The following is a 57,671-nucleotide window of genomic DNA, read 5'->3' on the forward strand; positions in this document are numbered from 1 at the left end:
GTTGACCTTCAAGCAGTTCAAGGACAAGTCCATAATTGGATAGATCGCTACTTTCCAGAATTCCTTACCGTCTTTAAAGATTGGGAAGGTAAGGCTGCAATACAATTATTGAATTAATTTATTGCCAAATGAATTAATCAATCATACAGAACAAGAAATACTTGAACACCTTCGAAAAGCTGTTAAACGTGCGGTGGGACTCAGTAAAATAAAAGAACTAAAGCAGGTGGCAATGGTTTCAATTGGCATTCGTGAAGGTTCGGATATGGCTAAATTAGAGCTTCGCACATTAATAGATAAGTATGAACTCATAATTGAAAAGTTCGAAGAACTGGAATCTAACATAGATAAACTTCTTGAACAAATTCCTGGTGTTGAACAAATGTTGGCTATTAAAGGAATAGGGAAAGACACAATTGCAGGGTTTTTCTCAGAGGTAGGAGATTTAACTTACTACTCACACCCAAGACAAATTATCAAATTAGCTGGGCTTAGTCTAAAGGAAAATACCTCTGGAAAGCATAAAGGGCAAACCAAAATTACAAAGAGAGGAAGGAAGACCTTAAGAGCTCTCCTTTTTCGAGTAGCAATGCCTTTGGTGGCTAAAAATACTGCGTTTAAAGCCTTACATGAGTATTTTACAAAACGCCCAAATAACCCTTTGAAGAAGATGCAATCTCTAATCGCAATTTGTAATAAGCTCATACGGATTCTGTTCACGATCGGTAAAAAACAGTGTGAATTTAGTGAGGAACGTATGTTAAGGGACATTCCTCATATGGTGGCATTACAGAAAGCAGCAGCTTAATTTTCTTTTCATCGGGATTATTTAGTAGGTTAATTGTTATAAACATTTGAAGCACGGATTAGTCAGTAAAACAACTAAAGTACGGGCAAAGACCCTGTCGGGCAGCATGACTGACATCCACCTCATGGAAAGGTTGGACGAAGGAATTTTGGAGCAAAGACTCTGTGAGAAATGGGAGGGTTGACCTCCATGAGAAATGTGGAGATCCACCAGTGCGACCATTCTTTACCTATATATCCACCTTTAGGATAAGGTTGGTTTGGTAACTATTAATTGTTTTTTCACTTTGCCCCCAAAATTATCCTTTAGTACACAACTCTTCCAATATTCAAATAAATTTTCAAACAGACTACTGCGTAATTTGGAGAAAACAAGAGAAATCGAGAGATTTCCCTTTCTATATAGAGGGAGGTTAGTTGAATAAGGTACTATTTGGATCAAGATAGATATAAGTAGAAAAGTTAATAACAAGGGGTGATTTTTTGGAGAAAAATATTGGTGATGAATTATTTTACTAAGTTTTTACTATTTTTACTGATATATGAAAGGAATGGCAGTACACTAATCTAACAAGGTTTACTTCAGTAAAATAAGGTATAATATTTGTTGAATAGATTCTCTTTAAAGACAAGAAAAGTAGGTGAACAAAGTGGGAAAATACCAATTGGATTACAAAGGTCAGGCAGCTGTGACAAAATTTCATGAAAAACAGACACCTGAAAAATTTGATAAAAAGCAGCAACTTGAAAAATTACGTGGGGAGTATTTGAAAAAGAAGCAAAAACAAATAGATAAATAATATGAATGAAAACATAGGAAGACTAAAATCTCCCTATGTTTTTCTTATTCGAAGTTCTTTTTTCAATTGCGATAGTTAAGAAACATTGTATTCATCGTAAACTGGATTTAACTTTTATGTTTTATTTAATAATTGATTCAACTAACGGGTGCGTTGATCCAATGGATTAACGCCTTTTTGCGTTGAAGTTATCAAGCTAAAGGGAATTAATGTAAGAAAGTCGCCTTTTACTTACTAGGAACTAGACCTTTTAAGTGTAATAAGGAGGTTTAATAATGGATGGATTTTAACAATGGCAAGCAGAAAAGTAAATAAAACCAAAGAGGAAAAAACTTTTTTTGCAAGCTTTTAAAAAATAAGTGTTATCTCAAATTACGGATAGAGTTCTACAAGAAGCAGTTTAATTGCAGGGTGTTACCAAAAATAAAGATTCATTACGCAAAGTAAAAAAGATATTGAAGCTCTCTACGCTTCAATATCAAAACAGTTTAAAATGAACAAATCTTCAAGCCTGGACTAGCTGGATTCGAATCAACAATCACGGAGTCAAAGACTGTTGCCTTACCACTTGGCTTGGCTATAGTCCAACAAGGGGATTAGTATTATTGATAACGGTTTTGTTCATTTTGTTGTTGGCTTGAATTTTTTTGACCTGAACTTTCTTGTGCTTGAGCTTGTTGTAAGTTTCTTGGATTTATATTAGCTTGAGTAGGTTGAACAGCCTGTTGTGCTTGCTGATACTGTTCTTGATTCTGATGATTTTGTGCCATTTTAAAAGTCTCCTTTATGATTCAGCATTTTTATTAAAGACTAGTTTAATTTGCGCTTCTTTATTATGTATTAAGTCTTTGAAAAATATTGATGCATTCGAAAATCCCCTTTTCACCGCTCATAAGAACGATTAATGTGAATCGCCTTATGGAATCTAACAGGCAGTTTAGTTCAAAAAGGAATATTTTCACTTAAACGAAAAGGGGCTACTTCATCTTACGAGAGCTTTGATAATAAATATTATATCACTAGCCGGTTTTGCTATCTTAGCGACCTTGGTAACTGACGATAAGATTGTTTATTTCGATAGCACTGTTATCTCTTATATTCAAGGATTCGAAGCACCAGCATTGACAGTCATTATTAAATTTTTTACCTATATAGGTTCTACGGTTTCCATTGTGCCACTTTCCATTCTTATATTGGTCTTCTTATACAAATGTATTAAAACATCGTTCCGAGTTAATACTATTTTTTGCTGTAATGGTGGGTTCTAACATCCTCTTCTTCTTATTAAAATTGTATTTTCGCAGGGCAAGATCTGATTTACATCGACTCATTGAGGTTAGTGGTTACAGCTTTCCTACTGGTCATGCAACCAATGCTTGTACCTTGTATGGAAGGTTATTTGTCATCGATTAGTGCTGCTGATAAGTCAGTAACCCTTTGTTTAAGTAGGAAAATATTTAATTCTTAGGTGGGAAATAATTATGCAGCATATTGATTTCCTAATTGAGCATTTTGGATATTTAGGAATCATTGTAGTTTTAATTGGCGGTATTGTAGGTCTTCCAATCCCTGATGAGGTTCTTTTAACATATGTTGGCTACAATGTCTTTCAAGGTAAATTTTTGACGAAGAATTTGTTTCAAAAAGTAGGACCGACAGTTTTATTAGTTGGCTACTTTGTTCCTGGAGTTCGCCATTTTGCGGCTTACATCGCAGCAGTAAATAAATACCCTTTTAAAAAATTCGTTGTTTATGCTTATTCTGGTGCATTGCTTTGGAGTTTTACTTTTATCTCATTAGGAAGAGTGCTTGGGGAACAATGGCATTTGGTGGAATCTTATATATCAAAATATAGTGTATATTTCATTATGCTGGTATTAGTCCTTGCAATTGTCTTATATATATTTTGGAAGAGAAGAAGTCAATTAAGAAGTGAGTGAAAAAATGATATTCAAGGAGCTAACATCACCTACAAAAAGGTTTATTTTTTATGCTATATCAGTTTTTATTGCGTTTTTCTTTATTTTTTGGAAATTCGCTGACGAACTTATTGAGAAAGAATTACATAAATTCGATTTAACTATTATTGATTGGGTTCAATCATTTATTTCTGTTAAACATACAAAATTAATGGAATTGATTACCTTTTTAGGCTCCTTTAAAGCTGTTATTTGGATTTCAATCTTAACTATTATCATCATGATCTTAAATAAAAAAAGGTGGGAAGCATTGTTCTTTTTGATAGCAGTGTTAGGTTGCTCTTTTTTCAATACGATACTTAAATGGATTTTTCATCGAACAAGACCCACTATTCATCCGATTATTCAAGAAACAGGCTATAGCTTTCCAAGTGGTCATTCCATGGTTTCATTTGTGATGTATGGAATGTTAACGTATTTCCTTGTTCTTTTTTTCGAAAAAAGGAGTGCAAAAATAATAACTATCATATTTTTTTCCGTTTTAGTTTTATTTATAGGTCTAAGTAGAATTTATCTTGGAGTTCATTATCCTAGTGATGTTATTGCTGGTTTTTCGGCTGGAGGTGCTTGGTTAGTTATTTGTTTGATGTTTTTAAAAATAATTTTAGAAATTAGGAGCAAGAGGAGAAAAAACAATTTAGAAGGGACCTGATTCCCCCCTGATTTGAAGTGAAAGGGTCTAAGGAAATAATCTTTTCGTATTTCTAAAATAAGTTTGTGAAACATTATACTTAAACTATCAGGTGCGTTAGTTGAAGAAGAATTAAGTGATTTTAGGATTGAGATTATATTTTAGTTATTCCATTAAATCAATCTGCGCTTTTGTACATAAAAAAGACAGTTTGTGGAGCAACACTTATATAAATACCTTGATAATACTTCCATACTTAATTTGGTTATTTTGTTACAAACTAAGACCAAAAGATTCATATTTGAGGTGATAAAATGAATCGTGTCGGAAAATATGCAATTGAAAAAGATATGAATGAAACGGAATTATTAAAAATGGTGCTTGAGCTTCCAGATAAGGATAAAATGTTAATGTGGTCTGAGGGATATATCGACCTTGTTATTGAAAAATTACCGAAGTATGGTCAGGATATTTTGGTGAATCGCAAAGATAAATGGGAAGATACGAAAGGCTATTACCAAGACAAGCTTGACAACATCCTTTCAAAGGAAGAAATGAAAATGAAAATGAAGAGCGAACGAAAAGAGTTCGCTCTTTTTGTCATAGAGAACTATAAAGAGTTTCAATCTTTACTCTTCTTATGTTATGACGGGAATTTAAAAGACGATGATTTAAGAAAATTCGTTTACCGGAGGAGATACGGAACAAGAAAAAGTTATTTAATAAAATAAAAAATCCAGAAGTTATAATAAGAAATTTATAATACACCATTGCGCAAAATGGAATCGGACAAAACAGAACGACAGGTTGTAGTGGAGAATTTTTAGAATACATCAACGCACCATCCAGATGAGGCTGGATGGTGCATTTATTTTTATTGTTCCTTTTTAATATCAGCTAAAACCCAAGTGAGCATATTCGTAAAATGATTAAGATGTTCTTGAACGCGCCCAGGGAATTCTCTTTCTAAAAATTCAAGATTATCATTCTCTGTATGCCAGATTTCACCATGTTTCTCAGTTTGTGTATAGCCATCCTGATCGCCAAGTTCCCAGTTGGTTGCTTCAAAATAAGCAATCGAGATTCCTTTTGCCTTGAATGGGGCATGGTCGCTCCAATCTCCTGTGGTACCTTCTGGATATTCAGGATTTATGCCCGAATTCGTTTCGAGAGGAATGTTCTTTTTATTGGCGATATCAAGTGCTAAGTCACGGATCCATCCATCTTCTCCAGCTCCACCGTAAACATAGATATTGTCGCCAGCTAGTAAACTATCAAGATTAATCATCCCGATGGTGTTATCGATTTCTTCTTCAGACATATTGTTAGCATAATACTTCGATCCCTGTAAACCTGTCTCTTCTGCACCAAAAAAGACATATTTTATATCATAGGCGAGATTGCGCTTTTCCAGTGCCTTTGCCGTTTCGAGAATGACCCCGACACTTGAAGCATTGTCATCAGCGCCTTTTCCAACACTAACCGAATCATAGTGCGCGCCAACAATGATTTGTTTGTCTGTATGCTTGTTATCTTTTACGGCAATGACATTGGCGGACTCAGTAATTTTACCCCCTCTTGTATAACTGAATTCCTGCTCCTCAACCTTTAGGTCCAACTTTTCCAGCTCATCGATGATGTACTCGCGCGCTTTCGTCTCATTTTCACTGCCCGCAACCCTCGGTCCGATTTCCTCCGTCAAATACTGAACATGTTGATACGCCAATTCTCCGGCAAATTTCTTTGGTGCTGCAGATACACTTCCAGCTGCAAATAAGGCTGAAATCGTAACTACCCCTGCAATGATTGAACTTTTTACCATTTTTGCATTCATAAAAGTCATCTTCCTCATTTCTGTATATTTATTCTTCCGGATTTATATTCATCCATAATTAAAGATTCGCTATAATCAAAGGAACTCCTCCCAATTTTTTAAAAAAGATAGACTTTAGATTGGAATTACAAAGAAAAGAGCAGCTCATACTAGTATCAAGCTACTCAGTCATTCAGATATTGATATTTTTGTAAATTCGAGAATTATTCCACAAAGCAGATTTCATGGGAATATATAAAAGTATCAAATAGTTTTATGATTTTTTAAAACAGTTATTCCATGTAACAATTTTGGACCCGAAACACCTAAAAGGAAGTTATGGACGGGCGCTTTAATGAAATAACTAAAACCTACTACTGACTCTAATTTTTCAATTTCTTAACTTGCCTTAGAATATTGTTTTATAGATTCTGTCTTCTTCCCGTGTACAAAATAGTATAGAAAGATAGAAAGATAGACAAAAATACAATAACAGCCATTGTCATATACATTCCACGATACCCAGCTAAAGGTACAATGATCCCTATGAAGATAGGTCCAATACCTGACCCGGCATCCATGGCAATATAATACGTTGATGTAGCAAGGCCGACCCGGTGACGTGGAGAATTTTTCACCGCAATCGCTAGGCAACAAGAAAATAGCGTACCATAACCGAGCGCTACAAGTGCACCCGCAGCTATAATATACCAATCTATGTCTGCTTGGCTAAGGAAGATCAGTCCTAGTGTAAAGAATACCAACCACTAAGAAATTTTGTTTTAGCTTGCTTTAAGAAAATAAGAGTTGAATCCCTTGCTTAAACTAGACAATTAATAGACAATGATTGTTACAAGTGATCATTCTTTCTATTTGAAAATTGCTAAATTTTTTTGTAAACTTGTATCCGCTCTTAGGTTTTGGTTTTTGTAGTGAATTGGAGGCCGGAACGACAGTTCACAGCATTTAGCAGTAAAAATGAAAGAGGACAAGCACTCACAAATGAGTGCTTTTATTTGGTGCTGAGAAGATGACAGTTTTCATATTCTAATGTTTTTATAGGGGGTGGAAGAGTGAAGGTTTTTATGGATTTGAAATGGTTCTTTAAACAGGAAAAAAGACCATATATTGTAGGAATCCTTTTATTAATTGTGGTATCGATGCTTGAATTGGTTCCGCCAAAAATCATTGGCATTATTGTAGATGCAATTAAAGAAGGGACTTTAACAGGAAGCGAGCTTCTGAAATGGATGATCATTTTAACGGTCATAGGCATTTCGATGTATGTCATTCGCTATTTTTGGCGGGTCATGATTTTCGGTTCCTCTCTTAAGCTTGCTAGACAGCTGCGGGATATGCTGTATGCTCATTTTACAAAAATGTCGCAAACCTTCTATCAAAAGAAAAGAGTAGGGGACTTAATGGCTCATGCGACGAATGACTTACAGGCAATTCAGCAGACCGCAGGAGCCGGCGTATTAACAATGGTCGATTCATTGACGATTGGAATTGCGGTTGTTGTGATCATGGCAGCTACAATCAGCTGGGAATTAACGCTAATTTGCTTAATCCCCATGCCATTCATGGCGATTATGACAAACTGGTATGGTCGTTTGCTTCATGAACGGTTTTATAAGGCGCAAGAAGCCTTTTCATCTTTGAACGACAAAACGCAGGAGAGTATTACAGGAATTAAAGTCATTAAAACATTTGGTCAAGAAAAGGAAGATGTCGAAGAATTTTATCACCAATCAGCCGATGTCGTGAAAAAGAACTTGGCCGTTGCGCGAGTGGATGCCTTATATGACCCAACCATCGCTGGCATTGTAGGGGTCTCTTTTTTCTTATCGATTGCTTTTGGTGCAAAGTTCGTGATAGATGGAATGATTACAATTGGAGAACTCGTCTCGTTTAATGCTTATTTAGGGCTGCTAGTCTGGCCGATGTTGGCATTTGGCTGGCTGTTTAATATTTTGGAAAGAGGAAGAGCCTCTTATGACCGGATAAGGAAGATCTTAGACGAACCCGTGGATGTAAAAGATACACGGGATGCGCTAGATCAAGTTCCAACTGGGGATATTGCGTTTCATATTAATGATTTTACGTACCCAAGAGAACAGCAGCCTGTATTAAAACAAATTCACTTTCGGTTAAGAAGGGGAGAAACCCTCGGCATTGTCGGAAAAACAGGAGCTGGAAAAACGACGTTATTAAAGCTTCTCATTAGGGAAAGTGAAGGTTTTAATGGAGACATTTTAATCGGCGAAAGACGTATAGATGAATTTAAACTTGAAAGGCTTCGTGAAGCAATTGGTTATGTGCCACAGGAGCATTTCCTATTTTCTGCTACGGTTGCAGAAAACATTTCATTCGCAAAGCCGGATGCTTCAATCGAGAAGGTTCATCATGCCGCGAAATTAGCGAAGGTGGATCATGATATTCTTCAATTTACGGATGGGTATGATACGATTGTCGGCGAGAGGGGCGTCTCACTTTCCGGTGGACAAAAGCAGAGAATATCCATCGCCAGAGCATTATTGATGCAACCGGAAATCCTAATTCTCGATGATTCTTTATCTGCTGTTGATGCGAAAACGGAAGAAGGGATACTAGCCTCATTAAGGGAAACTCGTGCTGGAAAAACAACGATTATTACAGCACACCGTTTAAGTGCGATCCAGCATGCGGATATGATTCTCGTTCTTGATGAAGGAGAGATTGCACAAATGGGTACACACTATGAGCTAATGGAACGGGATGGCTGGTACAAGGAAATGTATCTCCATCAGCAGTTAGAAGCACTTGTAGAGAAAGGGGGAGCACATGGGCAAAACAACTGAATTTACAAAACAGGAGCAGCGTACGATCCTTTTTCGATTGCTTTCCTATACGACCCCTCATTATAAAAAAATTATTTTTGCCTTTATCCTGCTGACGTTGGCTACATTGGGGGAAATTGTCGGACCGCTAATGATTGCGCACTTTATTGATCACTATTTAGCACCGAGACATCTTCCTCTTCAGCCATTGCTCGTTCTAGGAGGAGGCTACCTTGCCATTCATGTAGCAAGGTCGTTTATTACGTATTTTCAACAATATAAATTTCAGGAGATTGCCTTAAAAATCATTCAGAAAATCCGTGTGGATGTCTTTAGAAAAGTACAAGGGCTCGGGTTAAAATATTTTGATAAGACTCCAGCTGGAAGTACGGTTTCTAGAGTGACGAATGATACAGAGGCCATAAAGGAACTGTTTGTAACGGTCATTGCCAGCTTTATCCAAAGTGGATTTTTAATTATCGGCATTTTTATCGCGATGTTCATTTTAAATGTGAAATTGGCAGTATTTTGTTTAATCATTCTTCCGCTTGTTTTTTTGATCATAAAAATGTATCGGAAATACAGTTCAAGTTATTATGCGGAAATGCGTGAACAATTAGGTCTGTTGAATGCAAAGATTAATGAATCATTACAGGGAATGGCCATGATCCAAATGTTCAGACAGCAGAAAAGACTGGAAAGAGAGTTTTCAACGATCAATGAAAAGCATTTTCTTGCCGGTCGTAGAAATATTAAACTAGACAGCTTGCTCTTAAGACCTGCAGTCGAGCTCGTGTATTTTGGTTCTTTAATTATGGCACTAAGCTATTTCGGGATTACCTCTTTAAATAGTCCTGTCGAAATCGGTGTGGTCTATGCTTTTACAACGTATTTGCATCGTTTCTTTAGGCCAGTGAATGACGTGATGAGGCAGCTATCGTTATATCAACAAGCGATTATTGCTGCTGGCAGGGTATTCCGACTGCTTGATGAAACAGAAATGGCACCGGAACAAAAGAATGCGAGTGAAACAAAAATCAAAGACGGAGAAATCGAGTTCCGTGACGTCAGCTTTTCCTATGATGGGAAAAAGGATGTGCTCAAAGATATTTCCTTCACGGCAAAACCGGGTGAGACGGTCGCGTTGGTCGGTCATACGGGCAGCGGGAAAAGTTCAATCATTAATTTGCTGATGAGGTTTTATGAATTTGAGCGAGGGGATATCTTGATTGATGGGATGTCCATTAAGGAATATTCACGTGAGGAGTTACGGGAAAAAATGGGGCTCGTCCTTCAAGACCCTTTCCTATTTTATGGGACGATAAAGGATAACATTCGTTTGCATAACGATTCAATGACCGATGAAAAAGTAAAAGAGGCAGCGGAGTTTGTTCGTGCACATTCCTTTATCGAAAAGCTAGAAGATGGTTACGAGCATCGAGTCGTTGAGCGTGGCTCGACTTTCTCTAGCGGACAGAGGCAGCTTATTGCATTTGCCAGAACCATTGCTACGGATCCAAAGATTCTTGTTCTCGATGAGGCGACGGCTAATATTGATACGGAAACAGAAGAAGAAATTCAAGCTGCTTTAGCAAAAATGCGTAAAGGAAGAACGACGATTGCGATCGCGCACAGATTATCAACGATTCAAGATGCTGACTTAATTCTCGTTTTGCATCAAGGAAACATTGTCGAAAGAGGAACACACCAGGAACTATTGTCGCAAAAAGGACTCTATTATCAAATGTTCCAGTTGCAAAATGGTCTCGTCGTTTCGTAATCTTTTTAAAATCATAGTTAGCAAACTTAAAAGAATCACATATCAACGGTTACAACTAAACCAGTTATTATCTAATTCACGTTCCAATCTTGCAGGGGTGGGGCATTCCTAGACTAAAAAATAGACTTAAACGATAAGGGAAGAGAAAGGTTTGAGAGAATGGATAAAAGCCACGAAGCGCGTTGGTATGAAAGCGTTTCGTGGCTTTTTGATTTTTTTGGGGAATGGATTGCTTGCAGCCTCTCTATACCGTCTTGCCTAGTTGAATCAACTAAAATTTTATTCGACTGGCTTTTTACTCTCATTTTCATCCAAAAAGGCTCTAAAATGATCTCCCCAATTACAAATGGAAGTGACAACAGGTTCTAATTGTAGCCCAATTTCGCTTAGTTGATATTCTACTTTAGGAGGAACAACTGGGTAAACCGCTCTCGTAATAATGTGATCCTCTTCTAATTCCCTTAATTGTCTAATTAACATACGTTGATTGACATCGGGAAGTTTTTTTTGAATTTCGCTTAACCTTAATGGAGACTCTTGGAGCAAACACCAGATGATTGGTATTTTCCATCGTCCACCGATCACCGATAAAGCTAAATCTTTGCTAGTGAAAAAAGTTTTTTCTTTATATAAAATTTCCATCTATGATTGTCCTCTCCTTTTCCTATTTTTTGTTTATAGTGACAAAAACGTCAGTATTGTCCAATAAATTTTAATATGTAATGATGGAAATGTAAATGAGATAACAAAAAAGGAGAGATTCATTTTAAAAAGGATAGCTACTGCTCAATTTACTCCGGCAGAACCATTCTTTAGATTATTTGATGGTGGTGACAAAAACGTCAGTATTGTGACAATATTTATAATGTGTAATTATATAAAATAATTAGAAAATATAACAAAAGAAGAGAAAGAAGGGATTCATTTGAAAAGTAGAGCAGCTGTTGCATTTAAACCAGGAGAACCACTTCAAATTGTAGAAATCGATGTAGAGGAACCTAAAGCAAAAGAAGTATTAGTAAAAATTCTCTATACTTCAGTCTGTCATACAGATGCATTTACATTATCTGGTGATGATCCGGAAGGTGTATTTCCGGCTGTACTAGGTCATGAAGGAGCTGGAGTTGTCGTTGCTGTCGGTGATGAAGTGACTTCAGTAAAACCGGGGGATCATGTGATTCCACTATATACGGCTGAATGTGGAGAATGTAAATTCTGTCGTTCTGGTAAAACAAACTTATGTAGTGCCGTACGAGAAACTCAAGGTAAAGGATTAATGCCTGATGGAACCACTCGTTTCTCTTATAATGGAGAGCCTATTTATCATTACATGGGAACAAGTACATTTAGTGAATATACAGTCGTTAATGAAATCTCTTTGGCAAAAATTGATCCAGAAGCGCCGCTTGATAAAGTTTGTCTATTTGGATGTGGTGTGACGACAGGGATTGGAGCCGTACATAACACAGCAAAAGTAGAAGAAGGAGCTGTGACAGCCGTATTTGGTCTTGGAGCGATTGGATTAGCCGTTATTCAAGGATTGGTTCAAGCAAAAGCAAGCCGAATTATTGCTATAGACTTAAATGAGGATAAGTTTGAATTAGCTAAGAAAATGGGAGCAACTGATTTTATCAATCCTTCTAAATTTGATAAACCAATTCAAGAAGTCATCATTGAAATGACGGATGGAGGAGTAGATTATAGCTTCGAGTGTATTGGAAATGTTGAAGTAATGAAGTCTGCTCTTGAATGTTGTCATAAAGGTTGGGGTGAAAGTACGATTATCGGTGTTGCAGGAGCAGGTAAAGAAATACATACTCGTCCATTCCAATTAGTAACAGGTAGAGTATGGCGTGGGTCAGCCTTTGGTGGAGTAAAAGGAAGAACACAGCTTCCAGGAATGGTTGAAGATTATATGAACGGTGAAATCGATCTGGATTCGTTTATCACACACCACTTAGACTTTAAAGACATCAATGAGGCATTTGACTTGCTTCATAAGGGAGAGTCAATTCGTACGATTTTAACATATGGAGAGTGAGAAAGTGAGTCTTAAACTTATTGAAAAGCGTCGCTCATTCGGTGGGGAACAATGTAAATATACTCATTATTCGGAATTGTTGCAATGTGAAATGACATTTAGTATTTACTTACCATCAAATAAAGAAAAGAAACCAATCCCTCTTATTTGGTGGCTGTCTGGGTTAACTTGTACAGATGATAATTTTAGTCAAAAAAGCGGCTTTCAACGATTGGCTGAGGAATATCAAGTGGCCGTCATGATTCCAGATACTTCCCCACGTGGTGAACATGTGGCTGACGATGAAGCATATGACCTTGGCCAAGGGGCGGGTTTTTATTTAAATGCAACACAAGAACCATGGGCAAAGCATTATAAGATGTACTCGTATATCGCCGAAGAATTATCAGCGATTGCGAAATCGCTAATCCCTCATTTTTCAGGAAAAGAAAGTATGATGGGCCACTCTATGGGAGGCCATGGTGCTTTAGTAGTTGGCATGAAAAACAAAGAAAGATTTAGGGCGATTTCTGCTTTTGCTCCCATTTTAAGTCCAAGTAAAATCCCATGGGGACTAAAAGCTTTCTCCACTTATTTAGGGGATGACAAAGAGGCCTGGAAAGCATGGGATGCTTCAGAATTGATCAAAGAAGCCGGAATGCCGCCTATTCTGATCACGCAAGGAACAGAAGATGAGTTTTACCCTAAACACTTAGATGAAACATATTTTTTAAAGAATGCTCAGGAAAACAATGCAGTAGTCCAATACGAGAAAGCGGAAGGTTATGATCATAGCTATTTCTTTATCGCAACTTTCCTAGAAGAGCATTTTGCTTTTCATAAGAATCATCTTAGATAATCCATCTCATTTAAATCGATGGAATTTGAAAATAAAATATCCACATTGCATGGTAATGTGGATATTTTTAAACTCATTAAGTCATGTGTGATACACCATTTACGATAAAAATGGGTTAGATTGGAGGGAAAGCTACCTATGGATTATAAGAAGATATTGGTCAATGATCATGTAAAACCCTTCTTATTAAAAGCCCGTTATGGGATTGAAAAGGAAAGCCATCGAGTTGACTTATCAGGAAATTTAGCTAGCACAGATCATCCTAAGAGTATTACGTTAAAAGATGATCACCCTTATATTCAGCGGGACTTTTCAGAAACACAGATGGAAATCATCACACCTGTTTCGGAGACATTAGAGGATCTGTTTAATTACTTAGCGGCGATCCATGATGTTGCTTATCGTTCGATGGATGAGAATGAAATGCTATGGCCATTGAGCATGCCGCCACAGTTACCAGAAAACGAAGATGAGATTGTGATTGCAAAATTGGATAATGTTGAAAATACCCGATATCGTCAATTTTTAGCTCATTCTCATGGCCGTCGCAAACAAATGATTAGCGGTATACATTACAACTTTCAATTTGGCGATGAGTTCATCCAAGCGTTATTTAACTTACAATCGGAGATAACTGATTATCGTCATTTTAAAGAAGAGATTTATTTAAAGGTGACAAGAAACTATTTACATTATCGATGGTTAGTGACTTATTTTTATGGAGCTTCCCCTCGCAGCGAAAAAAATTTTTTTGAAGATGATTCTTTAAATGGAGCCGTAAGGAGCATTAGAGGCAGTAAATATGGTTATGTTAATTCCGATAATGTTCTGGTGTCGTATAAGAGTATACAGAACTATCTAGCAGATCTTTCTTCCATGGTTAAAAAAGGGATTCTATCTGAAGAAAAGGAATTTTATGCACCTATTCGTTTAAGAGGTGGACATCATGTGTCAGATTTAGAAGATCACGGTGTTCATTATATTGAATTGCGCAATATCGATTTAAATCCTTTTGAAACTTATGGGATCAGTTATGAACAAGCAGAATTTCTCCATCTTTTCTTACTTTATTTACTATGGAAAGATGAAGGAGATCAATGTGATGAATGGGGAAAAATGGGTGATTTTTACAATGAGATCGTAGCTCTGGAGCATCCATTAGCGCACACACCATTTGAAGAAGAAGCTAAAAGTATCATTGATGAAATGGAACATCTAGTGGACATCTTAGATTTGAGTGTTTCTGATACGTTATTTGTTCATCTAAGAGAAATGCTAATGGACCCAAGCAAGACTTTAGCGGGAAGACTTTATAAAGAAAGTGAAAAAAGCAGTCAAAGTCAAGTGGCTACGTCCATTGCTAAAGAAAATTATAAAAAGTCATGGGATAAACCATATCAATTAGCAGGATTTACTGATATGGAGTTATCGACTCAGATTTTAATGTTTGACGCGATTCAACAAGGTATCCAAATAGAAATCTTGGATCGGCAAGATCAATTTTTAAAACTGAAATTAAAGGATCATGTTGAATATGTGAAAAATGGGAATATGACAAGTAAAGATACTTATGTTTCCAGCTTAATTATGGAAAATAAAACAGTCACAAAGAAAATTCTTCACCAACATGGATTTCGAGTACCTAAAGGTGAAGAGTTTCAAACAATCGAGCAGGCTTCACGTTCCTATCATCTATTTTCCAGCAAACCTTTTGTTGTGAAGCCAAAAACAACAAACTATGGAATAGGAATATCAATCTTTAAAGATGGTGCCAATTATGAGGATTATCAACAGGCACTCAAATTAGCATTTAAAGAAGATTCATCAGTATTAGTAGAAGAATTTATCAATGGAACGGAATATCGATTTTTTGTGTTAAATGATCAAGTTTATGCTGTTTTATTACGAATTCCTGCGAATGTGAAAGGTGACGGTAAACATACAATTGAAGAGTTAGTCACTAATAAGAATCGTGACCCGCTAAGAGGAAGAGATCATCGGACCCCTTTAGAACTGATCCGACTAGGTGAATTAGAGAAACTTATGCTTAAAGGTCAAGGATATCGAATGGATTCCATTCCAGAAAAGGATGTAATCATCTATCTGCGTGAAAACTCTAATATTAGTACAGGCGGAGATTCAATTGATGTGACCGATCTCATTCCTGATGATTATAAAAAAATTGCAGTGGATGCGGTAGCTGCCCTTGGGGTCAAAATTTGTGGGATTGATTTAATCATTGAAGATACAAGAGTTCCTGCAACCAATAAAAACGCTTATGGAATTATTGAAGCGAACTTTAACCCATCCATGTATATGCATGTGTATCCATATAGTGGAAAATCCCGACGTTTAACTATTCATATTATCCAGTATTTATTCCCTGAACTATTAGAAAGTCAGGACTCAAAATTAATCAATCTAGGGGTACCACTAGCAAAACGTGAATTCGCAACGGTAACCTGTTGAAAAAGGGGACGGTTCTCCCGTTCTCCTAATAATTAGGAAAACAAGAGAACCATCCTGCTGTTTACCTAAGAAAGGAGATTGAAATGATGATTGCTGCTTATGAAGAAGATGTAGCTAGTTTTGATAAAATTGATTCCGTAAAAGCACAGGAATTGATAAAAGGAGAAGGTGAAGCGGTTATCTATATTGGCAAGGCAGTATGTCCTTATTGTCAATTATTCATTAAAAAACTAAAAAAAGTGGCTGAAGAAACGGATACCCACATCTATTATATCAATAGTGTGGAGGAATCTGATATGGAAGGGATTTCGGCCTTCCGTAATGAATACGACATACCAACGGTTCCCGGTTTCATCTATACGAATGGTGACACAGTAAACGTGAGATGCGATTCATCCATGTCAGAAGAAGAAATCAAAACTTTTATCAATAAATAAATCAATACAAAAGACAAGTATCTGCTACATTCTGCTTGGAACTTTTTAAAGGACGTTTTCTTCAATATCACAAATTATTAATAAGCCGAAAACATGCAAGACTATTTATACACTACATGAAGAAGAATTGTACGAATAGCATGATATTAAAGCAGAAAGTGTAATTATATCGGAAGTCCTGCAGGGATTTTCAGTCGAGATTTTTCAATAGATTTTTGGGGCAGTCCTCCAATCTAGTTGAACGAACTTCACATGAATTTCAAGGGGGGCCAGGGACTATTACATATTTAAACCGCACAGTGTTTCAAACACTCGTACGGTTTTTTTGATTTTTTTGATTAGACCGGGTGGTATCATAATGGTGCCAGGCACCATCAATTTAAAACGCATACAGTCATATGCATAATTAAGCAATTTTTATACATAAAAAAAGGAAGTGTTCAAGCTTCCTCTTCATAATTATTCGCTTTTGTCAATATTGTTAACTACATTTACTACAATATTATTGTTGTTTTGGAATCCATTGTTTCGCAACATGTTAGATTTTCTTACTTGACTTGGAATTGTGAATAGATCATAGATTAGTCCAATACCGAATAGACCAAATGTTAATAGATAGATCACTCCTGTTCCAATCTTACCAGTGTAGAAGCGATGAATTCCAGCAATACCAAAGAGACATAATGCGAATAAGATGTATGCAGTTGATGTTTTTTTCATGATTAATTTCCTCCGATTTTTTTAGTTGCTAAGTAGTTTAGTTTTTATTCAACAGAATCTGCTATGATTCCAGGTAACGAGATATTGTAACCAGCTTGTGATTCATAAGAATAAGAACCGTAAACTGTACCATAAATTGTAACGATATCACCTTCGACGAAATCGGTGTATCCTGCATATTCTACGAATACCAAGTCATTGTATGAATAACCATAAGATTCTTTTGTAACGCTTAAACGGATATTAGTTGTGCCATTACCTTCGAGGATTTGAACAATCTCACCAGTGTATGTTACATATTCTCCTGCATATCGATCAGGATTCTTTTCTAAATGTGGAAAATCAATTGTTTTAGCAGTTGAACGTTTTGCAGCAGTTTCAGCAGCTTTAGCTTCTTGAGTTTTAGTTGATACGTATGTGCTTCCTTCTTCTTTTGTTGTGAAGAATTGGAGATCAACTACGTTTACACCGTCAGTTTTCACAAAGAAATATCCATCAGAAATTTGTTGTAATGCTCCATCATATCCATCAGTATATAATTCAGCCAAGTCGATTTTAATAGAGTCGATGTAATCTTGATAATCTTTCATAGTCATACCAATAGAAAGTTTTGCTTTAGCTTCTTCGACAGTAGCAACAGGTTTTTCTTTTTCCGCTTCTTTTGGTTCTTCTTTTTTCTCTTCTTTGACTTCTTCAGTATGAGTTTCTTCGGATGCTGTGGTTGGAACTTCAGGAGATATAGATGAAGCGATTATAACACTAAGAAGTGCAGCACCGAAAAGACCACCGGTAATCTTAAATTGCTTTTTGGCTTTACCATTTTTCTTAATCAATGAAACAAGTGAAGCTAATAAAAATCCAATAGCTGAAACTCCAGAAAGTAGAAATACGATTAATAGAAAGTTATCCATAATATATTTTCCTCCGTTTTTTTGTAGTTGTGTTACATTAATGTTACAACAGATTTATTGTCTGTAACGTTGGTAATTAAATGAAATCTTTTAAGTACTCCAAATTGGAAACTCTTTTAGGCATTAAATCAATTCCAGTGTTAACCCAAAATTTAACATAAAGGTGCCAGGCACCATCCATTTTTTTTAATACTCACATGGGATTTACGTTACTCCAGAATAGGGCGCATTTGTAACATAACAAACAGGAGCTGATCAACCAGTTCCTGTTTAATTATTTGGTAAAAATATTGAAGAGTAAGTAGCGTAGTGATAGCAATCAAAGGGGTGGATTTCCGATATTAAGGAAACGAAAGCCAATGGTTATGAGGCGGAAAATTGGGAGAATAAACAGGAAATGATGATCGAAAGTCTCATGCTTTTAAAATGGAACCGCACAAAACAGAACGACAGGTTGTAGTGGAGAATTTTTGGAATACATCAACGCACCATCCAGATCAGGCTGGATGGTGCATTTTATTTTTATTGTTCCTTTTTAATATCAACTAAAACCCAAGTGAGCATATTCGTGAAATGGTTAAGATGTTCTTGAACGCGCCCAGGGAATTCTCTTTCTAAAAATTCAAGATTATCATTCTTTGTATGCCAAATTTCACCGTGTTTCTCGGTTTGTGTATAGCCATCCTGATCGCCAAGTCCCCAGTTGGTTGCTTCAAAATAAGCAATCGTGATTCCTTTTGCCTTGAACGGGGCATGGTCGCTCCAATCTCCTGTGGTTCCTTCAGGATATTCAGGATTTATTCCCGGATTCGTTTCGAGAGGAATGTTCTTTTTATTGGCGATATCCAGTGCTAAGTCACGGATCCATCCATCTTCCTCAGCTCCACCGTAAACATAAATATTGTCTCCAGCTAGTAAACTATCAAGATTGATCATCCCGATGGTGTTATGGATTTCTTCTGTAGACATATTGTTGGCATAATAGTTCGATCCCCGTAACCCTGTCTCTTCTGCACCAAAAAAGACATATTTTATATCATAGGCGAGATTGCGCTTTTCCAGTGCCTTTGCCGTTTCTAGAATGACCCCGACACTTGAAGCATTGTCATCAGCGCCTTTTCCAACACTAACCGAATCATAGTGCGCGCCAACAATGATTTGTTTATCTGTATGCTTGTTATCTTTTACGGCAATGACATTGGCGGACTCAGTAATTTTACCCCCTCTTGTATAACTGAATTCCTGCTCTTCAACCTTTAGGTCCAACTTTTCCAGCTCATCGATGATGTACTCGCGCGCTTTCGTCTCATTTTCACTGCCCGCAACCCTCGGTCCGATTTCCTCCGTCAAATACTGAACATGCTGATACGCCAATTCTCCGGCAAATTTCTTTGGTGCTGCAGATACACTTCCAGCTGCAAATAAAGCTGAAAACGTAACTACTCCTGCAATGATTGAACTTTTTACCATTTTTGCATTCATAAAAGTCATCTTCCTCTTTTCTGTATATTTATTCCCCCGGATTTATATTCATCCATAATTAAATATTCTCTATAATCAGAGGAACTCCTTCCAATTTTTTAATAAAAGATAGAATTTAGGCTGGAATTACAAAGAAAAGAGCAGCTCATACTATCATCGAGCTACTCAGTCATTCAGATATTGATATTTTTGTAAATCAATCGTTCCATTCACCCCGACTTCAATCCCTTCAGCTTCGAGGGATTGAAGCTGCTCCTGATAGAGGGCATCATCTTGAAGCGAAATTTGGCTTTTGCTATTAATGACCCGATGCCATGGCAAATGGTGTTTTCTGCTTATTGAATGAAGAATTCGCACCACTTGACGAGCAGCGCGCGTACTCCCAGCAACCCTTGCAATTTGTCCATAGGCATCACCCGTCCAGCAGGGAACTTGCGAATGGTTTCCACGACCTTTTTCGTAAAAGGTTGCATAAGCAGGCATTGTAGTCAATGGCGGAGAACCTAAACATAAAGGTGCCAGGCACCATCCATTTAGTAAAATAAAAGAACTAAAGCAGGTGGCAATGGTTTCTATTGGTATTCGTGAAGGTTCTGATATGGCTAAATTAGAGCTTCGCACGTTAATAGACAAATATGAACTAATCATTAAAAAGTTCGAAGAACTTGAATCAAATATAGATAAACTTCTTGAACAGATTCCAGGTGTTGAACAGATGTTGGCAATTAATGGAATAGGGAAAGATACTGTTGCAGGCTTTTTTTCGGAGGTAGGAGACCTAAGTTTCTACTCCCACCAAAGGCAGATTATCAAATTAGCTGGGCTTAGTCTAAAGGAGAATACATCAGGTAAGCACAAAGGACAAACCAAAATTACCAAGAGAGGAAGGAAGACTTTAAGAGCTCTTCTCTTCCGTGTTGCAATGCCTTTGGTGGCTAAGAATTCCGCTTTTAAAGCTTTACATGAGTATTTTACAAAACGCCCACATATTCCTTTAAAAAAGATGTAATCGTTGATTGCAATATGTAACAAGCTTATAAGAATTCTGTTTACCATCGGTAAAAAGCAATGTGAATTTAGTGAAGAACGTATGTTAAGGGACATTCCTCATATGGCGGTATTACAGAAAGTAGCTTAAATTTCTTTTGATTGAAATTATTTAGTAGAGTGATTGTTTTAAACATTTGAAGCACGGATTAGTCAGTAAATCAACTAAACTACGGGCAAGGACCCTGTCGGGCAGCATGACTGACATCCACCTCATGGAAAGGTTGGACGAAGGAATTTTGGAGCAAAGACTCTGTGAGATATGGGAGGGTTGACCCCCATGAGAAATGTGGAGATTTACCAGTGCAACCATACTTTTACTTGTTATCAATCTCTTGGGTAAGGGTGGTTTGGCAGCTTATGATTTGTTTTTTTACTTTGCCCCCAAAATTATCCTTAAATACACCTTTATTCCAGGCTGCAAATTAATAATAAATCCGACTACTACGTAATTTGGAGCAAACAAGAGAAATCGAGAGACTTTCCCTTTCTATATAGAGGGAGGATAGTTGAACAAGATGGTATAATTCGAAAAGAGTTAGAGGAAAAGGGAGATGGAAAAATGATAAATTATAATGGGCGTACATTTGTTTCAATTGAAAATACAGCAAACGGAGAAGTTTCTTCAAAAACAACTTTTATATATAAACAAGAGGGAAATATTATTTCGGCAACATATAGTGGAGGACAAATTGTCAAAGGTTTACTGATTGGTATTGTCAAAGAAAATGGTTATTTAGAATTTAGATATAACCACGTAAATAATAGAAATGAAATTAGAGGGGGAGAATGTTTTTCGACTCCTGAAATCTTAGCAGATGGGCGAATTAGACTATATGAAAACTGGAAATGGCTTGATGCTGAATCAACTCAGGGAAGTTCAATCATCGAGGAAGTTGTTTTATAAAGCATTCAGCAATAAGAAGGTCTTATTCAACAAACGAGTGCGTTACTTTAAGAAGAATTAAGTGATTTTAGGACTAATGCTATTTGTTAGTTATTCAATTAAAGGGACATAATGCGTAACTATGGGCTGTTTTTAAGCAGTCCTTTTTTCTTGACCTTTTTTCAGTTGAAGAGAGCTTTACTTAAATAAGGATAGCTGTAATCGACTCGGGCAAAATACACGCGGATCTCTCTCTCACGCTTCTAATCGTAAACAAAAAAGGAAGCGGAGAAACGGTCTGTCCTCGGCTTCCAAATGATTACTTTTTAATGTTTATTAACGCACGATAGGCATTTGCCTCTCCGGATCCAAAGAGGGCGTCTTGTCCAGGTTTACCGTAGTCATAGGCTGTTTGTTTGATTAGGGCCGTTATTTGTGATGGTTTCATTTCAGGATTTGCTGCTTTAATCACTCCAGCAATACCTGCTACTTGTGGAGTCGCCATAGAAGTTCCCATGGTATAATCATAGCCTGGATAAGGAGAAATATAAGAATCTAAGTAGGTTGGCCATGTATTAAAGATCATGTAGAATGGATTGGCTGCTTCAGGGTCCTGTGTTTGAGCGTATTTAGAACCAAAGTCTCCGCCAGGTGCCGCTACATCAATCGCGCTGTTTCCATAGTTTGAATAGAAAGCGAGTTCATCTGTCGACCATTGTGTTGAAGCAGAAACATTAATGACTCCCGGAAGCTGTGCAGGTACCGCAGTAGCTGGTCCTTTTACTTTTATTCCGTAAGGTTCATATATCGTATTTAAAAATGTAGTCACTGCTTTTTTGTCATCTAAATTCAAACTTTCATTCCCACTGCCAGCAACCACTGTTACATCATTTTGCACAGCATATCGAATGGCTCGTTTCCATAGTACGGTTTCAGCAAATCCTTCAATCATCGTTTTCGTATTATAGTAGCGAAGAGACATATTAATCACATCTACGTCATCGTTTGCTGCTGTAATAATGGCCTCTATCACCCAAGATGGCAGTATTGCAGCTGATTCGGAAAAAGCAACTCGATAGGCGCGTATGCCCAAATCTGGCCCCACCCCTTTAACTTTTCCATTCGCTGCAATAATTCCCGCAACATTTGTACCATGTCCATTACGGTCCACAATATCATTTGGATCGCCTGTTTCTGATGCATCCATTCCAGCAGGTACGAAATTTCGTCCGCCAATGATATTATTTTTTAGATCCGGATGATTCGGATCGATTCCCGTATCAATGACCCCTACAACCGCTTTGTGAACCGTCTTCCCATCCTTGTCTTTGTATCCTCCAGTTTCTATTTCATAGGATTGACCTTCATTTGTAACCTTCTGGATATCCCATTGACCATCCCAGAAACTCTCCTGATTTATTTTATTGGTTGTGGTAGTTGTCTGTAGTTTTGGAAGGGTTAATGGTGTATGTTGAATAAAAGGATTTTCCTTATTTGCTGCTTCAATCGAAGGGTTATTCTTTATTTTTTCAAGAAAAGATGGCTGTTCTGACTGGACTTCAACTCCTCCTACCTCAGGAAGAATTTTTACAATCGTTCCGCCAGCCTGCTCGATTATTTCTCGATAATCCTTAGGCAAACTATTTTTAAAGGCTATGACATAAAGGTTGTCCACCTTTATCTCTTGACTTGAAGATGGATTCTTTTCTATAGCTGCTTGAGCAGGTACACCGCTAACAGTTAATATTCCCATCCCCAATGAAACAGAAAGTAAAGTATGTAGAAATTTCTTTTTCATTATCATTCTCCTCGTATGATTTAATATGTATATATTAACATAATTCGGTATATTTACCTTATTTTTTCAATTAATTTACAGAATTTTTACAAATTAATCGCTGTTATGTCATTTAAACAGGTATCAAGGTGCCAGGCGCCATCCATTTTCAGTGCAGTTTCTGTTGATTTTATGTAACATTCATACTTTACAGGCATGGGAAACTAATAACATAAATGACCACCTTCACATGTAAGGTGGTCATTTATGTTATAGTAAAATAGGACTATATTTTAAGTGGAAATATTAACGCTAACAAAAGCATAAGATAGCTAGAATCTTTTCATAAGTGCCAGGCTCTTAAAGTAATAACGTGGTAAACGATGGTTTATGAAAGATAACTGACGTTGAAAACAAATTAAAAAGTTTTACGTTAAAAGAATTAGGATAGTACTTACAGACTAATTTGCCTAATACTTTTCACTTGTTTGGTCTTTTAGGTCGTTTATGAGTTTGAAATCTAAGGGTATCCCATTTTTGTAATACCCAAATCATTGAACTAGTTTATAATTTAAATTAGTTTGTAATCAAAATATAGAAAGGAAGGATTTAAGTTTGGAAAGAATTTTAGAAATAATCCAAAAGTATAAAGGTATCACATTAGAACAAATGATCTCAGAATATAAATAGATGTTTAATCAGCAATACGAAAGAACCGCCAGCTGGCATAAAGAGTATGAACAAAGAGTGGAAGAGCAAAACTGGGATGAAAATAAAAAAGTTGCAACTAAACGAGTAATAGAAATGATTAGAAATCGAGATGCTTATTTTACTGAGGAAGATACCAATGATTTGGATTTGTTTACCGGGGGCATTGATACCATAGTTAAGACAAATAATATGATCAACAACTTCAAATCTAGCAAATTGGACCTTGTCTCCCTTTTTAACGATATCAAAGCTCAAAATGAGGATTATCGCGTTATTCGAGATCATTTTGAAATGCCGCAAAATCTAAGAGGTCACTTTGTTCATCTCTATTCCATTGTGAAAAATATTCAATCTCCGGATAATTTTATCGTCTCCTATAAATTTGAGCGAAGCATCAATCAGCTAATTTTCGGAAAAAGATCAGAAGATGACTATTTAGATTTACAAGATACATATCGGAATTTCCCGAAAATAAACAACAATAAGGTTTTGACTTTTTATGTTTATACTGCAGTCATCTTGAACTTAATTGCAATTGACATAAATGAGTTAAATCCTCCGTTAAAACAAAAAGAATAAAAAATCTAAAGAAAATGATTTTTCAAATGGCAGACAGAAGCGAATCATTGAAACTAGACTGTTCGCTGTTGTCCTTTCAATCAACTGCGTCGATTGCTGCAGTAGAGGAGAAGCTAAAACAGAATGAATTTGTTATCGGAGCCATTGAGACACCAAGTGTTAGCAAGAAGACTTTAGGATATCTGAAACAACCGAAATTATATATCTGTGACCTCTCCACAAAAGAGATTGAATGGACAGCCATCATTGATAGGATATTTCTAAACGAAGAAGATGTTCCAGTTCAAGCAGAAATCATTGATCTCCAGTCCGTTTCATCCAAAGGGGAAAAAATTTGGCTGAAAATGACCGGTCTATCAAAATTATCTCCGAGAATGATGCTCGATCAATTAGTACCTGTACATGGAACCCTTTCAAATCTGCCGAAGCAGGATGTCCATTTAGCGTTTACCAGTGACACAGAGAAAGGAAAAATAAAAATTGAGAGGAACGAAACATTGGAGGAAAGTATTTTGCCAAATTATGAAAATGAAGATTTTGAAGTGACACCTAATTTAATTTTATATGGACCGCCGGGCACAGGGAAAACTTATCAAGTGGCAGCTAAATCACTGGAAATCATCAATCATATGCCAGCGGAGGATTTGAAAGAGAAATTCCGCAGTTTCAAAGAACCATATAAAAACCTCCAACAAACGGGACAAATACGCTTTGTGACTTTCCACCAATCCTATTCCTATGAAGACTTTATTGAAGGCTTAAGATCAGACGGTCACTCTTCATTTGTTCCAACTGATGGAATTTTCAAACAAATGGTCATTGATGCTCTTTATGAGGGACTGCCCAATCTGATTAATAAACTAGATTACGAAGAACGGAAAAGTAGAGTACTAGAGGCGCTTAAACAGAATCAAGAATTTCGATTCAACCAGAGCAAGCGATTTGTCATGATAATTGACGAAATTAACCGTGCAAATATTTCCAAGGTGTTTGGAGAATTAATTACGTTATTGGAAGAAGATAAGAGGTTAACAAAAGAAAATGAAACAAGGGTCAAACTGCCTTATTCTGGTGATACCTTTGTACTTCCTCCAAACCTTTTTATTATTGCCACCATGAATACTGCTGACCGTTCAATTGCGTTGATGGATACTGCACTACGCCGTAGGTTTGAGTTTGAAGAAATTCTGCCGCAAGCTTCACTGCTCTCTACGATTGATGACATTGATTTGCCAACCCTGCTACATAGAATCAACCAGCGGATTGAAGTCTTATATAGTCGTGACCATATGATTGGTCATGCGTATTTCATTCACATCGAGACGATTGAAGACTTAATTGCAACGATGCAAAATAAAATCATTCCATTGTTAAAAGAGTATTTTTATGATGATTGGGAGAAAATCGGTTTAGTGCTCGGCGGCATTGGAAAAAGTGAACAAGATTCTTTCATCATTTATCAGGAACAAGTTGATGTTTCAGCTCTATTTAAACGAGCTTCCGGTTACACACCACTCGATTTGCCGGTAAGGTACCAGGTGAAATCCAATATTACAGCTGAAGATATTAAAGGGATTTATGAATAATGAAGACCATCACGTTACGCGAAGCCTTTGACTGGATTTATTTAGAGGAACAACTGACAAAGGTCGAATGGGAGCATTTGACTCAATTCCTTGAACAAAAATATAAAGGTGAAAATGTTGTAGAGTACGGTAACCGAAGGCTTCGATTCATCAACATGGTAGGTGTCATTCAGTTGAAAACCGTTCGAGTGGAGATTCTCCCTAAGCTCGACTTAGATCAGGAAGAAATGGTACTTAATCGCCGTGCTTTATTAAATATGCTTAGTCTAACAAAACAACTTCCCATCCAGTTGAATGACCGAACCTTAAGTCAGTTTGAAAACTTCGACCTGACTCATGTCTTGGCATTTTTATATATTACAGAACTATTTAAAGCAGTCAAGCGAGGACTTTACCGTAGCTATACAACAAAGTCAGAAAACATTAACCATTTAAAGGGGCGGCTGCTAGTCTCCCCGCATATCCGTAAAAATGCCTTTACCTCGGTTCATGCTTTTTGCGAGTTTGATGAATTGTCCCCAAATGTACCGTTAAATCAAGTTTTAAAAGTGGCATTAAACATCATTTTTCCGTTTGTAAAGTATTCGGCATTAAAAACGCAAACATTCATGATTTTGGAAATGTTGGATGAGGTGGACGATTGTGCTCTAAACACTACGATGTTGGATCACATTCAAATCAATCGGCAAAACCAGCATTTTGAACCTGTATTTCAGCTTGCCCTTGCAATTATCCGTTCTACAATGATGACCACGGGTGCCAACAGCCAAATTGCGTTTTCTTTTTTGTTCAAAATGAATGACTTGTACGAAGGCTATGTAGGTGAATGTTTAAAAAGAGTACTGGCACCAACTGGTTTGAAATTAGAATTACAACACCGAGGCCGAAAATTATTAGTTGATATGAATACCGGTAGAGAAACGGTCCAGCTGAAACCAGACTTTGTTGTATCTAGGTGGGAAAAGGGGATTCCAGAGCCAATTGTTATTCTGGATACAAAGTGGAAAAATTTCCTTTACCGCTCACAGCCAAGCGATATTTACCAAATGTATGCCTACATTACCTCATATGAAACGGCAGAGCGCTGTATCATTCTTTATCCCAAGGTTAATGAAAATTCTGTCTTTCCAAGGTGGAGGGTACCAGGTTCGTCTTCAGTCAAACAGATTGAAGTGCATACCATTCGTTTAGACAGAATAATGAATACCATCGAGGATCTTGAGAAAATATTGAAAAATTGTTAACTTTTCAAAGGTGTACCAAAACTGGTACACCTTTGTGTGTATAATAGTATTTATTAAAAGAAACTCATAAAAGGCTAAACAATCTTACATTTTGTAAAGTAATTGACAAATTTAAATAAAGTTATAAATTGATGGGAAATGACCCAGAAAAAAGGAGGAGACCCTGTTATGGACATCATTCTTGGCTTTTGGCTGGATTCTGCATCCTTTCCGGACGCACTAGGTGATAAAGAAGCATCCGAAGGAATAGTAGTAACAGGTTTTAAAGGATTGGTTGGTATTTTAGAAACACAGTTAGGACTAACTTCACCCCTGAACTCAGAAAATATAAGAATAGCAGAGTGGCAGGAGTTGATTCGCAAATTAGATAATGATCATATGCCATTTTCTCAATCTTTCCACAAGGACTCGTGGAATACGGCAAGAGAATTATTACGCCGGCGTGATGAATTAGTTATAGCTGGATGGGAACCCGCTATACCTGCAGGTGGAAGCAAATGGCTGGAAACGCTGCAAAAGCTGGAACTTGCCAATCTCAACAAAACATTGGGATTTTCCGATCGTGTTCGCGCTTTGCTAACGCACCTTAGAGCTGAAGTTTCGTTAAAGATTGAAAAGATTACGATTGTCGATGAAGATGTAACCTTATGGGATCCGTGGTCCATTCAGCTCATTGATCTATTAAAAGATCAAGGTGTACAAGTTATCAAAAGACCTGCCGATATGGAAACAGGAAACCATGCAGAATCTTCGTCTGATTTATCCCTACTTCAATCTGTATTAGCAGGAGAAAACGGGTCCCAACAGGCTCAAGGCGATGGAAGCTTACTTCTCGTTCGAGCCGAACAGGAATGGGATGCTGCAGACTTTTTAATTAGCTGGCTCCAAGAAAATGGCAATGAAGATACTGTCATCATTAAAGAAGAAGGATCCGTGCTCCTCGATGAGTTCCTCCACAGACGAGGGGTGCCAGCTGCTGGAGTGGATGCTGCTTCTAAATGGAGAGCTGTTCTTCAAGTACTGCCATTAACCATTGATACGTATTGGGAACCATTGAAGGTTAATCGAATGATGGAATTATTAACGATTCCAGGCTCGCCTATACCTGGACGGATTCGTTATAGATTGGCGAAAGAATTAGCTTCTACCCCAGGAATTGGCGGACCAAATTGGCTAAAGGCTATCAAGGATGGAATTAGAGACTATGAGGAACAATGGTCGGCTGAAAATATCGATGAGCAAGAACTGAAAAAACGCCGAAAAAACTTAGAAGCCAAGCTAGATTTATGGGTAAACCATGATTATTACGATCCAAATGCTGGAATTCCATTTGAGAAACTAGTTCAAATTTGTCAAAAGGTAAGCCAATGGGCTGCGATTAATTATCAAATGACAGATGATGTCATGTATGCTCAAGCCACAAAGGTTGCCCAAGAGGTCATTGAGGGAATAAAGACACTTGGTGTCAGTATAGTAAACCATTTACAAGTGGCTCGCATCCTTGATTCAGTTTTAGGAGAAGGTGTAAAGTTGTCCAACTATGGACAGGAGGCAGCGAAATGGCATGTGGTCTATCATCCTGGCCAAATTTTCGGCCAAGCAGACACCATCCTTTGGTGGGGATTCAATAAAAACACGTCTGGGCCAAGTATCCGAACCTGGACATCAAATGAACGTACATGGTTAAGAGACCATGGAATTTATCTTACCGAAGACGATACACGCCGTCGCAGGGAAGCGGCTTCCTGGCAGCGTGCTGCCAGGTTAGCAAATCGCAGGCTAATTCTGATTGCCCCTGAAAAGGTAAAGGGGGCGGAAATACCTGTACATCCTCTTTGGGATGAAATTCGTTTTGCTGTTGCCAAAGACAACCTAACAGAGAGAAAGATAACCGTCGATTCTGCTCAGCTGCGGAAACAACCAAGTTATATTTTATTTGGCGAAACCTTTGAACGAATGGAATTAACATCACGTAGAATTCCGGAACCAATTCGAACCTGGCAGGTTCCTGAAAATACCATCCTGCAGCGTGAAGAAGAGTCGGCCACTAGTTTTGAGACACTAATCGGTTGTCCATTAAAATGGACATTTAGGTATGTAGCCAATGTAAAACCTGGGAATGTTCTCTCGATTCCAAATGAATCAATCATTCTTGGTAATCTTGGACATATGGTACTGGAACAATTAATAACGGAAAAACCAAACTGGACCGAAGAAGAAGTTAGGGTACGTGCAGGGGAATTGTTTGATCAGATGGTACCGTCGCTAGCGGCTACTCTGTTAGAACCTAAAAATGGAATTACTCGAAGTGAAACGAGAACTAGGTTACAAAAGTCACTTATGCAATTTTTCAAAGTATTGAATCATGCTGGTATACAGATTGAACATACCGAAATAGAGATAGAAAAACCTTGGAATGAGAAGGTCAAGTTCAAAGGAAGATTAGACTTAGTTGGAAAATCCAAAACGGGCAAAAAGCTTCTCTTAGATGCAAAATGGTCCAAATGGCCGGGTAATTACAAAGCAAAGCTTGAAAATATATCCGTCCAGCTAGCTCTTTACCATTGGCTATTAGCCGACCAAGAAAAGGAAGAACTACCTGTAGCCTATTTTATGCTGAGGAATGGAGATTTCTTCAGCAGACCACATGACGATTTTCCGATTGACTATCATGTTGAAGGTCCATCACTACTTGAGTCATATGATGTCCTTCGAAAAGCGGTAGAGGCTGCCTCCTCGCAGCTCTTCGCAGGGACTGTCATTGCGCCTGGTATACCGGCTAATGCAAATATAATGGAAGAAACCGCAGATGGTCAGAACCATAGTGAGGAATCATTTGTTTCAACAATAGATCCACCATGTTCTAACTGCGAATATCAGAATCTTTGTGGATTTAGGAGGGTGTCAAAATGAGCGGGCAGTTAAAAATGTTAAGTGCTGGCGCGGGAGCCGGAAAAACCTATCGTTTAACGGAAGAAATTTATCAATCAATTATTAACGGAGTTCCGCCAGAAAATATTATGGCGACCACTTTTACCACCAAGGCCGCAGATGAACTCATTGAGAGGGTTCGCTTGAAACTTCTAGAAGAAGGGGATGCGGCTGCTGCTGCGCGAATATTGGATGGGTATGTCGGGACGATGAATAGTGTATTTGGCCGGCTATTACGTGAATTTGCTCTTGAAATGGGTCTTTCACCGGTTCAAAAGGTATTACCCGACACAGAGGCAACAACCTTATTTCATACGATTGCCGAAGAAATCATGCTCCGATACTATCATGACTACCATCAAGCCTTTACCCGCCTGGGACTTAATGACCGAAATGACAGGAACGGCAATTATTGGGGGAAAAAGGTACTTGAGGTATTAAAGCTCGCCCGTGAAAATGGCATAAGTGCAATGGATATAAAAGGATGTGCCGATTATTCCTGGGAAAACATGTTAAAATGGCTCCCAGAGCCGCTCACAAATTCCGAGCAGCTAGATTCAGACTTAAAAGCTGCGTTAACCGTCGTAAAGTCTGTGCTTCCAGGAGGGGATAAGACAAATGATACGGCAAAAGCAATCGATACCATAACAGAGACACTGCGGGATTGGGACCTTTATGGCTCACTTTCCTGGCAGCAATGGGCAAAATTAAGTAAGCTAAAAACAGGCGCCAAAAGTCGAGATGCGGTTTCGCCGGTACATCGTGCAGCTTCTATTCATGACAGGCATCCAAGGCTGCATCAAGACTTGAAAGATGCCATGTATGCTGTATTTCAATGTGCAGCAGAGGCAATGGAAACCTATGCTAGTGAAAAAAGTAAGCGGGGATTGATTGATTTTACTGACCAAGAATCGTTGGCCCTTCGCTTACTGAAGGACGATCAAAATACAGAAGTGTTAAAAGACAGAATTTCCACTGTATTTATCGATGAATTCCAGGATTCAAGCCCGTTGCAAATCGCTCTAAATATGCAGCTGCGCGAAATTGCCGAAAGTGCTACGTGGGTTGGTGACGTCAAACAGGCGATATATGGTTTCAGGGGTACGGACCCTGAACTTATGCAAACAGCGATGACTAGTATTCCTGATTTAGAAATAGAAATCTTAGACGCTTCTTATCGTTCACGGAAGTCATTGGTTGAATTTGTCAACACTATTTTCATTCCTGTTTTTGAAGCTGGCGGGATGCCTGCAAAGCGAATCGCGTTAGATCCAAAACGGGAAGATCTTCCCGAGCAAACACTAGCAGTGGAAGTATGGTCCTACTCCCATTCTAAAAATAAAAACACCGATGCGGCCCATTTAGCAACAGGTGTCCAAAACGTAATAAGGAATAAAGATCAATATATAATAGTAGATAAAATTTCACGAGAGCCTCGTTCTCTCAGACCAAGTGATATTGCCATTCTCTGTCGTTCAAATGACGAATGTGTGGATATCGCTAAAGAACTTGGCAAATTGGGCATCCCTGCTACTGTTGGAGAACAGGGCTTGTTATCAGAGCCGGAAGTTGTTTATGCCGTTGCCGCTTTCCGTTATTTAATCGACCCTAGAGATACTCTTGCACTTGCGGAATTACTCCATTTTTCTTCCGATAAGTGGGGAGAAGGACGCTGGTTAAATGAATGGCTGCAATCTGATAAGCGGGCCGAAACCTTTGCGACAGAGTCAATTATCCAAAAACTTAACAAGGCCCGGGAAAAGATTGCCCAAATGAGTCCGGGTGAGGTATTAGAATTAGCCTCGATTACAGCACGGGTAGACGAAACCGCTTTAAGATGGGGCAAGCCGGAACAGAGGCTTGCCAACCTTGATGCCCTTCGAAAACTTGCATCCGTATATGAGGATACTGCAGCAACAAATGGAACGGCCGCAACAATGACTGGTTTTCTCTTATTCCTCGGTGAAGCTGAAAAAGATAAAGAATTAAATCTAGTGGCAGAATCGACTGATCACAATGCCGTACGGGTCCTTACCTATCACAAAGCAAAAGGATTGGAGTGGCCTTTTGTCATCTTAAATTCTCTGGATAATTCATCCAAGCGAAAAAAGCTGCCTGTATTTGATAAAGTAACAGCGGTCAGTACAACTAAGTTTAATGTTGAAGATCCTCTAAATGGACGCCGCCTCTATTACTGGCCATGGCCATACGGACAGCAAACAAGTAATGTAAGTCTAGATACTTTTGCAAAAGAGGCTCCACAGCTTCAAGAACGAGAGCAGCAGCTCATAGATGAGAATCAAAGGCTGATGTATGTAGGAATGACAAGAGCCAGGGACTACCTTGTATTTGCAGCTCGCGACTTTTCCAAAATAGGCTGGCTGGATGAATTAACCGATGAGGCAGGCCGTCCAATAATCGCAAGTATTGGGGTGCAAGAAGGAACAGACGAAGATAATCAGCATAACAGCCAAATGGGAACTATCATTGTAAATGGTAATCCTTTCTATTGTAAGGTCGAAATGTTATCAATTGATGAGGAGACTGAACAATCCACCCATTACAAGTTAGCCGTTGAATCTGTTTTTGTGGGAAGAACACTAGAGCCAGAACCATTCCTACCGGCCCGATTTATTCCAAGCGGACAGAAGAGTGATGAAATGGTTGGGGAGATTGACAGCGGTCTTCCGTTAGAGACAGATGTGGATTCAAACATTTCGAAAATACAACCTATTGGCAGCCGTCTCCCTTTATCAGGCAACCCTGAAATGGCAACGCTTGGGGAAATGGTTCACGCATTTTTAGCCGCAGATGATTCCTCTAAGACATGGGATGAACGATTGGCTATGGCTGAGGCCATCAGACATAGATATGATATTAGTGCACTATCAGCAGCTTCCATGCTAAGTGCCTCAGACCGGCTTGCACAGTTTATCTCTGAGCAGTTTCCGGATCTATTATCCATACATCATGAATGGCCAATCCATTTACGAAAAGGGCTGCAAAAAGCTTCCGGATGGATTGACTTACTGCTAGATACACCAAAAGGCTGGGTCATTATTGACCATAAAACCTTTCCGGGAAAAGAATCGGACTGGCTTCCACGCGCTTCCAGTTATCTTCCGCAGTTAAGAACCTATGCCGAGGCGTTATCGAAAGCAACAGGAAAGACTGTCTATGAAGCTTGGATTCATATGCCAGTGGTTGGAGCGATGATTCATTTTACAGAAAAAGATTTAAAATAATAAAAAGAATTCAGCCTGTTCAGCCATTATGGTAAGGTGGGGACAGGCTGTTTTTATATTTTGAAGGGGTGATAATGTGAGCGAAATCAAAACTGGAATGAGGTTACTTGCGCTACAAAAAGTATTCCTTCGAGAGACGGATGAAAATCACCAGCTTTCCATCAAAGAACTGATTGAAAAGCTGAGATTAGAAATTCCAGATTGCACGGCAGATGCAAAAGCAGTAAAGAGATACATACATACACTTCAAGAAGCCGGCATTGACATTATCGAAAATGTCGAAAAGTTCGGTGAAAAAAAGTACAGCCATCAAGCTCGGCTTTTTGAAAGCTATCAATTAAGATTATTAGTAGATCCGATTTTGTCAGCACGGTTTATCACGGAAGAAGAGAAGAAGAATATCATTCAAAATGTAAAAAAACTAACAAGTGAACACATTGCAAAAACATTGCCAGATCCAATTGTTTATCATCAATCGATTAATCAAGAATACCAATTGATAAAACTTCATATTGACCAAATCCATGAAGCATTATCCGAAAGTAAGATGATTACGTTTCAATATGGAGATTGGGGCATCGAAAAGGAATTTAAACTGCGGCATAATGGAAAACTCTATCAGATTAAACCACATGCGTTAATATGGGAATCAGATTTTTATTATCTGATCGGTGACGATGTAAAATACAGCGATGAAAAAAACCCAAGAAACTACCGTTATGTCACGATAACCGAAGATAAATTTACTCAAAAGAGAACCAACCTAAGTACGTATGTTCAAAATTCGTTTCATATGTTTGGCGGGCAAGATGAGTGGATTACCCTTAAATTCAAATTAAACCAAAGTATCCTGAATGGTGTAATTGATAAATTTGGGATTGATGTCGATTTACGAAAAGTAGACGATGAATATTTCCTTTTAAAAGCAAAAGCAAAATTAAGTCAAGGTCTTAAAGGCTGGATTTTGGCATGGGGGAGTCAGGTAGAGATACTATCGCCACAAAAGCTAATTGATGAAATAAAAGATGAATTTCAAAAAATGAGAACTTTATATAAGTAAAGGTAAAAAAAGGTTGTCAGTATTGCGCGGGTCGTAAAATTGGGGGACAAAATACTTAAGCTAGTATTAATTAAGAGATAGCATCATATTTAATTAACCAACCAAAAAAAGTTTAATTCAACAAAAAATTATATGAGTTCAAAAAGAGATAATCTAATATTTAAAGAAAACATCTTTAAGTATATTTTGGTAATCATTAGTAGAACGCCGCTTAAATATTAATAACTGTCGAAGGTGACAAAATGAAAATTGCATTAGTTAGCTGTACCAAACAAAAGAAAGAATTTCCTTGTAGTGCAGAAGAAATGTACATGCCTTCAACTCTTTTCAAAAAAATAACTTCCTATATTAAACAAACAGATATAGACGACTGGTATATTTTATCTGCAAAATATGGACTGTTAAATAAAAATACAATCATTTCTCCGTATGATGTAACCTTAGTAACGATGATTGCGGAGGAAAGAAGAGAGTGGGCAGATAGAGTAGGAGAAGAACTAATAAGTGAGTTTACTAATCAGCCAGAAATTTACTTCTTTGCTGGAGAAAAATATAGACAATACCTTGTACCTATACTTGAGAATGCTGGTTCTAAATGTCACGTCCCACTTAAAGGAATGCAAATAGGTGAACAGCTTCAGTACTTAAGTAATCAAATACAGTAATGGATAGAAGGTAAAAAGAATGAGTAAAACTTATCTATCAGATACTTGGGGAGGAATCACTTGGACTCCTTGGCTTACATTTAATCAAGTGATGAAAACAAAAAAGCTTTTACCAACTTCCCCGGGTATGTATCGTATAAAACCTGTAGGCCAAAGTCATCTCATGTATGTTGGTCAGACAGGTCGTAATTTAAGAGAGCGACTAACTGATTTAATCCGAAATACAAATAAGGAACAAATGCCTTTCAATGATCCACATACTGCTGCTCCATCTTTATGGGCATGGAAGGATGCTGAAGGTTGGGAATTTGAATGTTCGGTAGCTATAGTAGAAATGACTAAAGAGAATAGAGAAGGACTTGAATGTTTTCTATTATGGAAATATCGTGTTGAAATGGGAGAGTCGACATTCTGTAATCACGGACGATTTCATCAGGACTATATTAAGTCAAAAAGTAGAAAAAGTGGGTTCCGCGGAGGAAAATTACATTCAAAAAATGTAAAAAACCAAACGTGGGGAAATAGTAGTACCCCGTTACACTTTCAAGGTTCTCCCATATCAACAGACTTTATGGGACTGCCATGGTTAAAATTTATTACAAAGGAGCAATTGTCAGAAGTCCCATCAAGTAAAGGGGTATATCGTATAAAAGGTATTGAAACAAATTCACTCTTATATATAGGACAGTCAAAGAAATTGAAAGAAAGATTAAAGGAGCATAATAGAAAAGAATGGGGCCAAGAGGTGGAGTTTTCTTATTTTATACTGAAAGATGCCACAGATTATCACCTAAAAGAGATTGAGAACGATTTAATAGGAGCTTTTTACTCAATAGATAAAAGTGTCCCAACATATCAATTTAAAAATTTAAAAGGGTAGGTTAAATTAATTAGCCTACACCTATTACTTGTATCCAAAATTACTTTGAAATAAATTCACTAAACAGTATACCTACACTTAGGGTAATTACTGCATCCCTTGAATTTTCCATATTTACCTTTCCTGACAACAAGATGTCCTCCACAACGAGGACAAACATTCATTTGCTCATTTAGTATTCTATCAGCAATATCCTGCTTAATATTCGCGACGTGCATTTTTTTCTGCTTCTTTCGTTCTTCCTTATCTGTTACAAAAAGAGATGATAGTTGTTGTTGGATTTTCTGTCTTTTAGAATCTGAAACGAGATTTACTCCGTTTTCTCTTTGGATTACTGATAGTAAATCTTTACTTTTAATTACCTTGGCTTTTTTAAACGGGACTTTAAACTTAAAGGTAGTTTGATTACTGAATACCACAATAGAGTATATGGGTACACCATCAAGAGGATTTCCAAGAAATTCTTGTATTGTTTTAATATGACCTAAATTTTGCCAAATCGGATTATAAAATCTTTCTTTCCGTTTATAAATAACCTGTGTCCAATACTGGCTGTTTTCTGAACCCATGATCAAGCCCTTATAGTTTTTTGTTTTTATGACAAACAGACCTTTATGTGAAATAAGCATATGATCAATTTGTGAGGTGGAGCCATTCTTTTTGGGGATATGAATATCATTCATAAGAATATAATTATTTGGATCAAGCTTTTGGAGGAGGGTAGATACGTGCTTTTCTCCAATGAATCCTTTAATTTGTGCGAAATTTACTCGAAGCCACCAGGATAAAGCTAACATTACAGCAAAAAATAAAAAAGAGCCCATGGTTTTCTCTCCTTAAATAAATTAATTTTATTTTAGAATAGCATATCAACGCAGAATGATAGATTATAATAAATTACTATTTTGTGATAGTTTTTTAACGAATAAAGGAAAGATTCGTTTAACTTCAGGATTATAAGTGTCAGGTAAGAAATGATATAATATTGGTGATATTTGTAAGTTGCTGGACGCTTATTTATTAAATGAAGGAAAGATAGAGGGATTAAAATCAATACAGTAGGTAGGTGCTTGTAATGAGCAAGTATGTTGTAAATAATACTTCCATAGATACAATCATGGGTTCGATAAAAAGTGGGGAAATTGCAATCCCGGAAATTCAACGACCATTTGTATGGGATTCAAGTAAGGTCAGGGATTTAATGGATTCGCTATATCAAGACTATCCAATTGGATATATTATTACGTGGAGAAATCCGGATACAAAATTGAAAGATGGAACGACTTCACAAGGTAAAAAGATCATAATTGATGGTCAGCAAAGGATTACTGCCATGACTGCAGCACTTCTTGGACAAGAAGTTGTGGGGTCGGATTATAAGAAAAGAAGAATAAAGATAGCCTTTAACCCTAAGGAAGAAAAATTCGAAGTATATAATGTTGCCATTGATAAAAATCAAGAGTGGGTTAGTGATATCTCAGATTTTTTCAAAAATGGTTTTGATATGTTTGGTTTTGTTCAGCAATATTGTGCAGCTAATGATATCGGTGATCAAAGTAAAATAGGCCAGATTATTAACAGATTAACGAATATACGATATAGCAACATTGGCATTATTGAGTTATCTCATGAACTGGATATTGAAACAGTTACGGAGATATTTATCAGAATCAATTCCCAGGGTGTTGTTTTAAGTCAAGCTGATTTTGCTATGTCCAAGATTGCAGTAAATGAAAAATATAGTGGAGTTCTAATTAGAAAAACAATTGATTATTTTTGTCATCTTGCGAAAAATCCTGCAGATTTTTCTGCGATTCAAATGAATGATGTTGAATTTGTTAATACAAATTATTTTGACAAAATTAAATGGATTAAAGATCACCATGAATCCTTATATGTCCCTGATTATTCAGATTTGCTTCGGGTTGCTTTTACTTCAAAATTTTTGCGAGGAAAGTTATCAAACTTGGTAAGCTTACTTTCAGGTAGAGATTTTGAAACAAGGGACTATAAAGAAGATATTGCTGAAAATTCGTATAGGACTCTTGAAGAAGGCGTATTGTCTTTTGTAAATGAAACGAACTTTAAAAGGTATCTAATGATCGTAAAGTCAGCTGGAATTATCAGTAAAAGTTTAATTCGTTCACAAAACGCATTGAATTTTGGTTATGTTTTATATTTAATGCTTAGAGATAAAAAGGTGGATCAAGCTATAATTAGTAAAACGGTACGAAAATGGTTAGTTTTATCCATGTTAACGGGCCGTTATTCAGGATCACCAGAATCTATGTTTGAGTTCGATGTCCGTCGTTTTTTCCAGGCAGATAATGTGGAGCAGTACGTTAAAAATGTTGAGGATGGGGAACTATCTGAAGCATTTTGGAACAATATTTTAGTGACTCGTCTAAATACTTCTGTAGCTAGTAGTCCATATTTTCACTTATTTTTAATATCCCAAATCAAAAATGGAGATAAAGGATTTTTATCAAAAGAGGTTGAAATCAAACATCTTATCGAAGAGCGTGGAGATATACATCATATCTTTCCTAAAAAATATTTACAGAGAAACGGCATGACAAATCGTGGTCAATATAACCAAATAGCTAATTATGTTTATACACAGCAAGAAATAAATATCTCGATTAGAGATCAATCTCCAAAAGAATATATGCAAAAGATGATAGAGCAATGTAAATCAAAAAAAATAAAATTAGGAGAGATTGATGATTTGAATCAATTAGAAGAAAATTTACGAGAAAACTGTATTCCACTTGAGATTTATGAAATGGAATTCAATCAATATGAAGAGTTTTTAAACTTAAGACGAAAACAAATGGCACAAAAAATTAAAGAATTTTATTTTTCTTTATAGGTATCATCTTGAACAGCTTAAAAAATCTTTTCTTGATATCATTACGGTAACTATTATTCCAAATGAATACGATTGGGGAAAGGAATTTAAAGTATATATTAATGCAATTGATGATACGATTGTTACCCTTGAGGTAGTATCAGTGGGATATTAGTTCTTTCTATTTGACCAGGCACCCTCCAACCTTTGGATGGTGCCTGATACAAGATATTAGGGAAATCATTATTGGATTCTATCTATTTTGTCAAAGTGTGCCGGCATTATTTATTTTTTAAATAATTATAAACACAATTTTCAGTTTCCTCCTCACTTTCTGTCATACATTGATTCAACACGTTCATAGCCTCATCAAAATCCTCAAATCCCTCACCTGTCCAGTCGTCACTATAGACCCATTCATTATCATACGTTCCCCACACGACATCGTATTGCTCTTTCTTAATCTTAGGTTCTTCATCTTGTTGAGCTTCTGATTGACTATCTTCTTGTGTCTCTTGTTGAGCCTCTGGTGTGTGTTTAGTCCAGTAAGCTGTTCCTGTTGTTTGATAAATTACGGTAGATGAAACTACAATCCCCAACCAAATTAAAGCTTTTTTCTTCTTTTTTTGAATCAACGCATTTACAATTGCAATTAACCCTCCGATAAAAACGAATGTGCAAGTTAACATAATAATTGATACCATTGCTGTTGCCAATTTTTATTTCCTCCTAGTATAAGGAATAGTTTTAACCTCTTTTTTCAAGAAAGCTTAAAAAGTAAAATTATCTTCTATAGTATTATTCCACTCAAGTATTTCCTTACCCTTAGCCAGATGTGACTTTCATTGTTGGTTCTTAACAGATGTACCCATTCTTTAACAGAAAATACTATATTAACCCCTGACTCTTGTTGCTAAGCTTAATTCATAAAGTTTTTAATATTACGCAGATTTCAAATATAAGGTATTTTCGCATAGAGGAGAGATACAAAAAGGAATTGAAGCCACAAGGCAGCTACGATAAGAGGTTTCTATTGAGTAAGTACCAGAGATAAAGGGTTAACAGAAACGGTGGAGAAGTGAGAATTGTTTTTGAAAAATAATAAGCTCAGCTAAAAGATAAGACTTTTGTTTCAATACTTGAAAATCATTAAGAAACTCCATAAAGATTCGGAGGTTTTTTGTTGTTCTTTCCATCAAATATACTAAGAAGTCCGGCCCCTTTAGTAAAAAATGTTATTATTAAACTAGATTGGACTAAGATAATAGAAATACAATTAATCGAAAAATCACAGTGCAAGGTACAAGGCACCGTGATTTTTGGCTATTGCCTAGTACCTTATCTCTTATAGACAGTATTTTTTAGTAAATGATGTAACTAAATTAATCGTGAAGTTCTTTTAAAGATAAAAGTTTGTTTTGTAAATGCCAATTAATATAGTGACTTTTATTTTTATAATTGTTCAAACGGAACTGAGAATTTATATTCATAAAAATTTTAACGGTTTCATTCAAGCTATCTGAAATTACTAATTTCCCTTCCTCATCGAAAGAAATGAACCCTTTATCGAATAATGAATCGTGATTTGGACAAAGCAATAGTCCGTTATTAACATCGAGTCGTTCTTCATTTGTTGACTCACTCCAAGGCTTGATATGACTAGCAATTAAAAAACGTTCATCATCAACACCACATAGTGCACATTGTTTCGATTGGGAAAGAAGCTTTTGCTTGAACTTTGATTGGCCAATTCGTGTTTTTACGATTCTTTCCTTTTCGGTTTCCTCTAGAGCTGCATCCTTCTCTATAATTGATTCTAATTGTTCAATTTCTTGAATCCATTCTTGATCATCCTCAACAAGACGAAGGGGAAATATCCAAACATTGCGCATATCCCCATTATTATCTTTTTGGCGCTCTGTATAGGGTGGATCAGCTAATTCTACTCTTCCTTGATAGGTATATTCTTTCGGCTTAAATACTTCAAACAAGTGGACTTCAATTCCATTTTCCCTAGATTCCGCTAAAGTCTTATTTTGACTCGTTAAAGTCTGATCGCCAACCTGCCCCATTCCAGTATAATGGTAGATTCCATCCTCCTTGCGATCCTGGTATAGACCAGTTTTGTCTGAAATCAAAACCAATGTATTGGTACGATGGGAACGTCGCATACCTCCTTGAGGAGCACATAAAAATATACTCGTTAATTGATTATTATTTAGCACAGCACCTGGTTCAATTGAAATATTCATTTTGGTATCCCCCTATATTTTAATTAGTATAATTTTACTATAATAGTAAGAAAGAACATATATATTGGTGGGTGAACTATGAATAACTATGGTTGGAAAGGTACTTTTAAGGAATTTAGTGAAGTGGATAAAGATCACTTAGTAAATCAGCTCTCCTTGCATATCTATAATCAAACGGTTGAAGAAGCCCAAATCAATCCCGCTAAGGAAAGTACATTACCACAAATTAGAGCCTGGTATGATTGCATCCGTTATTTGCAGGAAGAACTTCCATACTTTCAACATTTGCCTGGTTTTCTGATCTTCGAATATGAAATAGTAAGAAGTGGTCGAAAACGGCCTGATGTATTGCTATTCCTACCTGGTGAGGTACTAGTGTTAGAGTTTAAAAGCTATTCGGGCGTTGATGATGCGGAATATACCCAAACGTCGCTTTATATCCGTGACCTGCAGCAATATCATTCAGCGATTCAAACGTTTTCCTTACAGGTACGTGGTGCTCTTGTTGTAACGAAAGAAAATAGAGACCTAAAAATTAATCAAAAGTATCAAATCTATCAGCTTGGTCGGGGTGGTCTTAGAGTACTAATTGATAAGATAGCAAAAAGACTTACGAATGCAAAGCTCATTTCCGATCTTGATTTTTTAGAAGGCGTTTTTCAACCACTCCCATCAATCATTGAATCCGCACGAGCTATCATGAGGGAAGAAGATCTTCCTAAAATCAAAACACTGAAAAGTAGCAACTTCGACACGGTTGTCAATGAGGTTAAGTCCATTGTTGAACTCGCAAAAAAGAACCGTACGCATCATCTTATATTAGTGTCAGGTGTACCTGGAGCAGGGAAGACGTTTGTCGGTCTGACCCTTGCTCATGAGATTGAAAAAGCCATATACCTGTCCGGAAATGGCCCGTTAGTGGATGTTTTGCAGGATAGCTTGAAAAATAAAACCTTTGTTCAGGCTCTTTATGACTATAAAACAGACTTTTTAAACTACGGAAAAGTACCTGAAGAACAGGTGATTATTTTTGATGAAGCACAGAGGGCTTGGGATGCAAAGAAGATGAAGAAACCTCAAAGTGAACCAGATGTGATCATCCAAATCGCCAAGCATAAACCATGGTCTGTTGTAGTTGGCCTCATTGGAGAAGGGCAGGAAATTCATCTAGGGGAAGAGGGTGGTATCGGTCTTTGGAATCATGCCATCCATAATGAAAACATCCATGTCCATGCAAAGCATCATCAACATGTATTTCCTAATGCCCTTACATACCATGAAAATAAGGATTTACATTTAAACACGTCACTAAGAACTCATAAGGCCTTGCAATATTTTGAATGGGTAGAAGCATTTATTTCAGGTGATTTTGAACATTGTAAAACGCTTGAAAAACAGTTAGCGAATGAACGCTTTATGCTGAAGGTTGTCAATAGCTTAGCAGAAGCCAAATTATTTGTTGAAAAACTGTATGAAGGAACCAATAAAACATATGGAATCGTCGTATCGTCAGGCATTAAAAATCCAAAAGGTGTAAAAGTTGTACCGTTCAGTGATCGAAATGTGCACCCAAAGTATCACGTGCAATATTTTAATTATCCTGAATCGAATTATTATTGTAGGAATTTGAAATATGCAGCAACAGAATTTCAAGTACAAGGGCTTGAATTAGACATGGCCATCGTTTATTGGGGAGAAGATTTACAGTGGACAAATACTGGTTGGAAGTCTAGTCAATTGAAACATGATGCTGAGGATCCTCACCAATTGAAGCTGAATGCCTATCGAGTGTTGTTAACAAGGGGGAGGGATGGGGTCGTAATTTGTAGTAATAATCATTTTTAGCTTGTAGGATCTACGTCAATAGCATTTAAGACTGACTGAGTCAAGACTATTTTTCATTCATTAGTTGCCAAACTGCGGATATATTAGCAGAAGCTTATTGGAGTGAATCTAAGATTTCTCTCTTTAGCCAAAGGAATTTTGAATGTTCTCTGGCTTTGGGTGAGCTTTCTATAATCTTACATTTTAATAGATATTAGGTTAACAATAAAGGTATTGTAATCATGAGTTTTTTCATTAAATACCTAATGATGTGTTTCGATTTTACATCCTAGTGCTTTGGAGCTTTCTCGTTCAAGTGATGAGTAGATATCTTCAATTTTGTTACCTTCCCACAAGGGAATTCTCACTTAATAAGAATAGTCATTTCAGCTAAGTGCACATAAGATTTCATTTTGATTAATTTCAAAAATAGCTACAACGATTATGACTGGCTTTTTTATATTTTCCTCCAACACTTATGCTGAATCTATTTTGTATCATTTTAATCTTTAATCCATTAATTAAGTATAAAAAGAAATTTTTTACAGTAATCAATTAAATAAGATTAGCACAGATACTAATAATTAATTGAAAATAAACTATTCTACCACTATTCCAAAAAGACTATTATGCTCCCTCAGTAAGATGCGATTATCTCTCAAATACTCACTAATTCGCAGGATTTCAAATCACTTGAAATGACCATATGGGATTGATTGAATGAGATTTTGACATGAAGGCTGGATGAAGGCGTACTTAAATAAAGGATTCAGTAATAAATCCAATGATTTCCATATAATGTACGTATTCTCCACGCTACCCCTGGAGGTTTTCACTCCCATGTCTCAACGGGTCAATGCCCTCTCATTCCTTCGTTACACCTATCCAAGTGGTAGAGGCCGGTCTTTCTAACGGAACGGGTCTGAGCCCTTTTGCACAATAAATCCGGTACTCGTACTTTCTTTGAAATCCTACGAATAAGCCAATATTCGAAAGGTATTAAACTTAAAGTAATTATTTATTTATCAATTTAACATTAGGCAGCTATTGACATAATAGGTTGTACCTTCTCAGGACGATAGGAATCATTCTTTCTGGCCATTCCTACTAATACTCTTGCGAGTTTATGAATTAATTTCATAATTGATTTCATTTTCTTCATCTTTTTCACTTTAACATTGTTAGCGTGCAGCTCTTTAAAATCAGGATTGTTCATGACAAGACTCATAGTCGCTAAATACAAGAAGCGCCGTAAACGAGATCTCCCACGTTTGGAGAGGACAATTTGACCTTTCCATTTACCTGAACTTGCCTCTGCAAGATGCAATCCAGCATGACGCAATAAAGAATTCCCGTGTGCAAATCCACTTAGATCTCCTGATTCTCCTAAAATGCCCGCAAGGGCAATTTCGCTAATCCCTTTAATGGCAAGTAACTTTCTTGCGAAAGGTATTCGTTTAAGGACTTCAGTGACTTCCTTTTCAACTCGTTCAAGTTGCGCGGTTGCTAGATCAAACTCTTCAATCAATTGTTCCAGATGGAGTTTATAAGCATCAAGTGCTTGTCGAGTTCCGACTGAATGCATAGCTAATTTAATTAATACTTGTGCTTTTCTTAACCCAGGTTGTCTCTTCATTTGGGTTTTCCAGCCTACAACGATATCTGGTGCTTTCATTGAACGTAGTTCAAGTGGTGTAGGGAATAAGCGTAGAGTTGCCATTGCCCCTTTGCCTTTAACATCTTTGAATACCTGCCGAAGTTCGGGGAAAACAATATCGACCCAACGGTTTATTTGATTGACAGCACTGACATATCGTTTAACCGTCATGTCACGGTTAGACATTAAAACTCTAAGTTTTTCAAAGGCCTCAGAAGTAGGACGAATAAAGGAATAGTAACCATTCTTGACCATATCAGCGATAACAAGAGCATCTTTTTTATCACTTTTAGATCGGCTATTATGTTTTCCTTATTCTTTTTTACAAGGTGTGGGTTAACAGTTACTGCTTCAATATCTTGGTCATATAGCCATTTTGATAGGTTAACCCAGTAATGTCCTGTAGGTTCCATGCCGATTATAGTAGAGGCAAAACCTTTTAAGGTTTTTAACTGGTTAATCCATTGTAGTAATCTAGCAAAACCCTCTTCATTATTTTCAAATGTAAGAGGATCACCGACTATTATTCCACGGAAATTTACAGCTCTAGCTACGTGTAATTCTTGGGCGATATCCACACCAACCACAAGGTGTTTATCTGAAATTCTCTCAATTAGTTGATTTTGTTTGTCTTGCATCTTAAACTTCATATTAGGGTTCCTCCTTAAGGTTTTGAGTTAGAGTGGTGTCTATACTCATATCTTACTGAGGGACCTAATTTTTTTCAAAGTTGATAAATAGCTGTCTACAGGAATTCTAACTGGAGGTCCACTAATATAATATCTATTGTGTTATTTGAAAAATTTGGGGTATATTTAATAATATTTAGGAATCAGTCAAAAAGCTTTACAACAAGTATTAATTGAAAGGATGGCGATATTGTGGGAATGCCAGTTAATAATTATACTTTTTTTCATTCTCTAAGTCAGATATATTATAGACAAAATAATCCTGAATTAGTTGATACTTTAAATCCATCTTATCAAAAAAGAATTCAAGCGCTGAAAAAAATAACAGACCAAGTTTTTGAATCTTATAATTTATTTGCTTTTATTATCCATGATCCTGAGAAACATAAGGAATTCGCTGAAAATTTAAAACGGCAATTTTTAAACTTTCATCACAAAACAGGGAAACAGCTTCTCTTTTTCGCTCTAACTCAGCCTCCTGAACAGTGGAAAGATGAAGAGGTACAACCTGAATATTTTAAACATCTACAACAAGTTTTTAGGGAAGATAGGAAACTAGCTGTATATCCTAAGCAAATTGAAGCAAATTTATTTAATAATTCCTTTAATGTTCGTGCTATTTCTAAAGTACTTAAAATACCTTATGAGCAATTGCCTGCTATTGTTATTACATCACATCCTTCGTTATCATCATTTCAATGGTACCGGACGTGTACAAAACAACTTGGAAAACAGTTAAAGGAACTAGCAATTGTCGCAAATGAATTGCAACAATATAAAATCGAATGTGCGAATCCAGAAGTAGTTCAAATGAAAATGTTCGATCTAATCAAAGAGGAATATGATAACGATTTAAACATTTGTGAAGGGAAAGGTGATGAACTTTTAACTGAAAGTTTAGCAACTGCCTTATCGGAATTACTTAGTTTTCTTATTAATAGTGGTAAAAATAACTTAGTATTTAACGAAATGGCAAAGTCACAGATAAACATTGCCATGAGAAGAGTAACAGATGCAATAAAAGAAACTAAAGGGAAATTATTGAATGATAATAATAATACGAAATATTTAGATATATTAGATGATCTATGTGAAAAGGTTGGTACTTTCATTACTCTATTACAATCATCGAAAGAACAGAACTCAGATTATTCGATACAAGATTTTGAAGTTGATTCTAATCAATTATTTAAAATTGGAAATAGCGTTGGAAATTTCTTAAGGTCCTATCAAAATCATTATCCTGACCTTGATTTTACACCATCAGCAATCTGCTTAGCTAAGGCTTTTGAAATTGAAATAAACAAATCCATAGTACATTGGATTCGAAAAAAAAATAATATAATTCTTCCTGATTTTTATAATGAGGTTCAACCAGGAATTGATGCTTTGGTCACACCTAATATGAATAACGGGAAACCAATTAATTTTAATAAATCTCGTGAAAACGGTACTTGGCATCCCCCTGCGATGGGACAATCGTATTTAATCGCTTCAAAAAATATTGAAAAACATGAATGGAAACCATTATGGATACCAGAAGAGCGTAAGCTGCTTCTAAGGGAATGGCAAAAAATTTCTGAAATAAGAAACAACGCTGCTCATTCTGAAAAAGTGTCAGTTGAAGATATGATGCAATTAATTGAATCAATTAAACTCTTAGATACAAATTTAATTTTTAGCAAAATGGCTTCCATGAGAGAATCATTTAGTAGAGCGGAACTAGCCCCTTTTTAAATCTTACAGATAAGCAAAAAGCTCACTCATTTAAATTGTGTGAGCTTTCATTTAATAAATATTAATGAACTGTAATATTTGAATTTCCGATTACTTAAATTAGGAATCAAATATTTTTAAAAAAGGAATTCAAAATACTCTTTACAAGAATTGTGTTATATGATAAATTATAGTTACAAAGGTTATCAATCAAGAAAATATAAACACTAAAGAAGGAGGAAATAAATTTGAGTACAGTACTTATAGTGGGTGGTTTTAATCATAAAGGTTATGAGGAAATGGGTAAGAAAAAAGGAAAAATGGATATCTTATTTCATAATGGTATAATAAAAAGACAAAGTAATTCAGTATTTGAAAAGCTTGTTAAGAAAGCTGATTGCGTAGTTTTGATTCAATCCACTTGTTCTCATAAAACAATGTGGGAAGTGAAAAAACTCTCTAAGAAGTACTCGGTCCCTGTTGCTTATCCACGAAATCGTGGTCTTTCTGAAGTGATTAATTCTGCAGTTGAATTATTAAATAATAAAGTCTCATTTTTTGCTTCATAAATAAAAAGGAATTCAAAATACTTTAACAAGATATTTAGGGGGAATAAAAATGGCGGAAAATACATTGCAATTTATAAATGAATTAGAGAATCAGTTTAGTAAAAAGGAAATCAATTTTACTTTAATCAGTGAAGTAGGAAAACTTCATGCTCTTTATGCAGCGATGGAGATGGAAAAATATAAAACTGGACTTTCAAAAGTTGCAACAAGAGAAGATGTGAAAAATGCCGGCAGTGCTGTGAAAAAAAAGCTTCATGAACTATATCTAGAACTGGAAAAGCTTGAACCATCTTTATCGAAAGTTTTTATCAACGATTCATTTTCTAGGATAGATGATAAGGATCTTTACAAACTAGTCGTTTTATTTGAAAGATATGGTTTAAAAAAAGGAGAATACCAAAGTAAAGAAATGATTGTTACGTTTTTCAACGACCTTTTAAAAGAATTCATTAGCGAAGCAAAAGGGTTTGAATTTACACCAGATGGATTAATTCAATTAATGGTTGAATCAATAAAACCTCTAAATGGCTCTATTTATGATGGAACCGCAGGTATTGCCAACATACTAGTTCAATCTTATACAAATGCGATAAACAAGAATAAGGAAGTAAATGTGTTTGGTCAGGAGTTGAATGAAGAGCTGTATGTACTTGGTAAACTGAATTTATTTATAAATCATATACTTCCGGAACGAGGCAATCTTTATTATGGTGATACGATTCGAGAACCAAAGTGGATAGAAAACGGCCAAATTCAACCATTTGATTATGTATTAATGAATTATCCTTTCGGAGTAAGGGACTGGGGCTATGAATTTGCTGTAAATGACCCTTATGGAAGGTTTGAATTATATGATATTCCTTCTAAAGCTCAAGGGGACTATGCTTTTATACTTCATGCACTTGCTTCATTAAAAAGTACAGGAAAAGCTGCATTAGTTGTACCATTTGGAACACTTGTAAGGGGAGCTGCAGAGAGAAAAATTCGTTCGATTTTATTAAAAGATGATGTAATCGAAAGCATTATTGCTTTACCTTCTAATTTATTTGTTGGAACAGGGATACAAGTTGCCCTTTTCCTCTTAAATAAAAATAAGCCGGTTGAGAAAAAGGGGAAAGTACAATTTATCAATGCTGAAGGTGATTATGAACGAACAAGAACACAGAAATTCTTGATGCCAGAACACATCCAAAAAATCGTTGATGTATTAGATCGATTTGAGAATATTGAAAGATATTCGAGAATAGTACCAGTAGGAGAAATTGAAGATAATCAATTTGATTTAAATCCTTCATTATATTTTGTCAATATCGAGCTTGAGACCGAATTTGGTAAAGTTTTATTTAATCGAAAAAAATATGAAACAGAAACCAAAAATCTAGTTCCAATCAGAGAATTTGCCGAGGTAATACGAGGTGTTAATCTACCAAGTCGTAGACAAATTGAGAACGCTGATGGTGAATTATATCCTGTAATCCAAATTCGCGATGTTGAGGATGGAGAAATTCAATTTGAAAAAATTGATAAGTTTCCAATCCAGACTAGAGATATTGAACGTGTTACAGCAAAACCGGGGGATATTCTTGTATCCAGCAGAGGTACTCAACAAAAAATTGCCATTGTACCAGAACATACGGAACAAGTTCTAGTTTCAAGTATGTTTGTGATTATTCGATTGACATCCGATAAAGTAAATCCGTTATATGTAAAGCGTATATTAGAAAGCCCAGCTGGCCAGTACTTTTTTGAAGTAAATCAAAGCGGTTCGGTTGTGACAGTTTTAACACCTAATGACATTAATTCAATTGAGATTCCATTGTTATCAATTGACCAACAAACTGAATTTATAAGCGAACTAGAAAAAGCAGATGATATCATCCGCAAGGCACAGGAAGAAAGAAAGAGCCTGTACTTTAATGCTTATCAAAATGTTGGTTTTGGAACGGCTATTCGTAAAAATTAGGAGAGGATGACTTTTATGAATAAAAGAAATCTATTGGAACTAAGAGATTCCCTACGCAGAAGAGGCTTTTGGGTAGATATAGTAGAGGCTGAATTTGTCTTAGATTCATGGTATTCACGATCTAACTTTAATGAGTTAGTACGTTTATTAAATCAATTTCCGTTGTCTCTTGAAATTGGAGAAAAAGGAATTCGAATAAATTCGGATTCCTTGCCTTCTGGCTTGTTAAAGCAAATTGAAACAGCATCAAGGGAGGATGTAAAGTACTCTATTAAGGGAAACCTCATTCCTTCTTCATGGAATTATAATGAAAGAAATGATTTGGCTATTTTAGAATTAGACTATGGCATTGCTGCCTTAGTGTTTGCTTTAAATAAAGTTGGATTTCAAACTTCTATGAGTTGTGATGGACATGGAAGAAAAGAAGCGAATATGTGGTTTAACCACCTAGAGTATATGAAAGAAATAAGCAATCTTTTGTTCTCAGCTTCAAAAGAAAACAGCTTTGCTTATGACTGGGAAATTAGAAAGGAAAACGTAGGTTTTGCTTTAGCTACTAGAAAAAGATTGGCAAATGAAGCTTGGGATGTGAGTAAAATTCAAGATGATGTATTTTCTTTGTCAAATTTAATTTTAAAGGAAATCAGTTTGAATAATAGGAAAATAGAAATAGGAAGTTAAGATTATCCATTTATTAAGGTTGTAAAAATCTGTATACTTGAAATGAGAGTATTATAGGAGGAATTTTGAATGATAACAGGTGAAATTAAAAATAAAGTAGATAAGATTTGGGAGACGTTTTGGACAGGTGGAATTACGAATCCATTAACGGTTATTGAACAGTTTACTTATTTATTATTTATAAAAGGGCTAGATGAAGTAGAAACAACAAAGGAAAAAGAAGCGGAGTTTCTAGGTTTAGATTATGAGGGACTTTTCCCTAAAGATAAACAACACCTACGTTGGCATCGTTTTAAACAACTAGGGTCTCCCGAAGAAATGTATGAAGTGGTTTCAAAAGAAGTTTTCCCTTTCATTAAGGAACTACATGGGACAGATGATTCAGCTTATTCAAAATACATGGGTGATGCCATGTTTATGATTCCAACTGCCAATATGCTCGCAAAAATTGTTGATGGTATCGATAATATTCCAATGAAAGACCGTGATACACAAGGGGATCTTTATGAGTATCTCCTTTCAAAAATTGCAACAGCTGGGACAAATGGTCAGTTCCGTACACCAAGACATATCATCAAAATGATGGTTGAATTGATGAAACCGACACCTGAAGATATTATTATTGACCCAGCAATGGGATCGGCTGGATTCTTAGTTGCAGCTAGCGAGTATTTGAGAAATAACCATAGCGACATGTTTTTAGTGCAAGGATTAAAAGAACATTTTCATAATACAATGTTTTACGGTAATGACATGGACCGCACCATGCTACGCATTGGTGCAATGAACATGATGCTTCATGGTGTAGATAATCCTAACATTGAATATCGAGACTCACTATCTGAAGTTAACAAGGATAAAGAGACATATACATTGGTTTTAGCAAATCCACCATTTAAAGGATCTTTGGATTATGATGCTGTTTCAAATGATTTGTTGAAAATAGCAAAAACAAAGAAAACAGAACTACTATTTTTATCATTATTTATTCGGATTTTAAAACCGGGTGGTCGAGCAGCAGTTATTGTTCCTGATGGTGTATTATTCGGTAGCTCCAATGCGCATAAGCAAATACGTAAAGAAATCATAGATAATCACAAATTAGAAGCTATTATTTCCATGCCTAGTGGCGTATTCAAACCGTATGCAGGAGTATCAACGGCCATTATAATTTTCACGAAAACAGGTGCAGGTGGGACTGACAATGTATGGTTTTACAGTATGAAAGCTGATGGTTTCTCATTAGATGATAAGCGTACTCCAATTGAAGAAAATGATATACCTGATATTATTGAAAGGTTTAATAATATAGTAGCTGAAAATGAGCGTAAAAGAACCGAGCAGTCATTCTTTGTCTCAGTGGGAGAATTACGGGAAAATGATTATGACTTGTCGATTAATAAGTATAAAGAAATTGAATATGAAAAAGTGGAGTATGAGTCTCCAAAGGTAATACTTGAGAAGGTAGAAATTATTGAAAGAGAGATTATCAAGGGAATACAAGAATTGAAAGAAATGATTCGAGGTTAAAATTATGGAAAAAGTTAATTTGAGTAATCTTATTAAAACTTTAGAGAGTGGTTCAAGGCCAAAAGGTGGCGTTTCTGATAATGGTATTCCAAGTTTAGGGGGAGAACATATAAGTAAAGAGAATTTATATAAATTTGATAAGGTTAAATATATACCAGAAGATTACTTTAATAACCTTAAAAAAGGTATGATAGAAAAAGAAGATATACTGATTGTTAAAGACGGTGCAACTACTGGTAGAGTAGCATTTATTGATGAATCATTTCCTTTTGAGAAGTCTGCAATCAACGAACATCTATTTAAATTGAGTGTGGATTCTGAAAAGATTTTACCTAAATATCTATACTATTACTTAGTATCAAATAAGGGTAACAACGAAATGATGAAAGATTTCAGAGGTGCAACAGTTGGTGGAATAACTAAGAAGTTTATCGATTTTGTTAATGTACCAGTACCTAGTAGCAAGGGTGTGCAGTATAAAATTCTCGATATACTAGATAAGTCACAAAATCTTATCTATCAGCGCAATGCTCAAATAGATGCACTAGATCGATTAACTCAAAGTGCTTTTTTGGAGATTTTTGGGGATCCAGTACAAAACTCCAAAAATTGGGTCAGTGTAACACTTGAAGAATTAGGAGAATGGAAGAGCGGTGGAACACCATCTAGAAGTAATAAAGAATATTTCAAAGGGAATATTCCGTGGCTTTCAGCAGGCGAACTAAATGATATTTACTCATATTCTAGTAATGAGTATATTACAGAAGAAGCTTTAAAAAATTCAGCAGCAAAGATTATCCCCGTAGGAAGTTTATTATTGGGTATGTACGATACAGCAGCATTAAAATCAACAATTAATCAAGTTGAGTGTTCATGTAACCAAGCAGTTGCATTTGCTAAATTAGATGAATCTATTGTTTCCACTATATTTGTTTATTATTGTATTCAAATTGGAAAGGAACATTATAGGAGACTTCAAAGAGGGGTAAGGCAAAAAAATTTGAACTTAACTATGATAAAAAATATATCAATTATTTGCCCTCCTATTGAATTGCAGAGAAAGTTCTCTAATACAATTGATGTGATTTTAGAACAAAGGAGCCATATGGAAAAAGGCTTGATTGAACTTGAAAATAACTTCGATTCAATTATGCAACGTGCTTTCAATGGCCAATTATTCATCGATGAAAAGGTCTCTAATCTATAAACAAAGGGAGGGGTAAATGTGTCAAACTTCAGCTTTTTGAAAGACAAAAAACAATACAGAAGTTTTACTAATGCTTGTTTTGAAGCGGAAAAGGCTTTAGTTGTCAGTCCAGCAGTGAGCGCGATTCAGTCACGACGCGCGTTGGAACTGGCAGTTAAATGGGTCTACAGCTTTGATAGTGCAGCAAAGATTCCCTACCAAGATAATTTATCGAGCTTAATTCATGATGCTAACTTTTTAGCTATTATTGATGAAGTTTTATTACCACTTATGAAATACATTGTGAAACTGGGGAATGTAGCTGTTCATACAAATGCTCCAATTTCTCGTGATGAAGCGGTATTATCGCTTCATCACCTACATCAATTTATTTCGTGGATTGATTATTGCTACTCGGATGAATTTACAGCAGGTGAATTTGATGAATCTCTTCTTCAGTTTGGTGAAGAAAAACGAGTACGTCCTGAAGAACTGAAAGATTTATATGAGCAATTAAGTTCCAAAGATAAAAAACTCGAAGAAGTGATGAAGGAAAATGAACATCTGCGTAAGGGTGTGACGGAAAAACGGGAACACAATACGAAGTATTACAACTTCCAAGTAGATGAGTTAAAAGAATTTGAAACACGACTTAAATACATTGATTTGGATTTAAAGCTAGCTGGATGGGAGTTTTATAAGGATATTGTTCGTGAATACCCAGTCGAAGGGATGCCGAACAATGCTGGTTCAGGTTTTGTGGACTATGTACTGTTTGGCGATAACGGAAAACCACTTGCGGTTGTTGAAGCAAAAAGAACTTCAAAGGATCCGAAAATTGGTCGACAGCAAGCTAAGTTATATGCGGATTGCATTGAAACAATGGCAGGTACACGCCCGGTTATTTTCTATACTAATGGCTTTGAAACATATATTTGGCACGATCCATATCCGCCAAGAAAAGTATCTGGGTTCTATAATAAGGAAGAATTAAGCCTACTGATGGATCGTCGTGAAATGAAGCGGCCTTTTAAAGACATAGAGATAAACGATTCTATCAGTAACCGTTATTATCAAAAAGAAGCTATTTTAGCTGTATGCGATGCTTTAACACGTAATCAACGAAAAGCCTTACTTGTCATGGCGACTGGTAGCGGTAAAACGAGAACGGCTATTTCCATTGTTGACGTGCTAGCCCGACATAATTGGGTGAAAAATGTCCTATTCCTAGCTGACCGCAAAACGTTATTGAATCAAGCATACAAAAATTTTAATACGCTATTGCCAAGTTTAACAATATGTAATCTATTAGACAATAAGGACAACCCAGAAGAAAGTAGAATGGTGTTTTCTACGTATCCAACCATGATGAATGCGATAGACGATGTAAGAAGAAAAGATGGCAAGAAACTATTTACGGTTGGTCACTTTGATTTAATCATAATTGATGAATCACATCGCAGTATTTATAAAAAATATCGAAGCATCTTTGATTACTTTGACGGCATTTTACTTGGTTTAACGGCTACACCAAAAGATGAAATTGATAAAAATACGTATGAAGTATTTGATCTTGAAAATGGTGTCCCAACGTATGCTTATGAATTGGAACAAGCAGTAAATGATGGATACTTAGTTGACTATCGAACAATTGAAACGAAGATGAAGTTTCTGGAAGATGGGATTCATTACGATGATTTATCAAATGAAGAAAAAGAAAAATACGAGGAAACTTTTGATGAAGAAGATTTCAGGGAAGATATTGATAGTTCTGCCTTAAATGAGTGGTTATTTAATGACAACACAATCGACACTGTTCTGAAAAATCTAATGGAAAAGGGAATTCGTGTTGAAGGTGGAGACAAATTAGGTAAGACAATTATTTTTGCTAAAAATCATAATCATGCAGAAAGAATTGCTGAACGTTTTGATATTCTATTTCCGGAGTATAAAGGTGATTTTGCACGAGTTATAGATTATAGCGTGAATTATTATCAAACCCTTATCGACGATTTTTCTGAAGTGAAAAAGCTTCCACAAATTGCAGTTTCAGTTGATATGCTTGATACAGGTGTTGACATTCCTGAAGTAGTAAATCTTGTTTTCTTTAAAAAGGTTCGTTCAAAATCGAAGTTCTGGCAAATGATTGGTCGGGGAACGCGTCTTTGTCCTGATCTATTAGGAATCGGAGAGGATAAAACACATTTCCTTATTTTTGACTATTGCGGAAACTTTGATTTCTTTCGAGAAAATCCGAAAGGAATGGACGGTCAAGTTGGGAAAAGTCTTACAGAAAAACTCTTTAATGCGAAAGTGGATATTATTCGTGAGTTGCAAGGTCTTGATTATCAGACAGGAGAATATATTGCCCATCGAAATGAATTAGTGAATGAAGTGGCAAAAAAATTTTTATCGCTCGATAGTGAGAATTTCAGGGTAAGACAGCATATTCAGTATGTAGAAAAATTCAAGAATCGTACGAATTGGAATACTTTATCTGTCCTTGATACAAATGAGATTAAAGATCATATTTCACCAATTATTGTTCCGATGAATGATGATGAATTTGCCAAGCGTTTTGATTTAGTCATGTATACCATTGAATTAGCTAAATTACAAACACGAAATGCAACGAAACCTATTCGAAGTGTTATCAAAACAGCAGAAGCACTATCAAAGCTAGGTACGATTCCACAAGTGTTAGAAGCAAAACCAATTATAGATAAGGTTTTAACTGAAGAGTTCTGGGATAGTGCGGATATATTTGAATTGGATTCTGTTCGTGAAGCGTTAAGGGATTTAATCAAATTCATCGAAAAAGAAACACAAAAAATATATTTTACGAATTTCCAAGATGAAGTACTTGAAGTCAAAGAGAACGGCCCAATGTATAATGTGAACGATTTACAAAGTTATAAGAAAAAGGTTCATCATTACCTCAATCAGCATAAGGACCAAATAGCAATTTATAAATTAAACAATAATAAGGCATTGACGGCACAGGATGTAGAAATGCTTGAAAACATCTTGTGGAACGAACTTGGAACAAAAGAGGATTATGAGAAAGACTTTGGTGATACTCCAATCACTAAGCTCGTACGCCAAATTGTAGGGCTAGATCCTCAAGCAGCAAACGCAGCCTTTTCTGAATTTCTTTCAGAAGAACGACTTAATATCAATCAAGTTCGATTTGTTAAATTAATTGTCGATTATGTCGTGAAAAACGGAACACTTGATAAGAAGGTGCTGCAACAAGAGCCATTCAAGACCGTGGGTAGTATTGTCGAATTGTTTAAAAATAACATGGATGATGCAAGAAAAATTATCGGGGTTATTGATCAAATTAATAAAAATGCGGAAGAAATTGCCGGGGCTTAATGTTCGAGAAGTTATTTGGCAAATTAATAATAATGATGAGAAAGACATCTTGAACTTATTTCAAGGTGTCTTTCTTTATTAGGGGTAAAGTAATTAAGTTATTACAACATAGAAGGAATCTTCTGAATGAATGAGGAATTAATTAAACCCAATCAATTTCAAATTTATAATAAATGTAAATGTTTAACAGTAGTTATTAATTGGGGGGATTGAATGGGAAGAAAATTATCTTATCTCGAAGTTAAAGAGACATTTGAAAAAAGGGGTTACAAGTTATTAGAAAGTGAATATAAAGGTAAAGACATTACCATAGGCTGGACGGCTAATACCATTTGTGAAATTATACGACATACCATAGTAGCGTTAACGATAAATAATCTGAATGTAACGGTATCGGAAGATTAAGTTAGCATTACTAATCCTTTAATTTGTGGATGATCTATAAGGTGAAATAAAAACGCTAAAATTAATCTAGCGTTTTTTATATATAAACCTCCAATACTCTAGTCAAAAGCATAGAGTAATAGTATTATTATTATTATTATTATTTTGACTTGCCGGTCCCAAATAATAATAAAATACTTAAGAGAGGAATATAACATATTATGAAATTATTAGAGGCATATGAAGCCAAACGTGATCTTATCCATAAAGAACGTGAACTAATACGTCAGGAAAAAGTGATAATGGATAAAATCATAGCAGAGCTTATTAAATCAAACAAGGCAATTAAAAACGAATCATCTGAAATTCAATTTGAAAAAGAAAGTGAATTACCAAAAAAACAGCAAATTCAAAAGGGTCAAATTTCCTCTATTGATCTTGCAGAAATCATAAAACCTGTTCTTGTAACAAATCAAAAGATGACAGCTAAAGAACTTGAAGCATATCTACGTGATAACTTTGGTTTTACATGGAAAGCATTTGATGCAACAATGAGAAGTTTACGAACAAAAGGTTATTTGAAATTTAAAAAAGAAAACAATTACTATATCTTGGAGTAATTAAATTAATGGTACTAGTAATAGCTAGTGCCATTTTTTATATGCTAAGTTAAGGGTAAATGTTTATGTTGATGTAAATGTAAACATTTATATTAATATTAATAGCTTTGTTCATTTTTGTTTAAAGTTGCCCAATTTGGCAACTACATATATAAATGTAACGGTGCGTGTAATATAAGTCAACAATTTGTTGAATAGGATGTAACAAATTGTTAAGTGTGAGTTACCAAATG

General features: G+C 36.2%; 41 protein-coding genes, 1 tRNA gene and 4 pseudogenes (1 of these 46 only partly in view). 32 read left to right on the forward strand and 14 right to left on the reverse strand.

Going from position 1 to position 57,671, the window contains the following annotated elements; all coding sequences use genetic code 11:
* Positions 1-808, forward strand: a pseudogene (locus R4Z09_RS11925) (IS110 family transposase) (it extends 480 nt beyond the left edge of the window).
* Positions 809-1,457: 649 nt separating this feature from the next.
* Positions 1,458-1,607, forward strand: a complete 150-nt coding sequence (locus R4Z09_RS11930; RefSeq protein ID WP_338452516.1) for a hypothetical protein — start codon at positions 1,458-1,460, stop codon at positions 1,605-1,607.
* A gap of 511 nt (positions 1,608-2,118) precedes the next feature.
* Here R4Z09_RS11930 and R4Z09_RS11935 read toward each other — a convergent pair.
* Positions 2,119-2,194 (reverse strand) — tRNA-Gln (locus R4Z09_RS11935).
* A gap of 15 nt (positions 2,195-2,209) precedes the next feature.
* Positions 2,210-2,377 (reverse strand): hypothetical protein, encoded by a 168-nt coding sequence (locus R4Z09_RS11940; protein WP_338452517.1) that lies wholly within the window; start codon positions 2,375-2,377, stop codon positions 2,210-2,212.
* A 711-nt stretch (positions 2,378-3,088) separates the two neighbouring features.
* Between R4Z09_RS11940 and R4Z09_RS11945 the strand changes: the two genes are divergently transcribed.
* The 3 genes from R4Z09_RS11945 (at position 3,089) to R4Z09_RS11955 (ending at position 4,948) form a co-directional block, all read left to right on the forward strand.
* Positions 3,089-3,547 (forward strand): DedA family protein, encoded by a 459-nt coding sequence (locus tag R4Z09_RS11945; RefSeq protein ID WP_338452518.1) that lies wholly within the window; start codon positions 3,089-3,091, stop codon positions 3,545-3,547.
* A complete protein-coding gene (locus R4Z09_RS11950; protein ID WP_338452519.1) occupies positions 3,540-4,238 on the forward strand; it encodes a phosphatase PAP2 family protein in 699 nt (232 codons plus the stop codon). The genes R4Z09_RS11945 and R4Z09_RS11950 overlap by 8 nt, the downstream gene beginning before the upstream one ends.
* Before the next feature lie 293 nt (positions 4,239-4,531).
* Positions 4,532-4,948: a hypothetical protein gene (locus R4Z09_RS11955; protein ID WP_338452520.1), complete on the forward strand. Its 417-nt coding sequence runs from the start codon at positions 4,532-4,534 to the stop codon at positions 4,946-4,948.
* A 143-nt stretch (positions 4,949-5,091) separates the two neighbouring features.
* Here the strand turns inward: R4Z09_RS11955 and R4Z09_RS11960 are convergent, their stop codons facing one another.
* Together R4Z09_RS11960 and R4Z09_RS11965 are read right to left on the reverse strand one after the other, a co-directional pair.
* Positions 5,092-6,051, reverse strand: a complete 960-nt coding sequence (locus tag R4Z09_RS11960; protein ID WP_338452521.1) for a M20/M25/M40 family metallo-hydrolase — start codon at positions 6,049-6,051, stop codon at positions 5,092-5,094.
* A gap of 401 nt (positions 6,052-6,452) precedes the next feature.
* On the reverse strand, positions 6,453-6,794 hold the full coding sequence (locus tag R4Z09_RS11965) for an MFS transporter (protein WP_338452522.1): 342 nt from the start codon (positions 6,792-6,794) through the stop codon (positions 6,453-6,455).
* A 309-nt stretch (positions 6,795-7,103) separates the two neighbouring features.
* On the opposite strand from R4Z09_RS11965, the gene R4Z09_RS11970 reads away from it, so the two are divergent.
* Together R4Z09_RS11970 and R4Z09_RS11975 are read left to right on the forward strand one after the other, a co-directional pair.
* A complete protein-coding gene (locus tag R4Z09_RS11970; protein WP_338452523.1) occupies positions 7,104-8,870 on the forward strand; it encodes an ABC transporter transmembrane domain-containing protein in 1,767 nt (588 codons plus the stop codon).
* Positions 8,854-10,629: an ABC transporter ATP-binding protein gene (locus tag R4Z09_RS11975; protein WP_338452524.1), complete on the forward strand. Its 1,776-nt coding sequence runs from the start codon at positions 8,854-8,856 to the stop codon at positions 10,627-10,629. Before R4Z09_RS11970 ends, R4Z09_RS11975 begins: the two co-directional genes overlap by 17 nt.
* A gap of 279 nt (positions 10,630-10,908) precedes the next feature.
* Here R4Z09_RS11975 and R4Z09_RS11980 read toward each other — a convergent pair whose 3' ends face one another.
* Positions 10,909-11,271, reverse strand: coding sequence for a helix-turn-helix domain-containing protein (locus R4Z09_RS11980; RefSeq protein WP_338452525.1), 363 nt, complete (start codon positions 11,269-11,271; stop codon positions 10,909-10,911).
* 283 nt (positions 11,272-11,554) lie between these two features.
* Here R4Z09_RS11980 and R4Z09_RS11985 point away from each other — a divergent pair, with 283 nt between their 5' ends.
* The 4 genes from R4Z09_RS11985 (at position 11,555) to R4Z09_RS12000 (ending at position 16,414) form a co-directional block, all read left to right on the forward strand.
* On the forward strand, positions 11,555-12,670 hold the full coding sequence (locus R4Z09_RS11985; RefSeq protein ID WP_338452526.1) for an S-(hydroxymethyl)glutathione dehydrogenase/class III alcohol dehydrogenase: 1,116 nt from the start codon (positions 11,555-11,557) through the stop codon (positions 12,668-12,670).
* 4 nt (positions 12,671-12,674) lie between these two features.
* A complete protein-coding gene (gene fghA, locus R4Z09_RS11990; protein ID WP_338452527.1) occupies positions 12,675-13,508 on the forward strand; it encodes an S-formylglutathione hydrolase in 834 nt (277 codons plus the stop codon).
* A gap of 138 nt (positions 13,509-13,646) precedes the next feature.
* Positions 13,647-15,977 (forward strand): bifunctional glutamate--cysteine ligase GshA/glutathione synthetase GshB, encoded by a 2,331-nt coding sequence (gene gshAB, locus R4Z09_RS11995; protein ID WP_338452528.1) that lies wholly within the window; start codon positions 13,647-13,649, stop codon positions 15,975-15,977.
* 83 nt (positions 15,978-16,060) lie between these two features.
* Positions 16,061-16,414 (forward strand): thiol reductase thioredoxin, encoded by a 354-nt coding sequence (locus tag R4Z09_RS12000; RefSeq protein ID WP_338452529.1) that lies wholly within the window; start codon positions 16,061-16,063, stop codon positions 16,412-16,414.
* A 459-nt stretch (positions 16,415-16,873) separates the two neighbouring features.
* Here R4Z09_RS12000 and R4Z09_RS12005 read toward each other — a convergent pair whose 3' ends face one another.
* From R4Z09_RS12005 to R4Z09_RS12020, 4 genes and pseudogenes are all read right to left on the reverse strand, one after another.
* Positions 16,874-17,134, reverse strand: a complete 261-nt coding sequence (locus R4Z09_RS12005) for an NINE protein (protein WP_338452530.1) — start codon at positions 17,132-17,134, stop codon at positions 16,874-16,876.
* A 44-nt stretch (positions 17,135-17,178) separates the two neighbouring features.
* Complete coding sequence (locus R4Z09_RS12010) at positions 17,179-18,045, reverse strand: hypothetical protein (protein WP_338452531.1); 867 nt, start codon at positions 18,043-18,045, stop codon at positions 17,179-17,181.
* A 522-nt stretch (positions 18,046-18,567) separates the two neighbouring features.
* Positions 18,568-19,527: a M20/M25/M40 family metallo-hydrolase gene (locus R4Z09_RS12015; protein ID WP_338452532.1), complete on the reverse strand. Its 960-nt coding sequence runs from the start codon at positions 19,525-19,527 to the stop codon at positions 18,568-18,570.
* Positions 19,528-19,692: 165 nt separating this feature from the next.
* Positions 19,693-20,000, reverse strand: a pseudogene (locus R4Z09_RS12020) (MGMT family protein).
* Between the two features lie 62 nt (positions 20,001-20,062).
* Between R4Z09_RS12020 and R4Z09_RS12025 the strand changes: the two are divergent.
* A pseudogene (locus tag R4Z09_RS12025) lies at positions 20,063-20,665 on the forward strand (transposase); the annotation flags it as partial.
* A 471-nt stretch (positions 20,666-21,136) separates the two neighbouring features.
* Positions 21,137-21,481 (forward strand): n-acetylglutamate synthase, encoded by a 345-nt coding sequence (locus R4Z09_RS12030; protein WP_338452533.1) that lies wholly within the window; start codon positions 21,137-21,139, stop codon positions 21,479-21,481.
* A 298-nt stretch (positions 21,482-21,779) separates the two neighbouring features.
* Here the strand turns inward: R4Z09_RS12030 and R4Z09_RS12035 are convergent, their stop codons facing one another.
* Positions 21,780-23,258 (reverse strand): S8 family peptidase, encoded by a 1,479-nt coding sequence (locus tag R4Z09_RS12035; RefSeq protein WP_338452534.1) that lies wholly within the window; start codon positions 23,256-23,258, stop codon positions 21,780-21,782.
* A gap of 669 nt (positions 23,259-23,927) precedes the next feature.
* On the opposite strand from R4Z09_RS12035, the gene R4Z09_RS12040 reads away from it, so the two are divergent.
* The 8 genes from R4Z09_RS12040 to R4Z09_RS12075 all read left to right on the forward strand — a co-directional run bounded on the left by R4Z09_RS12040 (position 23,928) and on the right by R4Z09_RS12075 (position 36,138).
* A complete protein-coding gene (locus R4Z09_RS12040) occupies positions 23,928-24,527 on the forward strand; it encodes a hypothetical protein (RefSeq protein ID WP_338452535.1) in 600 nt (199 codons plus the stop codon).
* A 26-nt stretch (positions 24,528-24,553) separates the two neighbouring features.
* A complete protein-coding gene (locus tag R4Z09_RS12045; RefSeq protein WP_338452536.1) occupies positions 24,554-26,113 on the forward strand; it encodes an McrB family protein in 1,560 nt (519 codons plus the stop codon).
* Positions 26,113-27,357, forward strand: a complete 1,245-nt coding sequence (locus R4Z09_RS12050; protein ID WP_338452537.1) for an McrC family protein — start codon at positions 26,113-26,115, stop codon at positions 27,355-27,357. The genes R4Z09_RS12045 and R4Z09_RS12050 overlap by 1 nt, the downstream gene beginning before the upstream one ends.
* 168 nt (positions 27,358-27,525) lie before the next feature.
* Positions 27,526-30,270, forward strand: a complete 2,745-nt coding sequence (locus R4Z09_RS12055; protein ID WP_338452538.1) for a PD-(D/E)XK nuclease family protein — start codon at positions 27,526-27,528, stop codon at positions 30,268-30,270.
* The gene (locus R4Z09_RS12060; RefSeq protein ID WP_338452539.1) at positions 30,267-33,533 is read left to right on the forward strand and encodes a UvrD-helicase domain-containing protein; all 3,267 of its coding nucleotides are present in this window, start codon (positions 30,267-30,269) and stop codon (positions 33,531-33,533) included. Before R4Z09_RS12055 ends, R4Z09_RS12060 begins: the two co-directional genes overlap by 4 nt.
* A 76-nt stretch (positions 33,534-33,609) precedes the next feature.
* Complete coding sequence (locus R4Z09_RS12065) at positions 33,610-34,593, forward strand: WYL domain-containing protein (protein WP_338452540.1); 984 nt, start codon at positions 33,610-33,612, stop codon at positions 34,591-34,593.
* 242 nt (positions 34,594-34,835) lie between these two features.
* Entirely contained in the window at positions 34,836-35,258 is a 423-nt protein-coding gene (locus R4Z09_RS12070) for a DUF6884 domain-containing protein (protein WP_338452541.1), read from the forward strand.
* Between the two features lie 19 nt (positions 35,259-35,277).
* A complete protein-coding gene (locus tag R4Z09_RS12075) occupies positions 35,278-36,138 on the forward strand; it encodes a GIY-YIG nuclease family protein (protein ID WP_338452542.1) in 861 nt (286 codons plus the stop codon).
* A gap of 59 nt (positions 36,139-36,197) precedes the next feature.
* On the opposite strand, the gene R4Z09_RS12080 is transcribed toward R4Z09_RS12075, so the two are convergent.
* The gene (locus R4Z09_RS12080) at positions 36,198-36,962 is read right to left on the reverse strand and encodes an NERD domain-containing protein (protein WP_338452543.1); all 765 of its coding nucleotides are present in this window, start codon (positions 36,960-36,962) and stop codon (positions 36,198-36,200) included.
* A gap of 251 nt (positions 36,963-37,213) precedes the next feature.
* Between R4Z09_RS12080 and R4Z09_RS12085 the strand changes: the two genes are divergently transcribed.
* Complete coding sequence (locus R4Z09_RS12085) at positions 37,214-39,010, forward strand: GmrSD restriction endonuclease domain-containing protein (RefSeq protein WP_338452544.1); 1,797 nt, start codon at positions 37,214-37,216, stop codon at positions 39,008-39,010.
* Between the two features lie 260 nt (positions 39,011-39,270).
* Here R4Z09_RS12085 and R4Z09_RS12090 read toward each other — a convergent pair whose 3' ends face one another.
* On the reverse strand, positions 39,271-39,705 hold the full coding sequence (locus R4Z09_RS12090; RefSeq protein WP_338452545.1) for a hypothetical protein: 435 nt from the start codon (positions 39,703-39,705) through the stop codon (positions 39,271-39,273).
* Between the two features lie 666 nt (positions 39,706-40,371).
* Entirely contained in the window at positions 40,372-41,241 is an 870-nt protein-coding gene (locus tag R4Z09_RS12095) for an HNH endonuclease (RefSeq protein WP_338452546.1), read from the reverse strand.
* 78 nt (positions 41,242-41,319) lie between these two features.
* Between R4Z09_RS12095 and R4Z09_RS12100 the strand changes: the two genes are divergently transcribed.
* Positions 41,320-43,086, forward strand: coding sequence for a DNA/RNA helicase domain-containing protein (locus R4Z09_RS12100; RefSeq protein ID WP_338452547.1), 1,767 nt, complete (start codon positions 41,320-41,322; stop codon positions 43,084-43,086).
* Positions 43,087-44,101: 1,015 nt separating this feature from the next.
* Here R4Z09_RS12100 and R4Z09_RS12105 read toward each other — a convergent pair.
* Positions 44,102-45,372, reverse strand: a pseudogene (locus R4Z09_RS12105) (IS110 family transposase).
* A 231-nt stretch (positions 45,373-45,603) separates the two neighbouring features.
* Between R4Z09_RS12105 and R4Z09_RS12110 the strand changes: the two are divergent.
* From R4Z09_RS12110 to R4Z09_RS12150, 9 genes are all read left to right on the forward strand, one after another.
* Complete coding sequence (locus R4Z09_RS12110; RefSeq protein ID WP_338452548.1) at positions 45,604-47,148, forward strand: hypothetical protein; 1,545 nt, start codon at positions 45,604-45,606, stop codon at positions 47,146-47,148.
* A gap of 227 nt (positions 47,149-47,375) precedes the next feature.
* Complete coding sequence (locus R4Z09_RS12115) at positions 47,376-47,696, forward strand: DUF2325 domain-containing protein (RefSeq protein ID WP_338452549.1); 321 nt, start codon at positions 47,376-47,378, stop codon at positions 47,694-47,696.
* Positions 47,697-47,745: 49 nt separating this feature from the next.
* Entirely contained in the window at positions 47,746-49,659 is a 1,914-nt protein-coding gene (locus R4Z09_RS12120) for an N-6 DNA methylase (RefSeq protein WP_338452550.1), read from the forward strand.
* 15 nt (positions 49,660-49,674) lie between these two features.
* On the forward strand, positions 49,675-50,340 hold the full coding sequence (locus R4Z09_RS12125; protein ID WP_338452551.1) for a hypothetical protein: 666 nt from the start codon (positions 49,675-49,677) through the stop codon (positions 50,338-50,340).
* A 69-nt stretch (positions 50,341-50,409) separates the two neighbouring features.
* On the forward strand, positions 50,410-51,870 hold the full coding sequence (locus tag R4Z09_RS12130; protein WP_338452552.1) for a class I SAM-dependent DNA methyltransferase: 1,461 nt from the start codon (positions 50,410-50,412) through the stop codon (positions 51,868-51,870).
* A 4-nt stretch (positions 51,871-51,874) separates the two neighbouring features.
* The gene (locus R4Z09_RS12135; protein WP_338452553.1) at positions 51,875-53,077 is read left to right on the forward strand and encodes a restriction endonuclease subunit S; all 1,203 of its coding nucleotides are present in this window, start codon (positions 51,875-51,877) and stop codon (positions 53,075-53,077) included.
* 18 nt (positions 53,078-53,095) lie between these two features.
* The gene (locus R4Z09_RS12140; RefSeq protein ID WP_338452554.1) at positions 53,096-56,434 is read left to right on the forward strand and encodes a DEAD/DEAH box helicase family protein; all 3,339 of its coding nucleotides are present in this window, start codon (positions 53,096-53,098) and stop codon (positions 56,432-56,434) included.
* A 213-nt stretch (positions 56,435-56,647) separates the two neighbouring features.
* Entirely contained in the window at positions 56,648-56,839 is a 192-nt protein-coding gene (locus R4Z09_RS12145) for a hypothetical protein (RefSeq protein WP_338452555.1), read from the forward strand.
* Positions 56,840-57,039: 200 nt separating this feature from the next.
* On the forward strand, positions 57,040-57,438 hold the full coding sequence (locus R4Z09_RS12150; RefSeq protein ID WP_338452556.1) for a hypothetical protein: 399 nt from the start codon (positions 57,040-57,042) through the stop codon (positions 57,436-57,438).
* The last annotated feature ends 233 nt before the right edge of the window (positions 57,439-57,671 follow it).

Origin of the sequence: Niallia oryzisoli (genome assembly GCF_036670025.1) — a bacterium.
Taxonomy (GTDB): Bacteria; Bacillota; Bacilli; order Bacillales; family Cytobacillaceae; genus Bacillus_BD; species Bacillus_BD oryzisoli.

Excerpts from the sequence above, each read along its gene's own strand:
- R4Z09_RS11940 (WP_338452517.1), bottom strand. The coding sequence starts at position 2,377 with ATGGCACAAAATCATCAGAATCAAGAACAGTATCAGCAAGCACAACAG.
- R4Z09_RS11945 (WP_338452518.1), top strand. The coding sequence starts at position 3,089 with ATGCAGCATATTGATTTCCTAATTGAGCATTTTGGATATTTAGGAATC.
- R4Z09_RS11955 (WP_338452520.1), top strand. The coding sequence starts at position 4,532 with ATGAATCGTGTCGGAAAATATGCAATTGAAAAAGATATGAATGAAACG.
- R4Z09_RS11960 (WP_338452521.1), bottom strand. The coding sequence starts at position 6,051 with ATGAATGCAAAAATGGTAAAAAGTTCAATCATTGCAGGGGTAGTTACG.
- R4Z09_RS11975 (WP_338452524.1), top strand. The coding sequence starts at position 8,854 with ATGGGCAAAACAACTGAATTTACAAAACAGGAGCAGCGTACGATCCTT.
- R4Z09_RS11980 (WP_338452525.1), bottom strand. The coding sequence starts at position 11,271 with ATGGAAATTTTATATAAAGAAAAAACTTTTTTCACTAGCAAAGATTTA.
- gshAB (WP_338452528.1), top strand. The coding sequence starts at position 13,647 with ATGGATTATAAGAAGATATTGGTCAATGATCATGTAAAACCCTTCTTA.
- R4Z09_RS12000 (WP_338452529.1), top strand. The coding sequence starts at position 16,061 with ATGATGATTGCTGCTTATGAAGAAGATGTAGCTAGTTTTGATAAAATT.
- R4Z09_RS12005 (WP_338452530.1), bottom strand. The coding sequence starts at position 17,134 with ATGAAAAAAACATCAACTGCATACATCTTATTCGCATTATGTCTCTTT.
- R4Z09_RS12010 (WP_338452531.1), bottom strand. The coding sequence starts at position 18,045 with ATGGATAACTTTCTATTAATCGTATTTCTACTTTCTGGAGTTTCAGCT.
- R4Z09_RS12015 (WP_338452532.1), bottom strand. The coding sequence starts at position 19,527 with ATGAATGCAAAAATGGTAAAAAGTTCAATCATTGCAGGAGTAGTTACG.
- R4Z09_RS12030 (WP_338452533.1), top strand. The coding sequence starts at position 21,137 with ATGATAAATTATAATGGGCGTACATTTGTTTCAATTGAAAATACAGCA.
- R4Z09_RS12035 (WP_338452534.1), bottom strand. The coding sequence starts at position 23,258 with ATGAAAAAGAAATTTCTACATACTTTACTTTCTGTTTCATTGGGGATG.
- R4Z09_RS12040 (WP_338452535.1), top strand. The coding sequence starts at position 23,928 with ATGTTTAATCAGCAATACGAAAGAACCGCCAGCTGGCATAAAGAGTAT.
- R4Z09_RS12045 (WP_338452536.1), top strand. The coding sequence starts at position 24,554 with ATGGCAGACAGAAGCGAATCATTGAAACTAGACTGTTCGCTGTTGTCC.
- R4Z09_RS12050 (WP_338452537.1), top strand. The coding sequence starts at position 26,113 with ATGAAGACCATCACGTTACGCGAAGCCTTTGACTGGATTTATTTAGAG.
- R4Z09_RS12055 (WP_338452538.1), top strand. The coding sequence starts at position 27,526 with ATGGACATCATTCTTGGCTTTTGGCTGGATTCTGCATCCTTTCCGGAC.
- R4Z09_RS12060 (WP_338452539.1), top strand. The coding sequence starts at position 30,267 with ATGAGCGGGCAGTTAAAAATGTTAAGTGCTGGCGCGGGAGCCGGAAAA.
- R4Z09_RS12070 (WP_338452541.1), top strand. The coding sequence starts at position 34,836 with ATGAAAATTGCATTAGTTAGCTGTACCAAACAAAAGAAAGAATTTCCT.
- R4Z09_RS12075 (WP_338452542.1), top strand. The coding sequence starts at position 35,278 with ATGAGTAAAACTTATCTATCAGATACTTGGGGAGGAATCACTTGGACT.
- R4Z09_RS12080 (WP_338452543.1), bottom strand. The coding sequence starts at position 36,962 with ATGGGCTCTTTTTTATTTTTTGCTGTAATGTTAGCTTTATCCTGGTGG.
- R4Z09_RS12085 (WP_338452544.1), top strand. The coding sequence starts at position 37,214 with ATGAGCAAGTATGTTGTAAATAATACTTCCATAGATACAATCATGGGT.
- R4Z09_RS12095 (WP_338452546.1), bottom strand. The coding sequence starts at position 41,241 with ATGAATATTTCAATTGAACCAGGTGCTGTGCTAAATAATAATCAATTA.
- R4Z09_RS12100 (WP_338452547.1), top strand. The coding sequence starts at position 41,320 with ATGAATAACTATGGTTGGAAAGGTACTTTTAAGGAATTTAGTGAAGTG.
- R4Z09_RS12120 (WP_338452550.1), top strand. The coding sequence starts at position 47,746 with ATGGCGGAAAATACATTGCAATTTATAAATGAATTAGAGAATCAGTTT.
- R4Z09_RS12125 (WP_338452551.1), top strand. The coding sequence starts at position 49,675 with ATGAATAAAAGAAATCTATTGGAACTAAGAGATTCCCTACGCAGAAGA.
- R4Z09_RS12130 (WP_338452552.1), top strand. The coding sequence starts at position 50,410 with ATGATAACAGGTGAAATTAAAAATAAAGTAGATAAGATTTGGGAGACG.
- R4Z09_RS12135 (WP_338452553.1), top strand. The coding sequence starts at position 51,875 with ATGGAAAAAGTTAATTTGAGTAATCTTATTAAAACTTTAGAGAGTGGT.
- R4Z09_RS12145 (WP_338452555.1), top strand. The coding sequence starts at position 56,648 with ATGGGAAGAAAATTATCTTATCTCGAAGTTAAAGAGACATTTGAAAAA.
- R4Z09_RS12150 (WP_338452556.1), top strand. The coding sequence starts at position 57,040 with ATGAAATTATTAGAGGCATATGAAGCCAAACGTGATCTTATCCATAAA.